The 52,500-nt window shown below is 66.6% G+C and carries 71 protein-coding genes (2 of these 71 cut by a window edge); 33 read left to right on the forward strand and 38 right to left on the reverse strand.

The genetic code is table 11. The features are described from left to right. Window positions 1–176, forward strand: partial view of an excinuclease ABC subunit UvrA gene (locus EV649_RS23260; protein ID WP_130385674.1) — the end only. The gene continues 2,185 nt to the left of window position 1, outside the view; the window shows 176 of its 2,361 coding nt (coding positions 2,186–2,361); the start codon falls outside the window, past its left edge; it ends in the stop codon at window positions 174–176. A 2-nt stretch (window positions 177–178) separates the two neighbouring features. On the opposite strand, the gene EV649_RS23265 is transcribed toward EV649_RS23260, so the two are convergent. Then, window positions 179–976, reverse strand: a complete 798-nt coding sequence (locus EV649_RS23265) for an alpha/beta fold hydrolase (RefSeq protein WP_130385675.1) — start codon at window positions 974–976, stop codon at window positions 179–181. A gap of 51 nt (window positions 977–1,027) precedes the next feature. Here EV649_RS23265 and EV649_RS23270 point away from each other — a divergent pair, with 51 nt between their 5' ends. The 4 genes from EV649_RS23270 (at window position 1,028) to EV649_RS23280 (ending at window position 2,576) form a co-directional block, all read left to right on the forward strand. Beyond that, window positions 1,028–1,396, forward strand: coding sequence for a MerR family transcriptional regulator (locus tag EV649_RS23270; RefSeq protein ID WP_130385676.1), 369 nt, complete (start codon window positions 1,028–1,030; stop codon window positions 1,394–1,396). A 91-nt stretch (window positions 1,397–1,487) separates the two neighbouring features. Then, entirely contained in the window at window positions 1,488–1,832 is a 345-nt protein-coding gene (locus tag EV649_RS23275; RefSeq protein WP_130385677.1) for a VOC family protein, read from the forward strand. Between the two features lie 2 nt (window positions 1,833–1,834). Continuing rightward, the gene (locus tag EV649_RS41180) at window positions 1,835–1,996 is read left to right on the forward strand and encodes a hypothetical protein (protein ID WP_198682637.1); all 162 of its coding nucleotides are present in this window, start codon (window positions 1,835–1,837) and stop codon (window positions 1,994–1,996) included. Beyond that, complete coding sequence (locus EV649_RS23280; RefSeq protein ID WP_130385678.1) at window positions 1,959–2,576, forward strand: HAD-IA family hydrolase; 618 nt, start codon at window positions 1,959–1,961, stop codon at window positions 2,574–2,576. Before EV649_RS41180 ends, EV649_RS23280 begins: the two co-directional genes overlap by 38 nt. Window position 2,577: 1 nt before the next feature. Here EV649_RS23280 and EV649_RS23285 read toward each other — a convergent pair whose 3' ends face one another. Further along, window positions 2,578–3,003 (reverse strand): Ohr family peroxiredoxin, encoded by a 426-nt coding sequence (locus EV649_RS23285; RefSeq protein ID WP_241998557.1) that lies wholly within the window; start codon window positions 3,001–3,003, stop codon window positions 2,578–2,580. Window positions 3,004–3,114: 111 nt separating this feature from the next. On the opposite strand from EV649_RS23285, the gene EV649_RS23290 reads away from it, so the two are divergent. Then, the gene (locus EV649_RS23290; RefSeq protein ID WP_130385679.1) at window positions 3,115–3,903 is read left to right on the forward strand and encodes a helix-turn-helix transcriptional regulator; all 789 of its coding nucleotides are present in this window, start codon (window positions 3,115–3,117) and stop codon (window positions 3,901–3,903) included. Between the two features lie 96 nt (window positions 3,904–3,999). Here EV649_RS23290 and EV649_RS23295 read toward each other — a convergent pair whose 3' ends face one another. Genes EV649_RS23295 through EV649_RS23305 form a run of 3 tightly spaced genes read right to left on the reverse strand, consistent with a single transcriptional unit; the run spans window position 4,000 to window position 6,499 of the window. After that, a complete protein-coding gene (locus tag EV649_RS23295) occupies window positions 4,000–4,452 on the reverse strand; it encodes a GNAT family N-acetyltransferase (RefSeq protein WP_130385680.1) in 453 nt (150 codons plus the stop codon). A 12-nt stretch (window positions 4,453–4,464) separates the two neighbouring features. Beyond that, window positions 4,465–5,919 (reverse strand): NAD(P)/FAD-dependent oxidoreductase, encoded by a 1,455-nt coding sequence (locus tag EV649_RS23300; protein WP_130385681.1) that lies wholly within the window; start codon window positions 5,917–5,919, stop codon window positions 4,465–4,467. 1 nt (window position 5,920) lies between these two features. Beyond that, window positions 5,921–6,499 carry a hypothetical protein gene (locus EV649_RS23305; protein ID WP_130385682.1) on the reverse strand — a complete coding sequence of 193 codons (579 nt, stop codon included), beginning with the start codon at window positions 6,497–6,499 and terminating at the stop codon, window positions 5,921–5,923. Window positions 6,500–6,634: 135 nt separating this feature from the next. On the opposite strand from EV649_RS23305, the gene EV649_RS23310 reads away from it, so the two are divergent. From EV649_RS23310 to EV649_RS23320, 4 genes are read left to right on the forward strand one after another with little or no spacing between them, the layout of a single operon-like run. Further along, complete coding sequence (locus EV649_RS23310) at window positions 6,635–7,204, forward strand: TetR/AcrR family transcriptional regulator (protein ID WP_130385683.1); 570 nt, start codon at window positions 6,635–6,637, stop codon at window positions 7,202–7,204. Window positions 7,205–7,231: 27 nt separating this feature from the next. Further along, window positions 7,232–7,459 (forward strand): PHP domain-containing protein, encoded by a 228-nt coding sequence (locus EV649_RS41185; RefSeq protein ID WP_198682638.1) that lies wholly within the window; start codon window positions 7,232–7,234, stop codon window positions 7,457–7,459. A 17-nt stretch (window positions 7,460–7,476) separates the two neighbouring features. Continuing rightward, window positions 7,477–7,923, forward strand: a complete 447-nt coding sequence (locus tag EV649_RS41190; RefSeq protein WP_198682639.1) for a hypothetical protein — start codon at window positions 7,477–7,479, stop codon at window positions 7,921–7,923. 14 nt (window positions 7,924–7,937) lie between these two features. After that, window positions 7,938–8,684, forward strand: coding sequence for an inositol monophosphatase (locus EV649_RS23320; RefSeq protein WP_157996290.1), 747 nt, complete (start codon window positions 7,938–7,940; stop codon window positions 8,682–8,684). Between the two features lie 13 nt (window positions 8,685–8,697). Here the strand turns inward: EV649_RS23320 and EV649_RS23325 are convergent, their stop codons facing one another. Both EV649_RS23325 and EV649_RS40870 read right to left on the reverse strand, forming a co-directional pair. After that, complete coding sequence (locus EV649_RS23325) at window positions 8,698–9,780, reverse strand: FAD-dependent oxidoreductase (RefSeq protein WP_130385685.1); 1,083 nt, start codon at window positions 9,778–9,780, stop codon at window positions 8,698–8,700. Next, the gene (locus EV649_RS40870) at window positions 9,777–9,920 is read right to left on the reverse strand and encodes a hypothetical protein (RefSeq protein WP_157996291.1); all 144 of its coding nucleotides are present in this window, start codon (window positions 9,918–9,920) and stop codon (window positions 9,777–9,779) included. The genes EV649_RS23325 and EV649_RS40870 overlap by 4 nt, the downstream gene beginning before the upstream one ends. 71 nt (window positions 9,921–9,991) lie before the next feature. On the opposite strand from EV649_RS40870, the gene EV649_RS23330 reads away from it, so the two are divergent. Beyond that, the gene (locus EV649_RS23330; protein ID WP_130385686.1) at window positions 9,992–10,981 is read left to right on the forward strand and encodes a helix-turn-helix domain-containing protein; all 990 of its coding nucleotides are present in this window, start codon (window positions 9,992–9,994) and stop codon (window positions 10,979–10,981) included. Between the two features lie 61 nt (window positions 10,982–11,042). On the opposite strand, the gene EV649_RS23335 is transcribed toward EV649_RS23330, so the two are convergent. Next, the gene (locus EV649_RS23335; RefSeq protein ID WP_130385687.1) at window positions 11,043–11,360 is read right to left on the reverse strand and encodes a hypothetical protein; all 318 of its coding nucleotides are present in this window, start codon (window positions 11,358–11,360) and stop codon (window positions 11,043–11,045) included. A 126-nt stretch (window positions 11,361–11,486) separates the two neighbouring features. On the opposite strand from EV649_RS23335, the gene EV649_RS23340 reads away from it, so the two are divergent. The 4 genes from EV649_RS23340 (at window position 11,487) to EV649_RS23355 (ending at window position 13,702) form a co-directional block, all read left to right on the forward strand. Continuing rightward, window positions 11,487–11,783 carry a hypothetical protein gene (locus tag EV649_RS23340; RefSeq protein ID WP_198682640.1) on the forward strand — a complete coding sequence of 99 codons (297 nt, stop codon included), beginning with the start codon at window positions 11,487–11,489 and terminating at the stop codon, window positions 11,781–11,783. Between the two features lie 87 nt (window positions 11,784–11,870). Beyond that, the gene (locus EV649_RS23345; RefSeq protein ID WP_206751589.1) at window positions 11,871–12,569 is read left to right on the forward strand and encodes a class I SAM-dependent methyltransferase; all 699 of its coding nucleotides are present in this window, start codon (window positions 11,871–11,873) and stop codon (window positions 12,567–12,569) included. Between the two features lie 40 nt (window positions 12,570–12,609). Further along, window positions 12,610–13,197, forward strand: coding sequence for a hypothetical protein (locus tag EV649_RS23350; protein ID WP_130385690.1), 588 nt, complete (start codon window positions 12,610–12,612; stop codon window positions 13,195–13,197). 199 nt (window positions 13,198–13,396) lie between these two features. Beyond that, a complete protein-coding gene (locus EV649_RS23355) occupies window positions 13,397–13,702 on the forward strand; it encodes a serine hydrolase (protein WP_130385691.1) in 306 nt (101 codons plus the stop codon). Here the strand turns inward: EV649_RS23355 and EV649_RS23360 are convergent. The 8 genes from EV649_RS23360 to EV649_RS23395 form a co-directional block, all read right to left on the reverse strand. Beyond that, on the reverse strand, window positions 13,684–14,097 hold the full coding sequence (locus EV649_RS23360; protein ID WP_130385692.1) for an NUDIX domain-containing protein: 414 nt from the start codon (window positions 14,095–14,097) through the stop codon (window positions 13,684–13,686). The genes EV649_RS23355 and EV649_RS23360 overlap by 19 nt on opposite strands. Before the next feature lie 79 nt (window positions 14,098–14,176). After that, the gene (locus tag EV649_RS23365; RefSeq protein ID WP_130385693.1) at window positions 14,177–14,776 is read right to left on the reverse strand and encodes an acyltransferase; all 600 of its coding nucleotides are present in this window, start codon (window positions 14,774–14,776) and stop codon (window positions 14,177–14,179) included. Window positions 14,777–14,919: 143 nt separating this feature from the next. Continuing rightward, window positions 14,920–15,978, reverse strand: a complete 1,059-nt coding sequence (locus EV649_RS23370) for a hypothetical protein (protein WP_130385694.1) — start codon at window positions 15,976–15,978, stop codon at window positions 14,920–14,922. Between the two features lie 84 nt (window positions 15,979–16,062). Then, complete coding sequence (locus EV649_RS23375; RefSeq protein WP_198682642.1) at window positions 16,063–17,013, reverse strand: aminoglycoside phosphotransferase family protein; 951 nt, start codon at window positions 17,011–17,013, stop codon at window positions 16,063–16,065. Then, window positions 17,010–17,900 (reverse strand): acetamidase/formamidase family protein, encoded by an 891-nt coding sequence (locus EV649_RS23380; RefSeq protein ID WP_130385695.1) that lies wholly within the window; start codon window positions 17,898–17,900, stop codon window positions 17,010–17,012. The genes EV649_RS23375 and EV649_RS23380 overlap by 4 nt, the downstream gene beginning before the upstream one ends. Before the next feature lie 143 nt (window positions 17,901–18,043). After that, the gene (locus EV649_RS23385; protein WP_130385696.1) at window positions 18,044–18,385 is read right to left on the reverse strand and encodes a TraR/DksA C4-type zinc finger protein; all 342 of its coding nucleotides are present in this window, start codon (window positions 18,383–18,385) and stop codon (window positions 18,044–18,046) included. Window positions 18,386–18,520: 135 nt separating this feature from the next. Next, window positions 18,521–19,339 (reverse strand): LLM class flavin-dependent oxidoreductase, encoded by an 819-nt coding sequence (locus EV649_RS23390; RefSeq protein ID WP_130385697.1) that lies wholly within the window; start codon window positions 19,337–19,339, stop codon window positions 18,521–18,523. 249 nt (window positions 19,340–19,588) lie between these two features. Further along, complete coding sequence (locus EV649_RS23395; protein WP_198682643.1) at window positions 19,589–20,185, reverse strand: TetR/AcrR family transcriptional regulator; 597 nt, start codon at window positions 20,183–20,185, stop codon at window positions 19,589–19,591. 62 nt (window positions 20,186–20,247) lie between these two features. Between EV649_RS23395 and EV649_RS23400 the strand changes: the two genes are divergently transcribed. Then, complete coding sequence (locus EV649_RS23400; protein ID WP_130385699.1) at window positions 20,248–20,718, forward strand: cupin domain-containing protein; 471 nt, start codon at window positions 20,248–20,250, stop codon at window positions 20,716–20,718. 289 nt (window positions 20,719–21,007) lie between these two features. On the opposite strand, the gene EV649_RS23405 is transcribed toward EV649_RS23400, so the two are convergent. The 5 genes from EV649_RS23405 to EV649_RS23425 form a co-directional block, all read right to left on the reverse strand. After that, window positions 21,008–21,598, reverse strand: coding sequence for a GNAT family N-acetyltransferase (locus EV649_RS23405; RefSeq protein ID WP_130385700.1), 591 nt, complete (start codon window positions 21,596–21,598; stop codon window positions 21,008–21,010). Between the two features lie 5 nt (window positions 21,599–21,603). Beyond that, the gene (locus tag EV649_RS23410; RefSeq protein ID WP_130385701.1) at window positions 21,604–22,311 is read right to left on the reverse strand and encodes a VOC family protein; all 708 of its coding nucleotides are present in this window, start codon (window positions 22,309–22,311) and stop codon (window positions 21,604–21,606) included. A gap of 353 nt (window positions 22,312–22,664) precedes the next feature. Then, window positions 22,665–22,814: a hypothetical protein gene (locus EV649_RS40875; RefSeq protein ID WP_157996292.1), complete on the reverse strand. Its 150-nt coding sequence runs from the start codon at window positions 22,812–22,814 to the stop codon at window positions 22,665–22,667. Between the two features lie 182 nt (window positions 22,815–22,996). After that, window positions 22,997–23,770 carry a class I SAM-dependent methyltransferase gene (locus EV649_RS23420; protein WP_241998560.1) on the reverse strand — a complete coding sequence of 258 codons (774 nt, stop codon included), beginning with the start codon at window positions 23,768–23,770 and terminating at the stop codon, window positions 22,997–22,999. A 385-nt stretch (window positions 23,771–24,155) separates the two neighbouring features. Continuing rightward, complete coding sequence (locus tag EV649_RS23425; RefSeq protein WP_130385702.1) at window positions 24,156–24,890, reverse strand: class I SAM-dependent methyltransferase; 735 nt, start codon at window positions 24,888–24,890, stop codon at window positions 24,156–24,158. 225 nt (window positions 24,891–25,115) lie between these two features. Here EV649_RS23425 and EV649_RS23430 point away from each other — a divergent pair, with 225 nt between their 5' ends. The 3 genes from EV649_RS23430 to EV649_RS23440 all read left to right on the forward strand — a co-directional run bounded on the left by EV649_RS23430 (window position 25,116) and on the right by EV649_RS23440 (window position 26,875). Next, window positions 25,116–25,658 (forward strand): SGNH/GDSL hydrolase family protein, encoded by a 543-nt coding sequence (locus EV649_RS23430; RefSeq protein WP_130385703.1) that lies wholly within the window; start codon window positions 25,116–25,118, stop codon window positions 25,656–25,658. A gap of 305 nt (window positions 25,659–25,963) precedes the next feature. Next, complete coding sequence (locus tag EV649_RS23435) at window positions 25,964–26,257, forward strand: antibiotic biosynthesis monooxygenase family protein (protein ID WP_130385704.1); 294 nt, start codon at window positions 25,964–25,966, stop codon at window positions 26,255–26,257. A gap of 63 nt (window positions 26,258–26,320) precedes the next feature. Further along, the gene (locus tag EV649_RS23440) at window positions 26,321–26,875 is read left to right on the forward strand and encodes a phosphotransferase (protein ID WP_130385705.1); all 555 of its coding nucleotides are present in this window, start codon (window positions 26,321–26,323) and stop codon (window positions 26,873–26,875) included. Between the two features lie 16 nt (window positions 26,876–26,891). Here the strand turns inward: EV649_RS23440 and EV649_RS23445 are convergent, their stop codons facing one another. Then, window positions 26,892–27,917, reverse strand: coding sequence for a phosphotransferase (locus EV649_RS23445; protein ID WP_241998562.1), 1,026 nt, complete (start codon window positions 27,915–27,917; stop codon window positions 26,892–26,894). A gap of 305 nt (window positions 27,918–28,222) precedes the next feature. Here EV649_RS23445 and EV649_RS23450 point away from each other — a divergent pair, with 305 nt between their 5' ends. Next, window positions 28,223–29,341 carry a phosphotransferase gene (locus EV649_RS23450; protein WP_130385706.1) on the forward strand — a complete coding sequence of 373 codons (1,119 nt, stop codon included), beginning with the start codon at window positions 28,223–28,225 and terminating at the stop codon, window positions 29,339–29,341. A 100-nt stretch (window positions 29,342–29,441) separates the two neighbouring features. Here the strand turns inward: EV649_RS23450 and EV649_RS23455 are convergent, their stop codons facing one another. Further along, window positions 29,442–30,194: a class I SAM-dependent methyltransferase gene (locus EV649_RS23455; RefSeq protein WP_130386260.1), complete on the reverse strand. Its 753-nt coding sequence runs from the start codon at window positions 30,192–30,194 to the stop codon at window positions 29,442–29,444. 75 nt (window positions 30,195–30,269) lie between these two features. Between EV649_RS23455 and EV649_RS23460 the strand changes: the two genes are divergently transcribed. Then, the gene (locus EV649_RS23460; RefSeq protein WP_130385707.1) at window positions 30,270–31,193 is read left to right on the forward strand and encodes a phosphotransferase; all 924 of its coding nucleotides are present in this window, start codon (window positions 30,270–30,272) and stop codon (window positions 31,191–31,193) included. A 60-nt stretch (window positions 31,194–31,253) separates the two neighbouring features. Next, window positions 31,254–32,156, forward strand: a complete 903-nt coding sequence (locus tag EV649_RS23465) for a phosphotransferase (protein WP_130385708.1) — start codon at window positions 31,254–31,256, stop codon at window positions 32,154–32,156. Here EV649_RS23465 and EV649_RS23470 read toward each other — a convergent pair. Next, the gene (locus tag EV649_RS23470; protein WP_130385709.1) at window positions 32,141–32,932 is read right to left on the reverse strand and encodes a class I SAM-dependent methyltransferase; all 792 of its coding nucleotides are present in this window, start codon (window positions 32,930–32,932) and stop codon (window positions 32,141–32,143) included. The two genes, EV649_RS23465 and EV649_RS23470, sit on opposite strands and share 16 nt — an antisense overlap. Further along, window positions 32,925–33,557: a GNAT family protein gene (locus tag EV649_RS23475; RefSeq protein ID WP_241998564.1), complete on the reverse strand. Its 633-nt coding sequence runs from the start codon at window positions 33,555–33,557 to the stop codon at window positions 32,925–32,927. The genes EV649_RS23470 and EV649_RS23475 overlap by 8 nt, the downstream gene beginning before the upstream one ends. A 120-nt stretch (window positions 33,558–33,677) precedes the next feature. On the opposite strand from EV649_RS23475, the gene EV649_RS23480 reads away from it, so the two are divergent. After that, window positions 33,678–34,400: a class I SAM-dependent methyltransferase gene (locus EV649_RS23480; protein ID WP_130385711.1), complete on the forward strand. Its 723-nt coding sequence runs from the start codon at window positions 33,678–33,680 to the stop codon at window positions 34,398–34,400. A gap of 5 nt (window positions 34,401–34,405) precedes the next feature. Here EV649_RS23480 and EV649_RS23485 read toward each other — a convergent pair whose 3' ends face one another. Beyond that, on the reverse strand, window positions 34,406–34,741 hold the full coding sequence (locus EV649_RS23485) for an HIT domain-containing protein (RefSeq protein WP_157996293.1): 336 nt from the start codon (window positions 34,739–34,741) through the stop codon (window positions 34,406–34,408). A 60-nt stretch (window positions 34,742–34,801) separates the two neighbouring features. On the opposite strand from EV649_RS23485, the gene EV649_RS23490 reads away from it, so the two are divergent. The 5 genes from EV649_RS23490 (at window position 34,802) to EV649_RS23510 (ending at window position 41,545) form a co-directional block, all read left to right on the forward strand. Then, window positions 34,802–36,565: an ABC transporter ATP-binding protein gene (locus EV649_RS23490; RefSeq protein WP_130385712.1), complete on the forward strand. Its 1,764-nt coding sequence runs from the start codon at window positions 34,802–34,804 to the stop codon at window positions 36,563–36,565. Further along, window positions 36,562–38,310 (forward strand): ABC transporter ATP-binding protein, encoded by a 1,749-nt coding sequence (locus EV649_RS23495; protein WP_130385713.1) that lies wholly within the window; start codon window positions 36,562–36,564, stop codon window positions 38,308–38,310. Before EV649_RS23490 ends, EV649_RS23495 begins: the two co-directional genes overlap by 4 nt. A gap of 40 nt (window positions 38,311–38,350) precedes the next feature. Beyond that, window positions 38,351–39,898, forward strand: a complete 1,548-nt coding sequence (locus EV649_RS23500; protein WP_130385714.1) for a serine hydrolase domain-containing protein — start codon at window positions 38,351–38,353, stop codon at window positions 39,896–39,898. Between the two features lie 97 nt (window positions 39,899–39,995). Next, the gene (locus EV649_RS23505; protein ID WP_130386262.1) at window positions 39,996–40,322 is read left to right on the forward strand and encodes a YciI family protein; all 327 of its coding nucleotides are present in this window, start codon (window positions 39,996–39,998) and stop codon (window positions 40,320–40,322) included. Beyond that, complete coding sequence (locus EV649_RS23510; RefSeq protein WP_130385715.1) at window positions 40,319–41,545, forward strand: DUF6596 domain-containing protein; 1,227 nt, start codon at window positions 40,319–40,321, stop codon at window positions 41,543–41,545. The genes EV649_RS23505 and EV649_RS23510 overlap by 4 nt, the downstream gene beginning before the upstream one ends. On the opposite strand, the gene EV649_RS23515 is transcribed toward EV649_RS23510, so the two are convergent. The 3 genes from EV649_RS23515 to EV649_RS23525 are packed head-to-tail and all read right to left on the reverse strand — an operon-like array spanning window position 41,530 to window position 43,149. Beyond that, window positions 41,530–42,270 carry a DUF3626 domain-containing protein gene (locus EV649_RS23515; protein WP_241998566.1) on the reverse strand — a complete coding sequence of 247 codons (741 nt, stop codon included), beginning with the start codon at window positions 42,268–42,270 and terminating at the stop codon, window positions 41,530–41,532. The genes EV649_RS23510 and EV649_RS23515 overlap by 16 nt on opposite strands. Continuing rightward, entirely contained in the window at window positions 42,270–42,752 is a 483-nt protein-coding gene (locus EV649_RS23520; protein WP_130385717.1) for an NUDIX domain-containing protein, read from the reverse strand. The genes EV649_RS23515 and EV649_RS23520 overlap by 1 nt, the downstream gene beginning before the upstream one ends. Before the next feature lies 1 nt (window position 42,753). Continuing rightward, the gene (locus EV649_RS23525) at window positions 42,754–43,149 is read right to left on the reverse strand and encodes a tautomerase family protein (RefSeq protein ID WP_130385718.1); all 396 of its coding nucleotides are present in this window, start codon (window positions 43,147–43,149) and stop codon (window positions 42,754–42,756) included. 130 nt (window positions 43,150–43,279) lie between these two features. On the opposite strand from EV649_RS23525, the gene EV649_RS23530 reads away from it, so the two are divergent. Beyond that, window positions 43,280–43,684 (forward strand): NUDIX domain-containing protein, encoded by a 405-nt coding sequence (locus EV649_RS23530; RefSeq protein WP_198682645.1) that lies wholly within the window; start codon window positions 43,280–43,282, stop codon window positions 43,682–43,684. Between the two features lie 5 nt (window positions 43,685–43,689). Here EV649_RS23530 and EV649_RS23535 read toward each other — a convergent pair whose 3' ends face one another. Together EV649_RS23535 and EV649_RS23540 are read right to left on the reverse strand one after the other, a co-directional pair. Then, complete coding sequence (locus EV649_RS23535) at window positions 43,690–44,442, reverse strand: methyltransferase domain-containing protein (RefSeq protein ID WP_130385719.1); 753 nt, start codon at window positions 44,440–44,442, stop codon at window positions 43,690–43,692. 30 nt (window positions 44,443–44,472) lie between these two features. Continuing rightward, on the reverse strand, window positions 44,473–45,312 hold the full coding sequence (locus EV649_RS23540) for a phosphotransferase (RefSeq protein WP_198682646.1): 840 nt from the start codon (window positions 45,310–45,312) through the stop codon (window positions 44,473–44,475). A 165-nt stretch (window positions 45,313–45,477) separates the two neighbouring features. Between EV649_RS23540 and EV649_RS23545 the strand changes: the two genes are divergently transcribed. Both EV649_RS23545 and EV649_RS23550 read left to right on the forward strand, forming a co-directional pair. Then, window positions 45,478–46,317, forward strand: a complete 840-nt coding sequence (locus EV649_RS23545) for an aldo/keto reductase (RefSeq protein WP_241998569.1) — start codon at window positions 45,478–45,480, stop codon at window positions 46,315–46,317. A gap of 71 nt (window positions 46,318–46,388) precedes the next feature. After that, complete coding sequence (locus EV649_RS23550) at window positions 46,389–47,060, forward strand: HAD family hydrolase (protein WP_130385722.1); 672 nt, start codon at window positions 46,389–46,391, stop codon at window positions 47,058–47,060. Here the strand turns inward: EV649_RS23550 and EV649_RS23555 are convergent. From EV649_RS23555 to EV649_RS23570, 4 genes are all read right to left on the reverse strand, one after another. Then, window positions 47,050–47,598, reverse strand: coding sequence for an isochorismatase family protein (locus tag EV649_RS23555; protein ID WP_130385723.1), 549 nt, complete (start codon window positions 47,596–47,598; stop codon window positions 47,050–47,052). The two genes, EV649_RS23550 and EV649_RS23555, sit on opposite strands and share 11 nt — an antisense overlap. 62 nt (window positions 47,599–47,660) lie before the next feature. Further along, window positions 47,661–47,963 (reverse strand): DUF1905 domain-containing protein, encoded by a 303-nt coding sequence (locus tag EV649_RS23560; protein ID WP_130385724.1) that lies wholly within the window; start codon window positions 47,961–47,963, stop codon window positions 47,661–47,663. Beyond that, window positions 47,960–48,661 carry an alpha/beta hydrolase gene (locus EV649_RS23565; protein WP_130385725.1) on the reverse strand — a complete coding sequence of 234 codons (702 nt, stop codon included), beginning with the start codon at window positions 48,659–48,661 and terminating at the stop codon, window positions 47,960–47,962. Before EV649_RS23565 ends, EV649_RS23560 begins: the two co-directional genes overlap by 4 nt. Then, complete coding sequence (locus tag EV649_RS23570) at window positions 48,661–49,608, reverse strand: WYL domain-containing protein (RefSeq protein ID WP_130385726.1); 948 nt, start codon at window positions 49,606–49,608, stop codon at window positions 48,661–48,663. Before EV649_RS23570 ends, EV649_RS23565 begins: the two co-directional genes overlap by 1 nt. Window positions 49,609–49,701: 93 nt before the next feature. On the opposite strand from EV649_RS23570, the gene EV649_RS23575 reads away from it, so the two are divergent. Continuing rightward, window positions 49,702–50,661: a YafY family protein gene (locus tag EV649_RS23575; RefSeq protein WP_130385727.1), complete on the forward strand. Its 960-nt coding sequence runs from the start codon at window positions 49,702–49,704 to the stop codon at window positions 50,659–50,661. Between the two features lie 96 nt (window positions 50,662–50,757). Here EV649_RS23575 and EV649_RS41700 read toward each other — a convergent pair whose 3' ends face one another. Beyond that, on the reverse strand, window positions 50,758–51,030 hold the full coding sequence (locus EV649_RS41700; protein ID WP_241998571.1) for a hypothetical protein: 273 nt from the start codon (window positions 51,028–51,030) through the stop codon (window positions 50,758–50,760). Window positions 51,031–51,045: 15 nt separating this feature from the next. Here EV649_RS41700 and EV649_RS41705 point away from each other — a divergent pair, with 15 nt between their 5' ends. Further along, complete coding sequence (locus EV649_RS41705) at window positions 51,046–51,645, forward strand: hypothetical protein (RefSeq protein WP_241998573.1); 600 nt, start codon at window positions 51,046–51,048, stop codon at window positions 51,643–51,645. Window positions 51,646–51,679: 34 nt separating this feature from the next. On the opposite strand, the gene EV649_RS23585 is transcribed toward EV649_RS41705, so the two are convergent. Continuing rightward, window positions 51,680–52,105, reverse strand: coding sequence for a nucleoside deaminase (locus EV649_RS23585; protein ID WP_130385729.1), 426 nt, complete (start codon window positions 52,103–52,105; stop codon window positions 51,680–51,682). Beyond that, window positions 52,102–52,500 carry the end of an LLM class flavin-dependent oxidoreductase gene (locus EV649_RS23590; RefSeq protein ID WP_130385730.1) on the reverse strand. It continues 453 nt past the right edge of the window, so 399 of the gene's 852 nt are visible here — the last part of the coding sequence; its start codon lies beyond the right edge, outside the window; the stop codon is at window positions 52,102–52,104. Before EV649_RS23590 ends, EV649_RS23585 begins: the two co-directional genes overlap by 4 nt.

Consider the following 52,500-nt stretch of genomic DNA (forward strand, 5'->3'; position numbering starts at 1 on the left):
CGGTCATCGTCATCGAGCACCACCAGGCCGTCATGGCCCACGCCGACTGGATCATCGACCTCGGTCCCGGCGCCGGCCACGACGGCGGCAAGGTGGTGTTCGAAGGCACTCCGGCCGACTTGATCAAAAAGCCGAAGACGCTGACCGGGAAGCATCTCGCGGAGTACGTCGCCTGACGCTACTTGGACTCGACGTCAGCACTCTTCCAAGCCGTGTCGTCGATCCCGAGCGCGTGCTGCAGGTACGCCAGCGTCACGCGCCGGACCAGGTCGAGCCGTTCCGGACTCTCGTCGGTGGTCTCCCGGGCGTCGTACCCCGGGATGCCGCCGAGCGAATGCTCCCCACCGGGAACCATCAGCAGGCTCTTCGGCCCTGGGCTCAGATGGTACGGATCCGTCGTCCACTCCGGCCCGCGGGTCGAGAAGGGTAAGTCGTCGTTGTCCCCGGCAACCACCAGCGCGGGCGTGCGCATGAGGTCGAAGCGCGGGTTCATGAACGGATAGTGCTCAGCGGCGTACGGCGTGAGGTCGGCCCCTCGTCCCGCGGTCGCGAGGAGCACGCCCGCCTTCACACGTGGGTCCGACAGATCGGCCCCGGGGTCGCCCACCTGCAGCCCGAGTAGGTTGCCCGCGGTCTGGCCGCCGAACGAATGTCCCGCCACCGCAATCCGCTCGCGGTCAATCGTGAGTGCCAGGGCCGCTTCGACGAGGGCAAGCTCGTCGAGCACGCGCCATACGTCGTCCACCCGCATCCGCCAGCCGTGCGGGTCCGCGTCGTGGGTGTGGTTCGGTTGCACGACGGCGAATCCGTGCGCGGCCCAGTAGTCCGTCAGCGGACCGTAGGCCTCCATCGAGGAGCCATATCCGTGGGAGAACACCACCACGGGCAGGGCGCCGTCGCGCTCGGCAGGCGCCGTCACGCGCGCCTGCAGTTCGCCGCCGAACGGCACCGGTTTGATCGAGATCACTTTGTTCATGTCTCGTACGCTAAAACCTGACGTTGACGTCAGAGGCAAGGGAGATCGGAGATGCGGATCGGCGAGCTGGCCGCGCGGACCGGGGTGAGTGTGCGGGCGTTGCGCTACTACGAGGAGCAAGAGCTGCTCGCGTCGGAACGCAGTACCAGCGGCCAACGGCACTACCCGGACGACGCGGTCGACCGGGTCGAGCTGATCCAGCAGCTGTACGGCGCCGGCCTGTCCAGCAAAGCGATCGTCTCGCTCCTGCCCTGCGTCGTCGACGGTGACGCCACGCCGGAGCTCCTCGACCGGCTCGCCGTCGAACGCGACCGGATCGACCGGCACATCGAGGACCTCGTGAGCGCGCGGAACCGGCTCGACAAGGTGATGGCCAACGCCGGGCGAAACCTGCGCACCGGCGAACACTGCCGCAACTGATCAGGAATCGAGAAGCACCGGGCAGGGGTCCCGAAATAGCGTGAGAGTCACTGAACGTCAGGGGCAACCGCCCCAGAGAATTGGAGACGAAATGACTGGCACGCAAGGCGTCAACACGATCCTGCACCCCGTGACCGACCTCGAGAAGGCCAAGCCGGTGTACGCCGCTCTGCTCGGTGTCGAGCCGATGGCGGACTCGCCGTACTACGTCGGGTTCGAGGCCGAAGGCCAGCAGATCGGGCTGGTCCCGAACAGCGACATGACCTCGCCGATCGCGTACTGGCACGTGACCGACATCGAGGCCAAGATCAAGGAGATCACCGAGGCCGGCGGCACGCTCAAGGACGCCCCGAAGGACGTCGGCGCCGGGCGGCTCGTCGCCACCCTCACCGACCCCGACGGCAACGTTCTCGGCATTCTCCAGGACCCGTCCTGATCATGTGCCACGTCCCGGAGGAGTACCGCGCGGCGCTGTTCGGCGTACGCCGTCAGCCGGAGGAGGCTGCCGGCGTCGAGGAAATCCCCGTGTGCGCGGACGAGCAGCTGGGGCATGATCTGGTCCATGGGCGACTCGATCCGGCACGTGCTGTTCGACGCTGACGGCGTACTGCAGGATCTTCCAGGCGGTTGGTACGCGGCGATGGAGCCGTATCTGGGCGACCGCGCCCGGGACTTCCTCCACGAGACCTGGTCCGACGAACTGCCGATGCTGGCCGGGCGCGGTGACTACATGCCGGTGCTCGCGGCGTCGCTGGAGAAGTACGGCGTGAGCACACCGGCCATCGAGGTGTACGACGCGGTGTGGAAGAACATCGTGCTGATCGAGGAGTCACTCGACATCGTGCGAACCCTGAAGCGGAACGGGTACGGCGTACACCTCGGCACCAACCAGGAGTGCTACCGCGGCGCGCACATGCGGGAGGTCCTCGGGTACGACGACCTGTTCGACGTCAGTTGCTACTCGTACGACCTCGGTGTCGCGAAACCCAACCCGTCTTTCTTCACCCGCGCCGCGGAGCGCATCGGCGCCGACGCGGACTCGATCCTATTCATCGACGACACCGCCAAGAACATCACCGGCGCCCGCACCGCCGGCCTCCAGGCCGAACAATGGGACTTCACGCAGGGGCACTTTGCCCTCCACGCGCTCTTCACCAAGCACGGGGTCGCGGCTGCTTAGGTCACTCGACGACGATTTCTACCGGGATGTTGCCTTGGGTGGCGCGGGAGTAGGGGCAGATGTTGTGGGCTGCTTCGATCAGTTTGCGGCCGGGCTCGCCTTGGAGGTGGTCGGGGAGTTCGATGCGCAGTACGGCGGCGAGGGTGAACCTCCCGGTGGTGGGGACGAGGCTGATCTCGGCGGTGACCGCGACGTCCTTGGCGTCAAGGTTCCGGGCTTGGCCGATGCGGTCCAGGACTGTGGAGAAGCAGGCGGCCCAGCCCGCGGCGAGCAGTTGTTCGGGGTTGAGGCCGTCGCCGGTGCCGCCCAGTTCCTTCGGCAGGGCGAGCTGGACGTCGAGTTGCCCGTCGGCGGTGACGGCGCGGGCGTCGCGTCCGGACGAGGTCGCGACGGCTGTGTAGGTGGGGTTCAGGTCGGTGGAGTTCATGGTGGTTGCCTTCCGGGTCGATTGCGAACAACGATCCGGGGCGATGGGGGAGTGGCTCAATTACCTCCTTGTTAATGGCCGCGCGGCGTGCGTCCGCCGTACGCTGATTTTGTGACCGTGCTGGAAGAGCCGCAGACCGCGGGGGAGATGCTTCGCTTCTGGCGGATGCACCGGAAGCTGAGTCAGCTCGAGTTGGCGCTCGATGCCGAGGTGTCGACCAAGCATCTGAGCTTCGTGGAGACGGGGCGCGCGCAACCGAGCCGGCAGCTGTTGGTCCATCTCTCGAACCATCTCGACCTACCGCTGGCCGAACAGAACCGGTTGCTGCTCGCGGGTGGGTTCGCGCCGCGGTACCTCGACGAGCCGTACCACTCCGACGCGATGCTCCCGCTCCGCGAACCGCTGCGCCAACTCCTCGACGCGCACCTGCCGAACCCGGCGCTGATCGTCGACGGCCTCTGGAACCTGATCGACGCGAACGACGCCGCGTCACTGCTCTGGGACGGCGTCGACCCCGAACTCCTGAAGCCGCCGATAAACATGCTGCGCCTCGCGCTGCATCCCGGCGGCCTACCGAGCATCTCGTCCATGACGGCGGCGTGCAGCGTCCCGCTCATCCACCAACTGAAACGCAAGAGCCGCGACACCGCCGACCAACCGCTCGCGGACCTCCTCGAAGAACTCGAGCCCTACCTCCCCTCCGCGCCCCTCACCGGCCCAACCCAACAGCCGATGGTCACCCTGGACCTACAGACCCGCCTGGGCCCCGTCCGCCTCTTCACGTTGATCGCAACGATCGGCGCCCCCTTAGAAGTAACAGCCGCCAACCTCGCCATCGAAACCTTCCTCCCCACAGACCCCACCAGCGCCAAACGCCTCCAGTCCCTGGCGTCGCAATGACCGCCGCCATGAACCAGTCCGTCCTGAACGCCGCTGACAGTTTCCGGAACTAATTCGGCACCAGCTGGCGAAAATGTTCCGAAGAGCTGCAGGGTTCTAGTCGCGGTGGCGCTGGAGGAGTTGGCGGGATGACTCGAAGCCGAGGCGTTCGTAGACCGGTACCGCTTTGCGGCCGGAGTGGACTGTTATGTGCAGGGCGCCGGCGTCTATCGCGTGCTCCGATGCAGCCTTGACGAGTGCCGACCCGATTCCCCGGCCCCGGGCGTCCGGCATGACAAAGACGCTCTGGATGTCCGCGGACATCCGGCTCGTCGCCCCAGGTCTCGGAACGCGCGGAACGAGCGCAACCCACGCCATGCCGACGATCTCCGGCTGATCGAGCCGCGCTACGTACGCCACGTGCGCGCTCTCACGAGCGGCCCACCACTGCGCGAACTCCACTGCGAACGCGTCGACCGCCCGCCCCTCCAGCTCCTCGTCACTGCTGTTCAACCACAACAACCGCGCGAGCCCCGCAACATCATCTGCACCAGCCTGATTGATCCGCACGACCGGAGTCTTTCATGGACGCGGATCCCACTGCAGGCGGTCGGTTTCGAGCAGCCGGAGCCAGATCTCGCTGATCGTCGGGTAGGCGGGTACGGCATGCCAGAGGCGATCCAGTGGGACCTCACCGGCGATGGCGATCGTGGCCGCATGCAGCAGTTCGGCGACGTCGGGCCCGACCGCGGTGAACCCGATCAGGATGTTGCGGTCGGCATCGACGATCATCCGCGCCTGCCCGCGGTAGTCGTCGGCATGCAGAGCAGCACCAGCGACCGCTCCGAGGTCATAGTCGACAATCCGGATGTTCACACCGTCGGCTGCTGCGGCTTCGGCGGACAGGCCAACGGCGGCCACCTCGGGATCGGTGAAGATCACCTGCGTCACGGCGCGTTCGTCGGCCGTGACCGCGTGCCGTCCCCACGGACTCAGGTCGAGCTCCTCGCCACGAGCTCGTACGGCGATCGCGTCGCCCAGCGCGCGACCTTGGTACTTGCCGTGATGGGTGAGGAGGACACGCTTGTTCACGTCGCCCGCGGCGTACAGCCAACCCTCGCCGACAGGATCGCCGGCGTCGTCGACAACAGCGAGTGTGTCATCGACGCGCAGCCAGTCTCCCGGCGTGAGGCCGATGTGATCCAGGCCGAGGTCTTTCGTGTTGGGCGTGCGTCCGGTCGCGACGAGAACCTCGTCGGCGTCGATGGTGGCGCCGTCGGAGAGAGTCAGATGTACGCCGTCGGCATCCCGACGTGCCTCAGCAACCTCGACGTCCAGATGAAGCGCGACGCCCGCAGTACGGAGAGCGGCCGCCACATGTTCACTGGCGAACGGCTCCACTCCCGGCAGCAGTCGGCTCTGAGAAACGAGCGTCACCTGCGAGCCGAGCGCGCTGAAGGCGGTGGCCATCTCGGAGCCGACTACCCCGCCGCCGATGATGGCCAACCTCGTCGGGATGTTCTGTACGGCGGCCGCCTCGCGGCTCGTCCACGGTGCCACGTCCGCCAGTCCGCGGATGGGTGGCAGGTGGGCGCTGCTGCCGGTGGCGATCACGACCGCGTGGCGTGCTTGCACGGTGGTCGTCGTACCGTCCGTTTGGGTGACCGTGACGGTACGGGTCCCGGTGATGCGTCCGTGGCCGCGCACCAGGTTGATCCCGGCGTGGTTGAGCCACTCGACCTGGCCGGAATCGCTCCAGTTGGAGGCGAATCGGTCGCGCCGGGCGAGCACCGCGGCCGGGTCCAGGTCGCCCTTGATGGTTTGGCCGGCGGCCGGCAGTGCGCGAGCGGCGCGTACTGCGGCGGCGTCGCGGAGCAGGGCCTTGGTCGGCATGCAGGCCCAGTACGAACACTCGCCGCCGACGAGTTCGTGTTCCACGATCGCCGCAGTCAGTCCGCCCTGCACCACTCGGTCGGCGACGTTCTCGCCGACCGGTCCGCCGCCGATGATCACGACGTCGAACAGCTTCTCCGTCATGTCAGTTCACCTTCGCGGCGAGGCGTTGGAGCCGGATCGCGGAGATCAGGAAGAAGATGCCGCCCAGGATCGCGTACCCGGCAACGTTGGTGAGCGACGCCTTAGGCCCACCGGCCATCAGGATGAAGCTGCTGCCGGCCAGGACCGAGATGCCGCCGCTGAGAATCATCGCCCACTGACCACCGAGCCGGTAGCGCAGGATCGCGACGACCAACTGGACGATGCCCGCCGTGATCGCCCACGCGCCCCACACCCGCAGCACGCTCGGGATCCCGGACCCGGCCGCGACGGCCAACCCGATCGCGGTGAGCAGGCTCAACGCCATGTTGACGTAGAGCGGCGCCTTCGGGCGCGTCGTACCCGACGAACGGAAGTCGATCACCGCCGCCGCGACGTCGAACAGCGGGTAGATCACCAGAAGAGCGGTTGCTCCGGGGTTGATCTTCTTGGCGATCGCCATCATCAGGACCGCCCAGACGACGGCGAACCCGAAGCGGACGTAGTACAGCGTGCGCAGCGCCTTCGTACTGTCGGCGGCGCCGGCCACCGGGCCGGCAGTGGCTGCATAGGAACTGGACACCAGGTGCCTCTCATCTCACGTAGATAGAACGATCGGTACAGCTGGAGCGTGCCGCAAGCTGTCTCCCGTTGTCAAGACCGATCGTTCTATCTGCTAATCTCGGGATACCTGAAGAGATCCGGAAGGGGAGGCGGTATGTCGGAAGCACGGTCGCGACTGCTCAGCACGGCCACTGGGCTCTTCTACGTCGAAGGCATTCGCGCTGTGGGCGTCGACCGCGTCATCGCCGAGGCGCAGGTGACACGCGCCACCCTCTACCGGCATTTCTCGAGCAAGGACGACCTGATCGTCGCGTACCTGACCCAGGCCGACGAGGCGATCCGGGCGCAGGTGAACGCCGCGCGGGCCCAGGACGCGAGCCCGGCCGACATCATTCGAGCCGTCAGCCGGTCCATCGCCGATGACATCCAGAGCGCCGGCTTCCGAGGCTGCGCGTTCCTCAACGCCGCCGCCGAGTACCCGGACCCGGCCTTCGCGGTGCACCAGGCGGTCCTCAAGCACCGGCAGTGGTTCCTGTGGACGATGGCCGAACTCTTCACCGGCCTCGGCAAGATCGACCCCGAACCCGCGGCCCGCCATTTCGTCATGCTCCGGGACGGCGCCATGGCCGCCGGCTGCCTGACCGACCCCAAGCCCGTCTGCGAAACCTTCCTCCGCGGAGTAGAAGGCCTCCTCACCTACCGCAGCCGCGAAGAACACGGTTGAAAAGGCTCGCGCGCGTAGCATCGTCGGATGCTGCCCGCCGACAATCACGTGCACAGCCAGTGGTCGTGGGACGCGCTGCATGGCTCGATGGAAGCGACATGCGAGCGGGCCGTCGAACTGGGCGTACCGGCTCTCGCGTTCACCGACCACGCCGACTTCACGCCGTGGACCATCTCCGACGGCACGGAACTCCCCGCAGCGTGGCAGACCTTCGTCAGCGGTGGAATCCTGACCCCGCTGACTTCGACCTGGTGATCAGTGCGGTGCACTCGATGACGACCGACGCCGGCCTTGGCGAGATCTCGCTGGCCTACGACGCCCGTCCCGCCGCCGAGGTGGTCCGGGAGTATTTGGCCGAGACGCTGCGGATGATCGAGCAGTACGACGGATTCGACGTACTGGCGCATGTCGACTACCCGCTCCGGTATTGGCCTGCCGCCGTTCCCTTCGATGAAGGTGCGTTCGAGGAGGAGTTCCGTGCGGTTCTTCGGGCTCTCGCGCACAGCGGCAAAGCGTTGGAGATCAACACCAAGGTGCCTTTGGGCCCACGGATTCTGCGGTGGTGGCACGGCGAAGGGGGAGAGGCGGTCACGTTCGGCAGCGACGCGCACGAGGCGGCGGTGCTCGGGCGGGGATTTCCTGAGGCGGTCGCGATGGCCGAGGCCTGCGGGTTCCGTCCGGGGCCGACGGCGTGGGGCGCCTGGGTGCGTGGCGACTGATAATGTCGGCCGGGATGGATGAGGATCTTCAGTTGGCGTTTGGTGCTGTGGGGTTGGCGGCTGAGGTTGCTGTTGGGTATTTCGGGGCTGGGGTTACGGCGACATTGAAGGCTGACGGTACGCCGGTCACGGAGGCCGATCGGGCTGTCGAGCGGCTGCTTCGGGAGACGTTGTCCGAGGCTCGGCCCTGTGATGCGTTTCTGGGGGAGGAACTGGGCGAGTTGGGGGAGTCCGACCGGGTCTGGATTCTCGATCCGATCGATGGCACCAGGTTCTTCAGCGAAGGTGACCCGAACTGGCGGATCCAGATCGCGCTGGAGGTTCGAGGGGTCACCGAGCTCGCGGTCGTCGCATCTCCCGCGCTGGGTCGCTGCTGGTGGGCGACGCGAGGCGGCGGCGCGTTCGAGTCGTCCTGGCCACGTGACGAGACATTCCGTCTCGAGGTCAGTACGACGGCGTCCCCGGAAAGCGCCGTACTGGTTGCTCTGGACAACGGCTCCGAAGCTCGCCTTCCGTCGGCTGGCCCGCCGTCGACCCCGCTGCCGCTGATCGAACTCGCCCGCGGCGAGATCGACGCGTTCCTCGTCGAGCGCTACCACAAGTGGGACCACGCGCCGTGGATCCTGATCGTCGAAGAGGCCGGCGGCCGGTTCACCAATCCCGCTGGCGGCAACTCGGCCGACCAAGGCGGCGGCCTGTACTCGAACGCCGCCCTCCACAACCACCTGCTCTCCGCCCTGCACTACCCACTGCGTCCCTGACAGAAGTACACCGTCACGGACCGAACCGTTCCGGGCGGAAGTCCGCGAGCAGCTCGTCTCGCTTACCGCTGACGATCTCCGACGCGAGCAACCGGCCGATCACTGGCCCGAGCGTGATGCCGCTGTGGGAGACGGCCTCGTAGTAACCCGGCACAGACGGCACTGCTCCCACCGAGGGAAACCCGTCGGTCGGGATCGGCCGTTCGACGACCCGTGTCTGTGCGATGCGGGAGTTGCTCAGCTCGGGTACGACGTACTGCGCCTGTTCATGCAGCCGCCGGGCGAGTTCGGCAGGGTCTTCGCCGGTGTCGATGAGTGCGTCGATCTCGCGGCTGTGGAGCACTACTGAGGCGTCACCATCAGGACGGATCTCGATGTGGGGCGCGTGCATGGCCCGATGAACTGGGACCTGAGCACCGCTGAGCCGCGTGACGACGCCGGGTTCGCGGCGCATCGGCAAACGTCGTGAGATGAGCCCGGCGATGTGAGAGGCGCTGGGGCCTGCCGCGTTCACGACGACGTCGACGTCGAGGTGGGTTCCGTCGGACAGCGCGACTGTCCGGCTGTTCCGGTTGGCACCGATCTCGCGCACAGCAGTGCCGAAGCGATGCTCAGCGCCGGATGCGGCGGCGTGGCGGATCAGGCTGCCGACGAGCTGGCGTCCGTGCACCCAGGCTTCGTCGGGGTAGAACAGGACTGGAATCTCGTCGGGTATCGCGACAGCAGGCTCGAGGTGGCGGCGTACCTCGGCTCCTGTCCGCACCTCAAACCGGTAGTCCCAAGCAGCCAACAGATCCGCTGTCTTCAGAAGCTCTGCCGGATCGTCGGCCCAGCGCAGGTGGCCGCTGGGATGCCACCATGAGCCTGGCCCAATGGCGCCGGCGAGTTCACGGTACGCCGCTATGCCCGCGACGTTCAGGTCGAAGTAGGGCTTGCGCGCGGTCTTGTTGCTGGCGTTGACCCACGAGAACGACCAGTTGGTGACACCTTCGCCTGGCCGGCCGGCGTCGATGAAGATCACCTTGGCTCCGAGCCGGGACAAGTTCCAGCCCACGCAAGCGCCCAGGACGCCCACTCCAATAACAGCAACCTTCATCGCCGACGCTCCACATCGCCTTTGTTGACAAGGGTTCTTGCCCAGCGATCAGCCTGGTCACCGAGGACTTTGTCGGTGAGCCAGCCCATCGCGACGAGCAGGCCGATGGATCCGGCCGTGATGAGTACTGCGAGCAACATGTCATTCATCGTCGAGCGGATCGATCCACGGAGACAGTGGCAAGAATGCCGTTCTCCGATAGATTCTGGTCATGCATCGAGTGGCAGTTCTCGCGGTCGACGGGATCCACAGCTTCGACCTGTCGATGCCGCTGCAGGTGTTCAGTACGGCGCATTCGCTGGAAAAGGCGCCGGGGGAGTTCTTCGGTCCGCGGCTGTACGACGTACGGGTCTGTGGTGATGGTCGCGACCTGCTTGTCGCAGGTGTCGGGGGAGTAGAGATGTACCGGCTCACTCCGCCATACCCGTTGGCCGCTGCGATCGACGCGGACACCATCGTCGTCATCGGCGTACCCGCAGGCCGCGAACCGCTGACCGAAGCGCTCGATCTGCTGCGCGAGGCGCACCGGCGCGGCATCAGGATCGCCTCGATCAGCGCCGGTGGCGCCTGGGTGATGGCGGCGTCCGGTTTGCTGGACGGCCGGCGGTTGGCGACGCATTGGTCGCGGGCAAACGTGCTGGCCGAGCGGTACCCGCAGGTGGTCGTTGATACCGACGCGCTCTACATCGACCACGGCGACGTACTGACCTCAGCCGGCGCGGCCAGTGGCATCGACATGTGCCTGCACATGATCCGTCAGGACTTCGGATCCGCGGTTGCCGCCGATGTCGCCAGGCACATGGTCGTGCCGCCACAACGCGACGGCGGCCAAGCGCCGTACATCGCACACCCGGACCCCGGAGACGATCACGGATCGCTCGAGCCGACAATGCGGTGGCTACGAGAACGCCTGGGGGAGCCGGTGACCCTGGCGGACATCGCGTCGTACGCCGGAACGAGCCCGCGCACCCTGAACCGCAGATTCCGCGAACAGACCGGCACCACGCCGCTCCAATGGTTGCTGCGGCAACGAGTGCATCATGCGCAGGAACTGCTGGAAACCACCGACCTGTCCGTCGAGGAAATCTCCAGGCACTGCGGCTTCGGTACGTCGATCGCGATGCGCCAGCACTTCGCCAAACACATCAAGACCTCACCAATGACCTACCGCCGTACGTTCCGCGCCCGCATCGACCCATGAGCGTTGCTACTGACGACGGAGCCCCGCCGCGGTGTGCGGCGGGGCTCCGTCCTTGGACGACCTAGCGAGCGGTCGGCACCGGCTCGCGGCGGCCGGCATCGATGGCGAGGTCACCGACGTAGTTGGTGCGCAGGGTGAAGCGGTCCCGGCTGTTGGCCTTGACCCACTCCGCAGCCTTTCCGGCGGCTGTGTCAGCCTGCGCCCGGGTCTCCCAGGTGCTGATCGAGACGAAGGCGTTCTCCTCGACCTGGGCAACCCCGTAGGACACGAAACCCTGGCTCTCCTTGAACAAGGGAACCATCCCGGTCTTCGCCTGGCCGACGACCTCGTCGAAGGTGCCGGTCTTGATGTCGTACAGAGCGACGCGCGTGCAGCGCATGATGTGCCTTCCTGTGGTGGAGCGGCCCGCGCAAACCCGCGAACCAGTTCCACAACTGAACCTACGCTAGTAATCCAATACTGGCAATCCAGTTCCTAGATCTGTCCATCTAGTATGCTCTGTGTCATGGCCTGGGGCTTCCTGACGAACCACGCGCAAGCACTGCTGTGCATTGCGCACGATCCGGGCGTGCGGTTGCGGGAGATCGCGATCGCGCTCGGTATCACTGAGCGCGCCGCGTTCGGCATCGTCACCGATCTGGTGGTTGCCGGATACGTGGTCAAGGACAAGAACGGCCGCCGCAACCGCTACGCGGTCCAGGTCGACAAGCCACTACCGGAGGCTCTGCTCAACCAGCGAACGGTCGGCCAACTCGTGGACCTCCTCGCGCACACCGAACTGGACACGCACGACAACGCCTGACGGCGGACAACTTTGTCGGTCGCGGCGACGTCTGACGTCGGACCGGTCGCACCGACGGTGCGAGTCTGCCGACAGAAGGAGCGCTTGGTGCCGAAGACCGATTACGACGAGTTCGCTGAGGCGTACTCCGTGGACAACGAGGTCAATCTGCTCAACGGCTACTACGAACGGCCGGCGGTGGTGAGCCTTGCCGGTGAGGTGGACGGCCGTCGCATCCTCGACGTCGGCTGTGGCTCCGGTCCGCTGTCGGCGGCGCTCCGTGACAAGGGTGCGATCATGTCCGGCTTCGACCTGAGTGCGGCCATGATCGAACTGGCCCGTCGGAGGCTGGGGGAGGACGCCGACCTGACCGTCGCCGACCTGGCCAAGCCGCTCCCGTACGACGATGCCGCCTTCGATGACGTCGTTGCCTCGCTCGTCCTGCATTACCTGGAGGACTGGACCGAGCCGCTGGCAGAGCTGCGCCGAGTGCTGAAGCCGGGCGGACGCCTGATCCTGTCGTTGAACCACCCGATCGTCTACACGGCATTGAACCCCGAGGGCGAGTACTTCGACGTTGCTGAGTTCACCTTCGACGCCGAGCACGCCGGCCGTACGGTCGTCTACTCGATCTGGCACCGGCCGCTGCAGGCGATGTCCGACGCCTTCACGGCGGCAGGTTTCCGGATCTCGGTCATCAGCGAACCGCCGATCTCCCCGGACACGCCGGCCGAACTGCGTCCGAAGGAACTGGAGCACCCGGCGAGGTTCATCAGCTTCATCTTCTTCGTCCTCGAGGCGTGCTGAAGTCACGATCGGAGCGCCGCGGTGCCATAGGGTTTGGGCCGTGTCTGAAACCGACGTACTCGTCCTACGGCCGGCTGCGGGTCCGCGCCGCCAGGTCCTCACGATCGCCGCGGTGATCGCTGTGACCCTCGTTGTCGCCGGCGTCCTGGCCGGCGGCCGGCCCGCACTGATCACCTGCATCGGTCTCGTCCTGTTGCTGGCGGCCACCATTGCCGTCTATCTGCGGCGCTCCCGCATCGTCGTCACCCCAGTCGATATCTCGGCGCGCGGCCTGACCTTCCACCGCCGTCGCGACCGCGCGCTCGCCGCCTCGTTGATCCGGGCAACGGTGGTCCAGCCCGGGGCTGTCTCCGAGACCATCGTCGTACTCGACGGCGGCGGACACGCCCTGCTGAGCATCAACGGCGCTCTCTACGCGCCCGCCGATCTCGACCGGCTGGTGAACCACCTCGGACTGCCCACCGGCAGGCCGGACGGGCTGGTCACCATGGCGCAACTGGCCCGCGAACGGCCCGGGACCGTGGGCTGGATCGGGCGGAACCTGATCGCGTTCACGCTGCTGTGCGCCCTCGGCTTCGCCGTCGCCGCGGTGGTTCTCGGAACCGTGGTCGCGGCCCTGACAGACTGAGGGGGCCAGCGATCACACCGTCGCGGACGCTCGCCCAGCTGTACCGCGGCATCGATCTGGGTTGGCACACAGGTGCACAGGTCTACGCCTCCATCGCGGGACAAGTTCTGATCGATCTGGCGGTGGGCGAGGCACGTCCAGGTGTTTCCAATCACCCAACTGGGCCGGTTCTACGAGGCCCCTGCTCGAGGGTCGGCTGATGTCGGCTCCGGTCCTCGAGGCGATGACGACTCGACATCTGTGCGGCGTACTGGACGAATACCTGCAGGAGACCGTGGACCGCGGATTGGGATTCATGCTCGGTTCATCCAATCCTGCGCACGGCTATGGGGCGTTTGCCTCTCCTCGCACTTTTGGTCACGGCGGCCGGACGTGGAGTGTCGGCTTCGCTGACCCTGCGCGGGACCTGGCCATCGCCGTCTACTGGAACGGCATGGCAGACGCCGAAACTCCCGCCCGGCGGCTGCCTGATCTGCTGAACGCGGTCTACCTTGACCTCGACTGACGCTGGACGGCGCTCAGGAGGTTCGGCAGGCTCTCCGGGTGGGCCATCTTCAAGTCCGCGAGATCACTGGGCCGGAACCAGCGAAGATCGTCGTGCTCCTCGGGTGCGGCGTTGACAGGTTCTCCGTCCCAGCGCGTGATGAGGAACGCGTGTACGTCGAGGGTCGGGTCGCTGACCGTCATCGGGATGGGTACGGGGTCGTGGACGTGGATACCGAGTTCTTCGAGGCATTCCCGGCTGACGGCCTGGTGAGGCAACTCGCCCGACTCGACATGTCCGCCGGCGGAGAAGCTCCAGCTGTCGGGATACCACCGACGCGCTGGATGGCGATGCACAAGGAGCACGAGACCGTCACGCACAAGTACAGCAACTGAGATCGGAATCAGGGCGGCCATGGAGGCACCCTAGGCGCAAACGCGATGCACCGCAGCCGCGCGTCACCTGCTGCGGATGATCGACGTACCGGAAGGCTGGTCAGGGTCGGGCATTCGGGTAGGTGACGGCTCGCAGGACCTTCGCCGGTGCGCCCGCAGCGACGGAGTACGGCGGAATGTCCTGCGTGACAACGCTGTTGGCGCCGATCACGCATCTCTCGCCGATCGTCACCCCACTCGTGACGACCACGTTCGCCCCCAGCCAGACGTTGTCGCCGATCCGCGTCGGCCCCTTGGAATCGAACCCCTGCCACGGGACCGGCCGATCCGGATCGTCGAACCGATGATTGGCATCCGTCACGAAGCACCCGTTCGCGAGCATGCAGTGCGACCCGATCTCCACCAGGTCGAGAGCCGCGACCATCACCGCGATGTTCAGGAACGTGCCCTCGCCGATCCGCACCCGTCCCTCGTCGCCCATGGTGATCCACACGTTGGGCTCGAACATCGTGTTGGCCCCGACCTCGAGCCGCCCGTTCTGCAAAGCCTCCAGCACGTTCCCGTGCAACGGCCACCGCGCGAACGCCCCGCGCCGCATCAGCTCCCAGTGGATCCGTCCCCGGTTCCACGGCAACGAACTCCGCTGGTACCAGCGCCACTTCTGCACCCAGACCTTCAACTGCCCGCGAAGCTCCTCCACACTCGCCAGGCTACGCAACAAGGACCCCACCGAACATCAACTGATACTGGTATCTCTCCAAGCTCGCCAAGAGGTTGGAGATGTCATGTAAGTGCGAGTTCTCGCATCTGATGCAACTCCCACGCTCAAACTGGCAGGAATGGTCAGCTGGTGGTGAGCCAGGGGCCGATGGGATGCCGGGGGAGCGCTGACTGCGGGTCATCGAGGATCGCCCTGGTCTGCGCCGCGTACTCGCGACTTGCCCGCCAACATCCTTCCGGCGGATGCAGGCCATCGGCGAGTCGGGACTTCATCGCTTCGAGGGTGCCGCGCAGGGATTCGATCACCGCTGCGCCATGCCGGGCACGCCAGGTCCGTTCGACCTGGGTCACCCGCTCGGCGTAGGCGTCACGCTCCCGCAGCCCTGCTGGGGTCAGGGTGACGACCTTGCCGCGGCCCGTCTCGGCCGGACGTACGGTGATCATTCCCGACCGTTCCAGCACCCCGAGCGCCGGGACCACCGGCCGGCCGGTCACCCCGGTCCGCCCGGGGAGCTCCCGGACCCGGATCGGGTCGGTACTGAGCGCAGGCAGGAAATTCGCGGCGATCGCCATCGGCAGCGGCGAATCTGTCTCGACCTCCCGTGCAAAGGCATGCAGCGCGGCCGCGAGCGGATCAGCGATCGAACCTTCCGCGGACGTGTCCGTGATTGCCGCCAGCGAACCTCGGAGCTCACCCATCGCGTCCCGGCCGAAGCGTTCCGTCCACCGATCGTCCGTCGCCGCGATGATCGGCGGCCAGAGTTCCTTGGCGCGGCGACAGACAGCCTTCGGGATGAGCACTGAGGTGCCGCGCAGCCGGCGACTGCTGCCGTACCCGTCCCTCGACGGCCGCCGAATCGGCGCATCGGTCTCCAGCCGCACCTCGACGTACCCCCACCGCTCCACGCCGCCGATCATCGGGAACAGATCTTTCTCGGTCCAGCCCGTCCGCTCGAGCAGCGCAACGACCGTCGTTCCCGGATCGTCGACGTGGCGCAGCAGCGGCCAGAACACAACAGGCAGCTTGAACCCGGGGAATCCCGACCGCGCCAGTTGTCCCTCGAACTCGTTGTCCAGCTCGATCCGGTACGCGATCAACGCCTGAGCCAGCAAGGTCGACAAAGCAGGCTCCAGCTCCCGCGCATCGCAGGCATCGTCGCCGAGGACCCTGTTGTCGGTCATGCAGTGATCCTAGAAGCAGGCGCCGACAGCCAACTGCAACTTCCGTGCTTCAACTGGTTCGCACACCATCTCCACCGGCGACAGTTAGTGAAGCGCGTTCAGCTCGTCGAGGGCGCGATGGCCGCGCTCGACCACTCCTGGAACAACATCGTGGTGCCCGTGACGGATGGGCCACTCGAGCTGCGTAAGGATCTGTGTCGCTGCGAGCACCGCCGCGCCCTCCCAGCCGACCAGGTCGAGGATTCTCGTCCACAGCCGCCTTCGGACACCGTCCAGCGGATCCTGGAAGGTGTGCCACTGGAGGGTGGTGAGATCAGTCGCCCGCGTGCCGCTACCTGCGTTCCCGATATCCACGACCGCCACCACCGCTCCGTCACGGACCAGGACATTGTCGGGCTTGAAGTCGGCATGGACCATGTCAGGTGCTTCTCGTGGTGGTGGTACGTCCGCACACACGAGCCGCAGGCGCTCGACCAAGGCCGACACCACGGAGGAATACCCCGAAAGCCCGGCGACAGCCCTCGACAAACTCGGAGCTAAGTCTTGACCGGATTCCTGACCGGTGGCGAGCCGCCAGGCGTACGACCAGTGGTCGTAGGGCTCGGAGGCTTGGCCGGCCTGGAGTTCGTTGATCTCCATCAGCTGCTCGACGAGGGACGGGGTCAGCTCTGGCGCGGGAGCCGCGTCAACGAAGTCGATCAGGTGCCATACATGAGTGGCTGTGGCCCCCACTCCGAGCCAGGCCGGGGTGGGATAGCCGCGCCTACGCATGTGCTCGACCACTCTCTGGGCTCGCAACGACTCGTCCAGCTGGTTGGGGCGTGCCCGGGGCCATGCTTTGAGTACTGCATTTGCCCTTCCGGCCAACTGGACGCGCATGGCACCCACATCGAAGCCTCCGGGTAGGCGACTGAGAAGAGTGACCTCTGCCCCGACCACGCTGGCCACGTCGTCCAGGACCTCGGCCGGCAGCTCTTCGGGATGGGTGCCCTGGTTCATCGGCTCGAGGGGCCGATCACCGCGAGGGGTCATCATCTGGGGGAGTAGGGCAGCAACGGCTTCTCAACCGTCAGGAGGTTTTCGATCGGGCCAAGCCAGCTCGACGGGACGAGGAGCTTGTAGGTAGGCGAGTGGGACACGACGCTCGACACGCGGAGGTCGGCGATCAAGCTGAGGAGGGCGTTGGCCTGCTCGAAGCCGAGTTGCTGGGTAAACCCGAGGTGGTGGACGGCGTCGGAGATGGCTTGGGTGTAGGCGTCTCTCTCGGTGAAGCGGCTGCAGAGGTGGATGATCTCATCGGGGGTGCGGACGATGGGACGGTGCGGTGAGGTGGCGGGGATCACCTCGACGGTGAGGTCGCACCAGGAGGCGATCTCAATGCCCTGGCCGCTGATTTCGCCATCGCCCATTGCGGCGTGCGCGTCGCCGATGACAAACCGGCCGGACCCGATTTCGTCGTAGAGATAGAGGGTCGAGCCGGGGGCGAACTCCTTGGTGTCGAGGTTGCCGCCGTGGTCCCAGGGGTCAGCGATCAGTTCGGGCCGGACCAGACCGAGCCAGCCGAGCATCGGGACAAGTGGTACGACGTACTGACCGTCGAGGATCACCTGGTCGCCGCGGAGTTGGGCGCGGCCGGCGTATTCCTGGTCCGCGGACTCGCGGAGGACGCCGCCCCACGGCTCCCAGGGTCTGGTGGTGGTGGCGAAGCCGTAATGACCGACGGGGTCCAGTTCAAGGGCGTGGAGGTGGAAGGCGACGGTGTCGCCAGGGCTTACGCCCTCGACGCGGAGTGGGCCGGTCAGGAAGGGGTACTCCGAACCGGGCCAGGTGCGGATGCGGGTTCTTCGACCGGGATGGAGAATCGCGGCGTCCGGGAGATCGTGGCAGTCCAGATCGACGGGCGGCGCAGCGATGGGATCCATCACGGCACTGTAGGACCATTGACGTGATGGCACAGGCGATTATCAGAGCGAGCGTGCTGGTGCCGATGACTGCGGCGAGCCGCCCAGTCGCGTTGTTCTGTTCCGGGCCGCTCAGCCGGGAGTATGCGCCAGGGGAGCGGTTGTCACCCGCCAGATGCACAGCCGATGCAGGTGCGGACCACAGGACGCGCCTGGAGCCGCTCGTTCGAGATCGGTCGGCTGCAGCGCTCACACGTTGTGTAGGTTCCAGCCGCAAGGCGTGCCAGTGCGGCATCGATCTCCGTGAGAGCCTTCCGGGCCTGCTCGGCCAGCGCGCCGAGCTGGGACCGCTCGAACGCGATCGTTGAACCCTCGGGATCGTGTTCGTCGTCGGCATTGCTGTCGCGCGAGGCAGCCACGACTCTGTCGAAGTCCTCGGTCAGGTTCGCCAGGCGGTCGATCGTCTTCTGCCGCTCACGCTCGAGTTGAGCACGCGGATCGTCCATCCATCAATTCTGAACCAGAGGATCCTCCTCGCACCAACCGATGCGACCGGCCACCAACGCGCGCCTGCCGCGACCGGGCCGGACGGGAGTTGAAGAGCGGGGGAGTCGGTCGGACGACAGGGAACCGTGCGCCGCCTACTGTCCGGCCAGCTCGGCCACGACCGGCGCGAGTGTGTCGGCAAAATCGGCGCCGATGATGAAGTAGGAGAAGCCGATCTCCTCGCGTCGCCGCTGGATTTCTTCGGCGGCTGCCGCGGGGTCACTCGGAAGTATGAGGAGCGAGTCGGCTGCGCGAAGCGCCGCGGTGTCGAGGGTGGGCGGCGCCATGAACGCAGCGACACCGTCGCCGACAGCAGAGACGTGCTGGACGAGTTCGATGTCCCGGCCGCCCGCAAAGTCGCTGACCCGCTTCGTGGTTTCGACCCGATCATCTTCCGGTGAGAGTACGAACGTGACTGCGTCAGCGACTTCGAGCGCCAGCGCCTGCGACTTCGGTCCGCTGACGGCCATGACAACCGGCGTGTGCAGATCGGGGCCGTCAAACGTACGCAGGGCGGCCACGGTCTCGCGCATCCTGGCGCGACGCTCGGCGGGGGAGACGACAGGCAGCCCCAGCTCGACCTCGATCCCGGGTCGGCCGGCGCCAATGCCCATTTCGAAGCGGCCTTCCGTGAGTACTGAGAGTGAGTGGGCCTCCCATGCTGTGCTCCACGGTTCCCGCAGCGCGGCGGCATAGACCCACGAGCCGATCCGCAGGTCAGTGAGCGCGGCCGCGGTTGCCAGCGTCGGGCCGAGTGCTGGTTGCCACGTGGGAACGTCGGGCATCAGCAACGTTGAGTAACCGCTGTCGGCGATGCGGCGCACGCGGTCTCGCCACGTCGGCAGGTCAGAACCGATCGGCGCAACGACCCCGAACCGAAATGGTCTGGTCACTCGCCTGGCCTGGTCGTTCATCGTGGTCTCCTCGAGTCTGGGACCTCGTCCGGTCCGGTTGCCTTATCCACGAACCCGCCACCCGGAATCCGACAACCCAGCACAAGAACGCCGCACTCCTAACTGGCGAAGCGACATCTAGAGGAGCGACGAGTCGCATCCGGTGAGCGCCTATCCGCGGTCTGGCATGTGTCGTCTGCCGGCGATCACCCGGTCGTCCAGGCCGGCCGCGTACTCGCGCTCACATACCGAGAGCAGCGCACGGCTCCGTCACTGTGGCGGCGTCTCGAGGGCCTGTTTGACTAGAGCGTCGACCATCCATTGCTGGAGGGCGTTGACTTCTGCGGGCTCGAGTCCGGCGACGTCGGTCAGCCAGACGCGGGTCTCGATGCCACATGCGGCGCGGAGTGCGAGCGCGAGCCGGTGGACGCTCTCGTCGCCGATCGAGTCGGCCATGGGCGCGAGCGCCTCGATGAACCACGGAACGACGCGGCCCTGGCGCAGCGGCAGCTCGTGCGGCACCTCGCCCAGCGAGAGTCGCAGCATCGCACGCTGCTGCGACTCATTCTCCTGCACGCGGCCGATGACGAACCCGGCAACGGCGGCCACGCGTTCGTCCAGGGCTTCCGGCGGCGGATCGGGAAGGACCGACGTGGCTGCTGTCTCCGGGTAAGCCGCGGCGAGAAGTTCGGCCTGTGACGCGAAGTAGCGGTAGGCGGTGGGGCGAGAGATCCCGGCAGCCTCGGCGACCTCCTCGACCCGGGGCGTGTCGCCCGCGGTGATCAGCTCGCGTGCCGCAGCGATCAGTTGGTCGCGGGTGCGCTGCTTCTGCCGCGTGCGACCCGACTCCAGGTAGTCCGTTGACATGCTCTTCATGATATGTGACTCTCATTACGAGACACAAGTCTCAGGAACGATCGGAGGGTCAGATGACTGAACGGACGACGCTCGCGCCGGTGATCCGACGAGCAGGCGAGGGTGAGAAGCGATGGTTCTTCGGCGGTGGCGTCTTCACCTGGAAGCTCAGCAACGCCAACGAGGACATCCACCTGATCGAGGTCGACATGGTCGAGGGAAAGTGGACCCCGATCCACACCCACCCGGTCTCGGAGTCCATGTGGATGCTCGAGGGGCAGATCCAGTACCGCATCAACGACGACGAACACGAGATCGGTCCCGGCGACTTCGTCATGGTGCCCGCGGGCGTACCCCACGCCTTTATCGTCAAGAGCCCCACGGCCAAGGTGCTCGGCATCCAGCCAACATGCGAGTGCGAACCCTTCTACCGCGGCGCCAGCGAGCCCTTTGACGGGTCGGCATGCGTCGTAGACATGGCCCGGATCGCGCAGAGCGCCCAGGAGAACGGCGGCATCCAGATCGTTGGACCCCCACCGCTCTAATGCGCACCGCGATCTAGCCGCGGATAGCGGTCCGCTGGTCCGCGCGGCCATCCGGACATGCCGCGTTGGGTGCGTGTGTCGGTGCCGGGATGCGACGAGTTCTCTCATCTGTTTCAACTCGTCGGATTTAAGCGCCGATAATGGACATTATGTCAACTAAACCACGGCGAGTTGCATCTGATGCGACAACTCATCGCTCCCCGATGATCGGTGGTTCTAGACCGGTTCGCAGTTATTCAGCTCGGGTTACCAGTTCCCCGCTCATCGCCTGGGGACGAAGCGAACTGCCTCATGCCGAATCGACCGTCTTCACCATGACGCAGTTCTTCAGTCCTTTGGGCCGGTCGTAGGTGAAGCCGAGCCGCTCGTAGAGTCGACGGGTGCCGTTGTAGAGGAACGACGACGACATCTTCTTGGTCTGGTTGGTCAGGTCGTGAGGATAGCTCTCGACCCGGCCGCCGCCGGCTTGCGCGATCAGGTCGAGTGCGCCGGTGATCGCCAGCTCCGTCACGCCCTGGCGCCGGTGGCGCTTGTCGACGAAGACGCAGGTGATTCGGTAGTCGGGATCCGCGGTCTTGGTGGCGTCGTACTCCTTGCGGTGGTGGAGGGTGGGCAACTCGACCGGGGTGCCGTACTCGGCCCACGCGATGGCGTCGTCGCCGTCCATCACGAGTGCGGCGTGCGCTTTGCCCTGCTCGACGTAGGCCTTCTTCAGAGCTCGGTTGGCCTCGGCGCCCTGGCCGCGCTCGGGCCCGTCAGGGTGGAACCAGATGCACCAGCAGCCCCCGAAGATGCCGTTGTGCCGCTGCACCAGCGCATCGAAGGCGGACCAGGTCTTTGGGCTGAGCGGCGCGATGGTGTACGACGACTCGGTTGCCATGGCGTTCAATTCTTCTTCGCGGCGGACATGTCGACGCACACGATTCCTTCGTTGCCGTCCTGGTCGGCGATCACGGTGAGCGAGGGCGCATTGCTGTCATCGACGATGGTCCCGCCCGCGCCGAGAGCGGCGGCGATCCGTTGGTCAGCCGCCTCGGGCGCCACATAGACCTCGATGTGGAACCGCTGACGCGGCGTCTCGTGCTCGTCGGCGTCCCCGAACCACAGGTTCGGTACCCGGCCCGTGGCGTCCCGGATCTCGTCGCCGGGAGTCCCGCGGCCCTGGGCCTCGGCGCTCCCGGCGAGCAGGGCGGCCCACACGGGAGCGATGGTCGCGGAGCGCGCAGTGTCGAGGCCGAGTTCGATGTCGCTGACCGAGGTCGGGTCGGCCTCGACCTTGTGACCGGCGGCGATCTCGGTGATCCGTCGCGCCAGGTCGACGTCCTGCTGGGTCACCCATTCGACGACGTGTTCGGTGCCTTCGTCATCGCGGTAGATGGCGTCGTCGCTGACCAGCTTGAGGTCGACGTACCCCTTTCCGATGGACACGCGCGGGTGGTGTCCGAGCGCGTCGCCCGCCTCCCCCACCGCGGCGACGAACCGTGCGCCAGTGCCGAAGTCGTCGACCAGGTAACGGGCATGCAGTCCCTGGGCCAGCTTGCGCCAGTCGGTCAGGCTGGCCTCGGCGATCTGATCACCCTTCAGCATGTCCATGGATGGGGACCCTACCCCTGATTCAGCGTTGATCCGCAGGCTGGCCGCTAGCGGCCGTCGAGCAGCTCGCTGAACTCCGGAAGTCGATCGGTCGAAGAGGTCGAGAAGGCCGCGTACGCCGTTGCGTACGGACTCGTGCGACAGCGCGAGATCAGGGCCGCGCCACTCGAGCCGGAACCTACTACCAGGCCTCAGCGGCCCAACGTGCCCGCGAACAGGAGAGCTGACTTACGAGCAAGCGGGCTGGATCCGCAAGCTCCTCGACGAGCAACTCATCGCCCTCGAACAGCGCGGGTTACCAGCAGTAGTCTGCGTATTGCATCAGATGAATCACCGATGCGGACTGCGTGCCACTACCCCGGCGACCTCGAGGAATGGTCGTTGACCTCGGCGTGAACCTCCTCGGCGCCCGCAACCGAGCCATCGGCGAACTCGTCCTCGAGTGCCCTCCGTCGCTGGTTGCCGACGCCCTCGGGTACAGCCACCAAGTCGCGTTTCTCCATGCCGAGAAGGCCGCAGAACCTTGGGCGCGCCACGCGGGTCGCCGTGTCCGCTCGCCGTAATGCACGCAGCAGGACTTCCTCGTCCCAGGCGTTGCGTTGACCGCCTGAACCCGCGCCGATGAGAGGGCGCAAGCGTCCTGCGAGCAATCGCGCGGTCCGGCCGGGGACTGAGAGCCCGGTGTCTATACCTTGCTCGCGACCACCATGTAGTTCTCGGCCTCAAGATCGAACGTGCTCACGTCCGTCCGGAGTCCGACCCGGTGCAGCTCGACTTCGAGTTCCTCGTACCGGTAGGGCCAGCAGGACAGCAGTTCCGAGCGGACAAGAACCAACCCAGTCGCATCAACTTGCGCGATCGCAATCTCGATGTGGTGCTCCTCCTCCCAATGCGGCGCAATCTCCCAGCGGTAGACCACGACGGCATCGCGACCGTTCCGGCGGACGAGTCGGTCACTGATGTCCAGCCGGGAACCTCTGGCCCTCACGAGTTCCCAAGTGCGGGATGTGAGTACCAGGCGCCCGCCAGGGCGCAGAAGCCGTGACATCGACTCCAGAGCAGCACCCCTGCCTGTCGCGCCCGCGGCATGGTGAAGCGAGTTGCCAACGCAGAACACCATCTCGAACGTGCCGTCCTCGAAATGGTCGGGCAACTCTTCCCAGTTCGCCCGCACGGCCCGGACGGATGCCCCGAACTCCTCAGACAACTCTGCCGTCCGACGAACCATCGCTTCGCTGGCGTCAGTTGCGACAACCTGTATGCCACGACCGGCGAGGCCAACCGCCAACTGTCCGGTTCCGCACGAACAGTCGAGGACGTGAGCGTTCGACGGCAGGAGACTGAGGACCTCATCGAACGACGCAGCGAACTCGGCTGGAGGCAACTTTGCATCCGAGATGAGCCATTCGTACACCTCGGCAAGCACGTCATAATCCGTCACAACCACTACCTCCGTCACACGGCAGACTCCCGGCGGGACGTCAGACTCCCGGCGGGACGTCAGTCCATCAGCGGAGCAAGCCGGGCACCAATGGTTTTCGCAAGGACAACCCGTCCGCGCATGCCGCGGATAGCGCGAGCTGATCCGCTCGCTCATTCGCTGTGTTCGGCGCTTCGGAACTATCAATACGTCCGTACTTGATACGCAGCGTGTCCAGTACTCTCTGCGTATTGCATCAGATGAATCGGGTACGAAGGAACCACTACCCCTCGCACCGTGATCGACCGCTCCGTGACCTCGGCGTCAACCTGCTCGGGGCGCGCAACCGAGCGATCGGCGAGCTGGTCGGGATCGGATCCTAGACCGGGCGTCTCGGAGATGCGTGCACCATCCGGACACAACTTCATCTGTCGCGTTCGGCGCTGACGATCAGGAAGTTCGGCAGTGCGACGTAGGACTCGATCGCGTCGATTCCGCTGTCTCGTGCGACCTGTGGATCGAGTCCCGGTTCGCACAGTTCAATCACGCGACATCCGAGACCGACGACCTCGTTGATGTAGGCAGACAGCGGGCGGTGGAAGTCGGGTGCATAGCCCTCTGGCATCTCGTACTCATCCAGATACCGATCAACCTGATAGTGACCGTGATCCCGCCACGTTGGGTAGAGATTCTCAAACGCCGGATGAGTGATCGAGAACACGAACCGGCCGCCCGGCTTCAGTGCGCTGACGCACGCCGCCATCGCCGACTGCCAGGCGGGTATGGCGAGCAGCACCATGCTGCAGACCACCGCATCGAACGGCTGACCAACCTCCGGCAACGTCGAGAGATCAGCCTGCACGAACCTGATGCCCTGACGCCGCTCCTGCTCGATCTTCTGAGCGCGCGCCAGCAGCGCGGCAGCCGGCTCCACACCAACGACCTCAGCTCCGCCTTCGGCCAACAGCCGGCTCAGATAGCCTTCGCCACTGCCTGCATCGAGGACTTTCCGACCATCGACGGGCCCCAGCATCCGGAGCAGGTTCCCATTCATCAAGTGGCGCTTGGGAAAGTCGCCCTGATCGTCGTACGCCTCAATCGCGTCAGTCGGCATCGCCGACCACGCTGCGATCGCCTCTGAGTTACTGATCGTGGACATGTGGACACACCTCTCCGACGACAGATGGGCAGGGACAGCCATGTAACCTACCGCCCCGCCAGCCAGCTCTGCATGCGGTTTCACCACCGGGCTGACGACCACCGGACGCCGAATCTCAAGCTCCTAGCGGGGCCGTGTCGCATGGGATCGATCAGCGGGGCAGCGCCAGCCGACTCGGGTGGCGCGCCATCCGAATTGTCGGCGTGCTCGGGCACGATGCTCACCATGACGGTTCTACTTCTCGGTGATAGCAATCTCGCTCAGCTGTATGACAACCTGCCTGACCTCGTGCCGCTGGCGTTTGGTGCCGATGCCGAGTGTCGCGCAGTCGGCGGCGCATGGTCCGGGTCCCTTCGGCAACAGATCGGCAAGCGAAAGCCGTCGGACTACGACGCGATTGTGGTGTCTATCGGAAGTAGCGACAGCCACCCCTCCAAGAGCAGCTCGCCGACGATCTTCCGCGAGAACCTGTCCCGAGAATTGGAGCACGGTGGTCGCTGGATCGCGCTGCTACCCCGCAGCCTCGCTGGCACTCTCGATCCCGCCCAGCCCACCGATGAAGTCAACGCCTTTATCCAGGTCTACCGTGCGATCCTGGCCGAGATGATCAACGCGTCCGGAGGCATCGCACTCGATACCGGTGCGATCACGGAAAGACTCGGACCCGAGGCGTACGACGCTGACGGCGTTCACCTGACGCGCGCAGCATATGAGGAACTCGTACCGGAAATCGCAAAGGCCGTCGACGCCGTCTCCCAACGAACATGATCAACTCGGACACACGTCCGATCAGGACCAACTCGCCTGAGTAGCGGGATTCCTGCTCTAGCTGCCCGTTGGTTCGGCCAGCGGGTCACCCTGACCTCGGTCAGCTGGCGGCGCGGTGAAGTCGCCGTAGCACCCGCCCGGCTCCCTCGCCCGGTCAACGAGCGACCTACGGACACCGGAATACGTACGACCTTGATCCGCAGAGTGTCCGGTAGTGCCGGCATGGGCGCGGGGACGGGCTTGCTCTAGCCTGATTCATCAGTCGTCAGTGCACCCCTGCCAAGCCGACAACAAACGGGAGCCTCATGCCGATCACCGCCATGCTCGACGTGCACTTCGCTGCCGGCCACTTGGTCGACGGACCGGTCATGTTCACCGAGATCCTCAAGGAAACCCGGGATTTCGCAGGTTGCCTGCGCGTCGACTTACTCGCAGACATTGCCGACCCCGCACATTACGTTGCCTATGAACTCTGGGAGTCGAACGAGCACGATCTCGCCTACCGTGCGTGGCGGCAGGGCGAAGGGGCAACAAAGTTGCGCGACGTCCTGGACCGTGATCCTGTTCTCACGAAGTTTGAGACTGCCGTGCAGTCGTAGTCTCGCTGCCAGTCGATCCGAAACCGGTTTGACCACGCACGGGGCCGACCGTTCGAATGGCTCGTGAGTCGCCGTAAGATGCACGCCGACCAGGCCGACATCGACATACCGCTCGTCCGCGAATTGGTGGCCGTTCAGTTCCCGCAGTGGGCTGCGTTGCCGCTGGAGCCGGTCGACTCCAGTGGAGTGGTGAACGCGATCTACCGACTCGGTACCGACCTGTCCGTACGGCTGCCGCTCCGGCCCTCGAGCGCCGACATAGTGCAACGGGAGCAGGCGAAACTCGCGGCGTTCCTGCCTGTGGCCATCCCTTCGGTCGAGGCGATCGGCTCACCCACCGATGCGTTCCCGGGCGAGTGGTCCGTCCACCGCTGGCTCGCCGGTACGCACCCCTCCCCCGACGCGCTTGCCGACCCACGCCGGCTGGCGACGGACCTCGCGGCATTCGTCGACGAGTTTCGTACGGCGCTGGACGTGGACGACGCGACATGGCTCCGCGGACGCGGGCGCGTGCTGTCCCAGATCCTGATCGTGTGGTCGTACCAAAAGGACACTAACCCGGCGGTGGCGAACTCCGCGCGGCACGTCATCGGCGAGGTGCTCGCGGCTCCTCGATGAGCCTGAAGAGGAGGACCTACCGGACGAGTCCATCTAGATGGTTGTGTCCGAAAAGCAGGCGAGCGATGCGGTGCTGCGCCGCTTCGCGTATGTCAGGCTGCGGATGGTGTGCGTACAGCGCGAGCTCCCCGTACATGTCGTAGAAGTTCAGCCGCTCGCGCAGATGCTCGCGCTCGAACAGCTCCGGATACGCGCCGTGCAGCCATCCGGGGACCTCTGTGAGTGTGGTCTCGTCGAGCCCTCGTCCGTCGGGTGTGGGTGGGTACTCTCGCGCCCTCGCGCACCAGCGCAGGATGGTATCGAGCTCGGCATCCGCCGGCTGAGCCAACGCCTCCGCGAAGTCGATAAGACCGGCGACGCGTCCCTGGTCGACGATCACGTTGGATCCATGTAGGTCACCATGGACGAGGACGGGTTCGTCGGCGGCGAACAACGCCAGCCGCTCCTGGATCCAATCGGCGACGTCCGCGAGCAGGCGCGAGTCATGACCGGGCAGTCGCCGGGCAGACTCGACCTGCTGGAGCGCCGCACTCACCACGGGTGGGTGAAACGCAGACCACCACGGCTTTCCGGCGAGCGCGTCCGTCAGCCAGGGTGGCAGCAGGCCCGCCGGGACAGGAACCCGGTGCAGGGCGCGCAACGCAGCGCCCAGGCTCTCGATGATTGCTTGGCGGGTGTGTGAGTCCGCCGCCGGCCACGCTTCGTGCAGGGTTCGGCCGGGCAAGCGTTCGGAGATGTGCCACGGCCCGTCTGGGCCGTCGCCGTGGGCGATGTGCCGAGAGTGTGGGACCTCGCTGCCGGCGAGCAGGTTGACGACTGCAGCCTCGTGGCGATACGCGTCGCGGAACTGTCCGTTGCTCAGTCGTACGACGTACTCGTCGCCGACCCACACGCGGCTCACCCAGCCGGCCTTGGGACGAAAGCGCCCGGTTGCCGGCAGACCAGCGGCCGTCAGTGTTCTCAGCAGCACCGGATCGGTAGCCGGCTCGTCGACGAACGGTGTCGATGGGGTGATCGCGGTGCTCCTCAGAACGGCTGACAAGGTATCAACGTACCGACCTCAACCGCACAGAACGATCGACTTTCTTGGCTGATCAAACAGGCGGCGCGGTGGGTGCCAGTACCCCCCCGGCTCCCCCGCCGGTCAACCTGGCGGTGGTTGACATGCTGGCCTTGGCTGCAGCAGGATCGGTTTTGGCGTTGCCTGACGCCCAGCCTCTGAGGACCTGCCCCAGCCGGGCCTCATGATGGCGAAGGGGAATCTGCCCTCAAGGTCGCTGCTAACTTTCCAGGCCTGTTTCGAGTGTCGCGCTGCTGGGGAGCGAGGGCACGTCGAGGAGGCTTGTGATGACCAAGCAGGGCAGTTTCAAGCGGGCAGTGCGTCAACACGCACGCCGCTCAGGGCAGCGCTACACCGCAGCACGTGCCGACCTGGAGATCGCCGAGCGACAGGCGTTCATCCACGATCGCCCGTTCGAACACGATGCGCTCGCGGCTCACCTCGAAGCGCATTACGGGATCCAGATCGCCTCGTTGGCCTCGATCGACGACGACCCCAACACCCGGCCGCGCGACTCGTGGCCCGGCCACTACCCCGCAACGCTGCTCCTCAGGCGCAAGGACGGCCCGCCATGGATCGCGCGGATCTTCTCCTCCCCCGCCGACCAGGTCAGCCGGGTGCTGGGCGATGCGGACATCCTGCGTTTCCTGTCCGCGCACAACTTTCCTGCCGAACGTTTGGCGCATCAGGAGCCGGTGTCGGTATTCAACGGCAGCGGCGTGATCGTGACCCAGTTCGTCGAGGGCGGCCGTCCCGATGCGTCCGCAATCCAGCACGAGCTCGGGAGCCTGCTCGGCCGGCTGCACAGCCTTCCCGCCGCCGACGGCGCGGTCGCCCGGCCTGGCGGCTCCGACGAATCCGGCGGCGGCGTCCATGTCGGACGACCGAAAGAGGACCTTGCCGCGGCCATGAACTTCCTGGTGAGCGTCGAGGATGACGTTGCCCCCGAGGGCAGGGAGAGTTTCGAACTGCTCCGTGATCGGGTCGAGAACGCCGACGATGCCGAAGGCCTTCCCGAAGCCCTAACCCACGGCAACTACCACGCCTGGTCCGCAGTCGGTACGCCGGAAAGCCTTGTCATCGTGGGATGGGCTGGATCAGGGCGCGGTCCACGGCTGCCTGCGCTTGCCTGGCTTCTCACGACCGCGGCAGAAGGCGATCTGTCACGCGTCGACGAGGCTGTTCGGGGTTACTCCGAACACATCCAGCTCACCGGCGAAGAGATCGACAGACTCCCCAGTGTCCTCCACATGAAACCGCTTTGGCTCGGCTGCCTCGACTATCGCCAAGCGGTGCTCAGCGGGAGAACGCCAACTCTGGAAGACGGTTGGCCGGCCTGGGCCGCCGACCGCACTGATCACGTCGAACGAATCGCGGCTCGCGCAGTTGCAGCACTACGCACCTGAAGGTTCCTCACCAGGACGGCCTCGCCCGACCCGTCCAGGCGGCGAGCTCGAGGATGTCCTGCAGGCGGTGCTGGCGGTCCCCCGCTAGCGGACGATGCGGCTAGTGGCTGGGATGGGGCCGTAGCTTGAAGATCAGGATGCCGAGGTACTTGTTCATCCATGCCTGTTTGTGTGGGTAGCGGCGTCGGGCCTCCTCGGACAGTTGAGGCTCGATCGCAGTCTCGATCCACAGCCCTGCCGCACTGAACACGTTGATCAGGTCAGAGATGGTGTACGGGCGCTTCGTGAGGGTGATCTGGTCGTTCCAGCCGCTGAGGTAGGAGAACTGGGCGGTGGAGAAGTACTCCTCGCCCAAGGACGATCCATTCTGTTCGGTCCGTTCGACGGCGTATCGGATCGGTTGTGTCCTGGTCAGCAGGATGAATCCGTCGTCGGCCAGCATCGCGCGCGCTGCCTGCAGGGTGCGGACCGGATCCTTCGCATAGCCGAAAGACTGCAGGAACAAGATCCGGTCGAACCTGCGACCGGCGAGCCCAGGCACAGAATCCAGCTCCGAGAGATCGCCTCGAATGAACTCCGAGCCAGGCGGCGGGGCACTGAGGAAGTTGCCACTGACATCGATACCTACGGAGGCGGTCGCACCGTCTCCAACCAGCTCAGCGAGCTTGCCGCCGTTGCCGCAACCGACATCGAGCACCGACCGTCCGGTGACATCACCCAGAAGGTCTCGCTGCGCAGGCCACTCGACAAGCCGATCGAGCGAGTCCTCCTTGGTTCGGGCCCGCTCGTAGTCCGGAGCGAGTTCTTGCCACGCTGCCTGTGAGTCGTCTGACATCGCCACGAAACAGACCATAGTTGCTCGCGGTCCCCTGGTGCCGTCCGGGAAATTCCGGTGCGTCGAGGAACTGGGCGGCCTAGATTGCGTGGGGTGAAGCTTTCGGAGCTTGGTGTGCCGGTTGGGCCGATGGTTCGTGTTCACGGTGGGTTCGCCAATCGGATGTATCGGCTCGACACCGACCAGGGGTCGTTCGCGGTGAAGGAGCTGAATCTCGCCGACCGTCGCTGGACCTACCACGTGGAGGACGTGTTCAGGTTCGAACGGGCGGCCTTCGCCGCCGGCATCCCGATGCCGGAGCCGATCTCGGCGAGCGACAACACGCTCGTCCACCGGTGGGTCGAGGGAGAGAAGGTGCCCGAAGCACCGGTGTCGGAGGCCTACGCGTTCGAGATCGGCGAGATCCTCGCGCGCATCCACGCGCTCGACGTCGAGTGGCCCCACAGGTCGGTCGAGGAGCCGGTGTCACGGGACTGGCCCGAGCTCGCCGAACGGGCGGCGGCGACCGAACAGCCGTGGGCCGACGAACTCGCCTCCCACGTCGAGACGTTCCAAGCGATCGCCCACTTCGTCGATACCTGCGAACGGCCAGGCCCCGTCGTGCTGACCCACAAGGACATCCAACCGTGGAACCTGCTTGCTCGTGACGGTCGGCCGGTGGTGCTCGACTGGGAGCTCTCGGGGATGCTCGACCTGTCCAGCGAGCTCGGCTCGACCGCGCTGAGCATCGCGAAGGGTCCTGGCCTCGACCACATCGAGCCCACGGTCTTCCGCGCTGTCCTTGACGGGTACGTCGCAGGAGGTGGAGCGCTGCCGCCGCCGGGTCCAAGTTGGTTCGTCTTCATGATCGGCGGCTGGCTGGGGCACACGAGGTGGAACATCCTCCGCTGCCTCGCCGGTGCCGAGGCGAACACCGGCCCTGACCTCGCGCTGTCGCAGGAGTCGGCGGGCAACGGCGTACGCGGCCTCCCGGACATGTTCGCCCGGCTCCCGGAGCTCGAGACGCTGCTCGTGTGACTCCCCCGCCGGTCCAAAATGCAGATGCCTCGTAGCGGATCGTTAGGTGAGACTTGGGCGATGGGGACAACGCCTCGCTCGATCATCGACTCGGTGGTGCGGTCGGTCTGCGGTCGCGACGTCGAGGGCCTTGTTCCTCTCGCCGGTGGCGGGATGAATGAGACGTACCGCGTTCAGCTCGCGGGCGATGTCGCGGTGGTCGTACGGATCGCGCGTCAGGGTACGCCGTGGTTCATCGATGAGGCGTACCTCATGACGCAGGCGCGTTCCGTGGGCGTCCCGACGGCAGAGGTGCTCGGCCTCGAGCATCTGGATCACGAGGGCGAGTTACTGTCCTTCTCGATCCAGCAGTTCCTGCCGGGCCGTTCGCTCGACGAGCTCAGCGGCGAACTGTCTGCCGCTGAGCTCGAGCGGTTGGTTCTGGACGCCGGCGAAATTCTGGCGCGGGTGCACAGCGTGGTTCTGGACGAGCAGCGAGGCATCCAGCACCAACTGCGCTCGCCCAACGAGCGCGAAGTCTCCCGGGTCGCAGGCATCGTCAGGGAGGCGCTCGGCCCGGCGGCGGCCGCGGTCGTCGAGCGCGGGGCTGACTTCCTGCGGCAGGAGGTGACGACCCGTGCGGCTCCCCCGGTGTCGCTCGTCCATGGCGACTTCTGCCCGAAGAACCTCCTGGTCCACGACGGGACGGTCGCGGGCATCATCGACTGGGAGTTCGCCGGCCGTACGTCGCCGGCGTACGACTTCGCCCAATGGGAGGTGGATGCCGGCGACGTGCTGCAGGACCGATTGGACCTGGTACGGCGCGGGTACGCGCGGGTCGCTGATCCCGAGTCGGCCCAGGCGGGTTGGACGCCGGCCTTCGCTATCGATTGGGCACTCGAAAAGCTCGGGTGGAAGAGCCCTGCTTCGCCAGCGCAGTTCCGACGCTGCCTGGACGTGATCGCCCGCTACACCACGCCTTGACCAGCAGTGCCGGCTGTCAGGAGGTAGGTGGCAGGGATGCTCATCGCCTGCTCCCCTAGGCCCGGGTACATCTCCTGAACCGGAGACTCCTGGAGAGAACGAAGGGTCAGACCGGCGGTGAGAACTGCGGTGACAATGCTGCTGATGCTCCAGACGAAACTGCGGTGCGGAACGTCGGGCGTGCCTAGCGTTCGGGTGATTTCCGGGGCTTTCAGCGGGTCGGCGTAGGCGTCACGGTCAGTGCCGAAATAGTCGCCGCTGACGGACAACGCGTTCTCTCCGCGCACTGTCAGGATCTCCCAGAGCGGATGGTGTTCGCTGATCACCAGGAGACCGCCGGCGTTGAGCCGGCCGGCGACCAATCGCGTCCACTCGGTGATGCCCGGCACCCAGCACAGACCGCCCCACGAAATGTAGATGACGTCGAATCCGGTGATCTCGGAATCCAGCGTCATCATGTCCTGCAGGACGAACGTGACGTCCAGCCCGAGCGCTTCCGCCTTCTCTCGGCCGGTGGCCAGGTGCGACGGCGCAATATCTACAGCAGTGACGTCTGCGCCGAGCTGTGCGAACGTCAACGCCTCATCGCCCACCGAACACGCCAGCTGCAATACGCGACGACCGCGCACGTCCCCGATAGCGGCAAGCTCGTCGTCCGTGAGCGCACTGCCACCGCCCAGGAAGAATTCGACCGGCTCACCGTGACGATGTGGCGCCAGTCGCTCCCAGTACTCGCTGTTCTGCCTGACAATCTCGGAAACTCGCAGCTCAGACATCAGGCTGACCGTCCTTCAAAGGCAAGAATGTTCGGCAGGCTTCGAGGTTGTGGAGTTGGATGTCGTTTCTGCGGTGCGGTTGCCAGTTTTCTCTGGTCAGGCGCCAGCGGTTCAGGAGGGCGGGTTCGCCTTGTCTGGTGTCCCAGTCCGAGCCGTTGGGTTCGTAGCCGAGAGCTTGCGAGATCGCGTTGGAGCTGTGGTTGTCCACGAACGCGTCGCTGCTCGCTTCCTTCGCCCTGAGTCCGTCGAATCCGAGGTGCAGGATCGCTGAACGCATCTCGCGTCCGAGTCCGCGGCCGCGGTGATCGGCAGACAGCCAGGAGAACGTCGTGAACGTCCCGAAGGTAGAAAACCTCACCCCGCACAGGTCTTGCATGCCGACCGGCTGACCATCAACCACAACCACGAAGTACAGCCGCCAGGCATCAGCTTCGACCCTCCCCCGGCCCCGCCAGATCGCCTGCAGCCACTTGGCCACCCGCAGGTCGGGATCGGGCTCGTAGAGCGAGATCGGGTCGTCGTACGGCAGCGGGTCGGCGTGGGTCTTGCCTGCGCGCACGTCCTCTGCGAGCTGGTCCAACAGGTCATCCGTGGCGCCGCGCAGCTCCAGCTTCGGCGTGCTCACTCGCACATCGAAGAGAGGGTAAGCCTTCATGGCGCAGTCACTCTGTTGATCGACACGATCCGATCCAAGCGCACCCCATAGCGATCACGCACGTGCTTTTGCGGTGTATAGGCTGCCGTAATGCAATCCGAGGGTCGATCGCGTCTGGCTGACGGGTGGGATGCCAATGCCGGGGCGTGGATCGAATGGACCAGACGAGGGCTCGACAGCTACAACACCCACAAGTTCGCCTTCCTGCCGTTGATCCCGCCACCTGGTCGGCTCACCGTAGATGTCGGCGCCGGTGAGGGTCGGGTCAGCCGTGAACTGCGGGCGCGAGGGCATCGCGTCCTGGCGATCGATCGGTCGTCGACCATGATTCGCTCCGCGGCGACCCACCCCGAGGAACCTGTACCGGCCGTTGTCGCTGACGCCGTGAACCTCCCGTTGCCGGACGCGGCCGCCGACTGCGCCGTGGCATTCATGAGCTTGCACGACATCGACAACGTCGTACCGGCGATCGCGGAGATCGGCCGAATTCTCGCCGTCGGTGGCAAATTGGTGATGGCGATCGTGCACCCGCTCAATTCAGCGGGCGATTTCGACAGTGAGGCGGCCGGTCCGAATCCGCCGTACATCATCCCGGATTCGTACACTGAAGCCAGGCACTACACCAACACGCGCGCCCGAGACGGCCTGTCGATGACGTACCACGGAATTCACCGACCACTGCAGACCTACACCGAGGCTCTCGCTGACGCGGGCCTGGTGATCGAGCGACTCCGGGAACAGGGCTCCGACGATCCCGAGAACAAGTGGTACCGAATCCCGCTGTTCCTGCACATCGTTGCTTCCCGCCCCTAAGCTGTTCAGCGTTGAGGCCCGCTGTGGACGTGAACGTGCAGGTGCTTGGAATCCTGGTATTCACCAAGGTTCGTCAGCACCGCGGCCGCTCCGGTAGTTCGCTCGGTCTCGGGCGCGATCGACTGCACGACCGCGAGCAATCGACGTACGACGTGCTCGTCAGCCGAACTCACCGTGGTCAATGACGCAATGTGTTGTTTCGGCACGATGACGATGTGATCCGTCCAGAACGGCCGGGTGTGATGAAACGCGAGCACCAATTCGTCCTCGTACACAACATCGAGCGAACCCGAATCAGGAATCGCCACATCGCAATAGAAGTCGTCGCCGCTGTACTGCACCCTCAGAGGATAGCGACTCCCCCTTGTGAAGACGATCACAAGAGACGGTAGGGTGATGCGATGACGCGCGACGGTGCACGGCGACGTACGGCGCGTGTCCGCGAGTGGCTGGACCGGACGAGCGAGACGGGGAACCCGGCAACGGCCAACGATCTGGCCGGACCTTTCCGCTTCCTCTTCTGGCTCGCGCGGTCGCAGTCCCGACGGATCGCGTTGGGCGGAGTCCTCGGCACTCTCTGGATGGTGGGCCTGGCCGTGCCGCCGTGGGTGCTGTCCCGTGCAGTTGATGAAGGACTTGTGGCCCGCAATACCGGCGCCCTGATCAGATGGGCCGTGGTACTGCTGGCGGTCAGCGTCCTGAATGCGCTGCTGGGTATCGCTCGGCACCGAACGATGACCAAGGTCCGGATGGACGCATCGTTCCGCGCAGTCCGAGCCGCCGTCGGTCATACGTCTCGCTTGGGTGCCTCATTGCCGGGACGAGTCAGCACTGGAGAGGTCGTGACGGTCGGCATCGCCGACGTGTACACGGTCGCGATGGCGTTGACCGTCGCCGGTCCTGGTGTTGGGGCGGTCGTCGCGTACGCCGTGGTTGCCGTCGTACTGTTCACCACTTCCCCGCTGCTGGCCGCGGTCGTGCTCGCCGGCGTTCCGCTGCTCGCTGTCGCAGTCGGACCGTTCTTGCAGCGCATCGAACGGACCGGCGGCGAGTACCGCGTGCACCAGGGACGGTTGACGACCCGCCTGGTCGATGTGTTGGCCGGTCTTCGTGTGCTCAACGGCCTTGGTGGCAAGGCTTTCGTCGCAGAGCGGTACGAGCACCAGTCGCAGGGACTGGTGGGACACGGCTACCGCGTTGCCGGACCCGCGAGCTGGGTCGGCGCATTGTCGACCGGTTTGCCGGCGCTGTTCCTGGCCGCGGTCGTGTGGTTGTCGGCACGAATGGCAGCCACCGGAGCCATCACGATCGGTGATGTCGTCGCCGTCTACGGGTACGTCGCCGTACTCGTCGTTCCCGTGTCCGCCTTCATCGAGGGTGGTGGTGACATCGCCCGGGCTCGCGTGGCCGGGCGACGAATCATCGACCTGCTCAACCTGCCCGCCGCCCGCGACAACGACGGGGTCATCCCGAGCGGTTGCGGCCCGTTAGCCGACCCCGCCTCGGGAGTGATCGTTCGTCCCGGTGTGTTGACGGCCTTGGTCGCTGCCCGGCCGGCGGAGACGAGGACGCTGATCGAGCGGCTGGGCCAGCTGAACACCGACGCTGACGTGAGTGCGACGTGGGCCGGTGTGCCGATCGATGACGTCGCGCGTGAAGAGTTCCGGCGCCGGTTGGTTGTTGCCGACAACGATGCCGAGGTGTTCGCCGGGACCGTTCGGGATGTTGTCGCGGGCCGTCTCGCGCCTGACGACAACCGGATCCGCGCAGCTCTCCGAGTCGCTGTGGCCGAGGACGTCGTGGAGGCGCTGCCCGGCGGGCTGGACGCGACGATCGCCGCCAGCGGAAGTGACCTGTCCGGCGGGCAACGGCAGCGGATCCGGCTCGCCCGCGCTGTCTATGCCGCACCCGACGTCCTGCTCGCCGTCGAACCGACGTCCGCGGTCGACGCGAACACCGAGGCGGCGATGATCGACCGGATCCGCGAGGCACGGCGCGACACGACAACGGTGATCACGACGTCGTCGCCGCTCGTGCTGGACCGCGCCGACGAGGTCGTCGTCCTGGTCGACGGCAAGTCGTCGTCGGTCGGGACACACGCGGAACTTCTGCGCAGCGACTCGTACTATCGCGAGCTCGTCTCCCGTGCCCAGGACGACCGATGAGCAGCCAGTTGCCGGTCGCCGGCCCCGCCGAAGTCCGTGCCGCGGCGCGACGTGACCTCCGCGTGGAACGACGTACCGTGGTCGGCCTCGTCCTGGTCAACGGGCTCGCCTCCGCGGCAGGGCTGATCGGTCCGTGGCTGCTCGGCCGAATCATCGACACGATCCAATCGGGATCCGGCGACGTCCTCAGCACGGTCGACCGTCTTGCCTTCGGCGCTCTCGTGTTCACCGTCGTGCAGACGGTGCTGGCGTGGTGGGCGCTGAAGATCGGGTACCGGTTCGGCGAACGTACGGCGGCGCGGGTTCGGGAACGGTTCTTGCGGCGAACTCTGGCGCTGCCTCCACGCGTGGCGGACCATCTTCCGGCCGGCGATCTGATTTCTCGCGGAAGCACTGATGCCGCGGTGGTGGCATTCACTTTGCGATCGGCCGTGCCCGAGGTGCTTGTGGCGCTCGTCCACGCTCTGTTCCTCATCGTCGCGGTGCTGGTCCTGGACCTACGGCTCGGGCTGTGCGGACTCGTGTCCTTGCTCGGCGTCGGAGCGGCGGTGCGCTGGTACGTACGACGAGCGCGACCGGCCTACCTGGCGGTTGCTGCAACTGGGGCGGACATGGCCGACGTCGTCGCCAGCACTGCCAAAGGCGCCCGTACGGTCGAACTTCTCGGATTGGAACGTCGCCGGGCAGAGGTCACTGAGGCCGCCGTCGCCCGAGCCCGGTCCGCGCGCCTGAGCGCCTTGTGGTTGCGGACGGTCCTGTTTCCGTGGGCGGAGGTGTCGCTGGCACTCCCAGTGGTGGGAGTCCTGCTGATCGGCGGCGCGCTCTACGCCAAGGACCTGGTCAGCCTCGGAGTCGTGGTGACGGCCACGGTGTACCTTCGCCAGCTCGTCGGCCCGCTGGACACGCTGATGCTCTGGATCGAGCAACTACAAGGCGCCGGTGCCTCGTACGCCCGCGTCGAGGGCCTGGCGGATGTCCCCACTGAGTCCGAGCCTGCCGCGGTTCACTACGCGGACGGCGATCGCATCCGGGTGGACAACGCGCACTACAGCTACACGGGTGCTCGCGACGTACTCCAGGGGATTGACCTCGTGGTGCAGCCCGGGGAACGCCTGGCCATCGTCGGCACGTCCGGGGCTGGAAAATCAACCCTCGCGCGTCTGCTCGCCGGTCTCGATCGGCCGCACACCGGGTCGGTGACCATTGGCGGTACGCCGGTTGCGGATCTGCCGCCCGACCAACTCCGTGAACACGTCGTACTGATCACCCAAGATCAGCACGTCTTCCACGACACGGTGCGGGACAACCTGCTGATCGCGAACCCGGACGCGACCGACGAGGAGCTGCGCGCGGCGCTCGCCGCTGTCGGAGCCATGTGGTGGGAGGACCTGCCCCACGGGCTGGACACCGAGGTAGGCGACGACACCGAACTCGACGACGCGGGCGCCCAGCAGCTCTCGCTGGCGCGCGTCGTCCTCGCCGATCCGCACACCCTGATCCTGGACGAAGCGACCGCACTCCTTGACCCGAAGACGGCACGGCAAACCGAGCAATCGCTGGCGGGGGTCCTCCGGGGTCGCACTGTGATCGCGATCGCCCATCGTCTGCAGACAGCGCACGACGCCGACAGAATCGCGGTGATGGAAGCCGGTGAACTCGTTGAGCTCGGCACGCACGATGAACTCGTCAGCGCAGGACATGTCTACGGCCGGCTCTGGCAGACCTGGCACGGGGAAACACCGTAGGACCCTGTCCTGTGGGCCTGGTGGGCTGTAGAAACGTGACGTGCTGAACAAGCGTGTGATCGCGGGCCTGCAGCGACGTGTGGCCGGGTTGTTGGAGGAGCATCGGGTTCCGGGGATCGCGGTCGGGATCTGTGACGGGAATTCGATGCTGTGGTCGGCCGGGTTCGGGAGTACGCGGGCCGGCGGTGGTGAGCCGGTCACTCCGGAGACAATGTTCGGCGTCCAGTCGTGCTCGAAGATGTACACCGCGACGGCGGTTCTCCTCGCGGTTCAGGAAGGGCTGCTGGATCTTGACGTTCCGATCGTCGAGTATCTGCCGGAGATCCGTCTCAACAGTTCCTTCGAGGCTCGCCCTGAGCGCCTCATCACGCTGCGGCATCTCCTCAATCACACTGCTGGATTCACGCATGAGGCACCGGTCGGTTCGAACTATCTCGTCGGCCGCGAGTCGTTCGAGGCGCATTGCCGCAGCATCTATGACACCTGGTTGCGGTGTCCGGTCGGTCACCACTTCCAGTATTCGAATCTCGGGATAGATCTAGCTGGATACATTCTGCAGCGGCGCAGCGGGTTACCGTTCGACCGCTTCGTACGCCGGGCATTGCTCGAGCCAGTCGGATTGACGCGTACGACGTTCAACGCGGCGGAGATCCAGCGTGAAAAGGACCGGGCGATCGGGCATGCCACGGGCTATACGCGCACCCCGGTCCGGGTTCCGATGGTTGCCGCGGGCGGGCTGTACACGAGTGTCAATGACGCGTGCCGCTTCGTACAGTTCCAGTTGGCCGGTGGTGCGGTCCTCGACGAACTGCACGAACTGCACGAACTGCCGGGTCGCGAACGGGGGTATGGGCTCGGTCTCGCCATCACCCGCGCGCACGGGATCCCTGTCCGCGGGCATGGCGGTGGTGGTTTCGGTTTCCTGTCGGACATCTATTGGGCGCCGGATGCGGGGATCGGGGTCGTCGTACTGACCAACTCGACTGCGCACCCGTTCCAGTGGGAGCTCGCCGCGGAGATCTTCCGCGACGTTGTCCCCCACCGCCCTCCGCCAGCGGTCGCCTCTCCCCCGGAGGTGTCTGCTGGGTCGTTGGCCGGTTTGGCGGGGAACTACAGCGGGAGTGGGGCCGACCAGGTCATGTTCGTGGTGGAAGGAGACTGTGGCGTCCTGGTCCAGGGCGATACCCGTCATCCTGTTCGATTCGTCGGTCCCCTCGAGTTCACGATCGAGCAGGGCGAGCGGTTCCGGTTCCGCGATCTCGACGACGCGGGACGCCCGGCGTACCTCGAGCGCGTCGATGACGGGCACGTTCGCTATCGGAACGACGTACCGGAAGCAGCGCCGACCAAGCCGGCCGCGGCGGACGGGCCGTGGAACCGGGACTACGCGGTCCGGGCGTCCGGCGTCCGCGACGGGACCGCGAGGCTGCGTAAGGAAAACGGCGTACACCTCTTCGACGACTGGCGCGGCGGAACCGTCCGCCTGCGCCGGCACCGTCCCGGTCTGTACATTTCCGCGACCGGTGAAGCCCTCGACCTGACCCGGACGCCCCCGACATACGCCAACGTCCGCCTCCACCAGCTGTGACAGGCTGAGGAAATCTCGGTGGGGTGTGTAGGAATGGCCGGATTGGGTTCGTTGGGTGGGTGTAGGCAGGGTCGAGCAGAGTGAACTGGAGATCGTGATGCAGTATCTGATTTCTGTGATTGACAATCGGACCGGGTCGTCGACTGCGGACGAGGACGCGGCGATCGACGCGTTCAACGAGCAGCTGGTGGCGGGCGGGCACTGGGTGTTCGCGGGTGGGCTCAGCGCCCCCAGCGACGCGACCGTGATCGACGCCCGGGGTGACGGCGAGCCGATCTTCACCGACGGGCCGTACCTGGAGTCGAAGGAACACGTGGCCGGCTTCTGGGTGTTCGAGGCGCCGGACCTCGACGTGGCGCTGAAGCTCGCCGCTGCGGCGTCGAAGGCGTGCAACCGCCGGCTCGAGGTGCGGCCGTTCCTGTGAGCGACGTCCAGGAAGCGATCACCCGGGTCCACCACGAGGAATGGGCGCGGGTGGTCGCCTCGCTGACCAGGCGGTTCGGTGACCTCGACATTGCCGAGGAGGCGGCCGCCGAGGCGTTCGCGACGGCGGTCGAGCGCTGGCCTGCGGACGGCGTACCGCCCAACCCCGGCGCGTGGCTGACCACCACCGCCAACCGCAGGGCGATCGACCGGCTCCGGCGCGAGAGCAAACGTGACGACAAGCAGAAGGAGGCTCAGATGTCGTACGACGAACCGCCCGAGCCTCTCGGCGTGATCGACGACGAGCGGCTCCGGCTGATCTTCACCTGTTGTCACCCGGCGCTCGCGATGGAGACCCGGGTGGCGTTGACGCTCCGGATGATCGGCGGACTGACCGTGCCGGAGATCGCCCGTGGGTTCCTGGTCCAGGAGACCGCGATGGGCCAGCGGATCACCCGCGCGAAGGCGAAGATCAAAGCGGCCAAGATCCCGTACCGCGTCCCGTCTGCGGAGGACCTTCCGGGCCGCGTGTCCGGCGTACTCTCGGTGCTGTTTCTCGTCTTCAACGAGGGCTACCTGGCGACGGGTCCCGACACCGATCCGATCCGCCACGAGCTGACCGCCGAGGCGATTCGGCTCACCCGCCTGATCCGGGCGCTGCTGCCCGACGACGGCGAGGTCGCCGGTCTGCTCGCCCTGATGCTCCTCACCGAGGCCCGACGTACCGCACGAGTGTCGGCGAACGGCGAACTGATCTCGCTGCGCGACCAGGACCGCGGCGCGTGGGACGCGGCGTTGGTTGCCGAGGGCCACCGACTCGTCCGCGAACGGCTCGCGACCCGGCTGCCTCCGGGCCGCTATCAGATCCTCGCGGCGATCAACGCCGTACACACCTCGGCCCGCGACGCGGCGGATACCGACTGGTCGCAGGTCGTGGCGCTGTACGACCAGCTCGTCCGTGTCGATCGCTCACCGATCGTCGCGCTCAACCGTGCGATCGCGGTCGCCGAGCTCGACGGTCCCGAGGTTGCGCTGGCGACGATCGATCGGCTGGGCGACACGCTGTCCGGGTACCACGCGTACCACGCCGCGCGCGCCGACCTGCTGCGGCGGCTGGGCCGCAGTCAGGAGTCGCGGGCCGCGTACGACGCAGCGATCGAGCTGGCCGAGAACACTGCCGAGGTCGCGTACCTGAGCCGCCGACGCGATCAGCTGGTCAGCTGACGGCCGTAGCGCGCGAGGTAGTGCCAGACGTACTTGATCGACTGCGCCGGATGCCCGCCGGCCGCTTTGCCGAGGAGGTCGGGGGTGAGTTCGGGGCCGAGTGAGCGGGCGAGGTCGACGATCTCGGGGCCGCGGTACGCCGGATCGAAGGCGGCCGGCGCCGCGCGAAAGCCCGGGTGGTATTCGATCGGGCAGCCGAGTTCGCGGGCGGTGTCCTCGACGGGTGTGCCGATGAACGACCGGTCGAGGACGACCGCCTCGACGTCGGTGGAGAGGCGGACCGGGCCGTGGACATGCGCCTCGACGTAATCGTCCAGGTCGTCGAGACGCGCGTCGTCGGCCAACTGACACAGCTGCGGCAGGACGCTCCGATCGCCGAAATCGGCCGGGTCGCGGGCGGAGTCCGGGAAGCAGAACGTCGCGCGCGAGATCGTGTCGGGTTTCAGCCGGAGGTACGACGACCCGAAGCGGATCGCTCCGCCGTACACGTCACGCCGCCGGTTCCACACCCCGTACACAGGGCGATCCAGCTCCGGTTGGTCGTCGTACCGCCCGGAGAAGAGCCGGCTCTCCCACTCCCACCGGTCTCCCCCGCGGAACGCTGTCAGTCCGCCGTTGGAGATGCCTGTCGCGAACTGCGACTGGTAAACCCCGTCCGCGGCGATCGACTCGATGACTGTCCGCGCACCGCGCGGCCAATTGGGATGGAACTGCACAGTGATCATCAGAACGAGCCTGTCTCGCGGCCGTTGGCGTCAATCATGATGAACCGAAGCTGCTCGTCCTGGCCGTTGGAGAGCCAGTGCGCGAACGCGATCCGCGCGGTCGGCGGCATGGCGAGCGTCGTCGGGTCCATCGTCAGGTCGAACCACCGCAGATCGCCCTCGGTGCATTCCGTCGGTACGGGCGCCGCGGGGCGGAGGTTGGCGGTGAAGTAGTACGTCGTACGCACCTCGTCGCCGGTGTCGCGTACGGCGACGTACCGCAGCGCGAGGTCGGTCAGCTGGTCGGCCGTGACACCGATCTCCTCGTCCAGTTCCCGGAGAGCGGCCGCAGTCGGGTCGGTGAGCTCGTGCGGCTCGATATGACCGCCGATGCCGACCCAGGAGTCCGCGATCGCGCGCGATCCGCGGCGGTAGAGGAGCAGCACGCTCCCCTCCCGCACGAGGAAGACCGACGTCAGGTGCCGGGCCGAGCGGAGTGACACGTCAGACGTTGACGTTGAAGCCGAGGTCCAGGTCGGACGCGGCCTGGCCGCCGCGGATGCCCCAGTTCGAGGTGGGGTGGTCGCGGACGAGGATCGTCACGTGGTCCGCGGGGATGCCGAAGGGCTTCAGGTTGCCGACGATCTCGGTGTAGAGCTTGCGCTTGGCGTCGATCGAGCGGCCGGCGAAGCAGTCGACGGTCACGAGCGTGAAGAACTCGGGCTCGGTCAGCCGCGGCGAACACGCGAACCGGTGCGGCGCGTGGACGACCAGGCGCACGTCCTTGTCCTGCGGCGGAATCTGGAACGCCGTCACCAGCGCCCCATGCACCGCCTCGACCAGTCCCGCCTCATCGGCCTCGGAGTACTCACGACGAACCTCGATCTGCGCACTAGGCATCTACAAATCCTTCCACGATCGACAACAACTCCCCGACCCCACCACGAAGCGGTCACTCCGGCGACCGAATATCCGGCTTCGTGCCCAAGATGTGCGGGTCTGTCGGTGGGGGTCGGCAGACTCGGGTGTTATGAGTGCGAGGATTCCGCGTGGGGCGGCGGTTGTGGTTGAGGTGGGCAAGGTTTTGGTTGTGAAGCGTTATCTGCGGCAGGGGGCGTCGGCCGAGTGTGTGATGTGCGAGTACGGCGACGTGCCGGGGCCTCGGTGTCAGGGGCATCGGTACGCCGTTCTTCCCGGCGGGCATGTGGAGGCTGGTGAGTCGTCGGCGAGTGCTGCGCTTCGTGAACTCGAGGAGGAGACGACGCTCACGGGCACCCTGGACCGGTTGCTGTGGACCGGCACGCACAACGGGCGGCCGGCGTACTACTTCCTGGTCAGCGACGTGTACGGCGTACCGGAACTGTCAGGTGACGAAGCGGTGGAGCATTCGGCGAGGAATTCGGGATCTACCCGGCCGACCTACAGCAGCATTTGACACGTCTACTTCATGCGGGCGACGACGCGGGTTAGGCCGAGAAGGTTTCCTTGGTCGGCTTCCAGTAGGTGTTCGTCGGGTTCGTACCCGCGGCCGACCTGTGCACAAATCCGGAGCCAGAGGAGCCAGTCGGCCCAGCCGTTCGGTACGAAGTCGGCGGTGTCGACGGTGACTAGGCCCGTGCGTTCCCAGAGATGTCGCCACCAGTCGGGCGGGAGCCAGGTGCAGAGGTCGGGTCCCCAGCGATCCGCGACGTACGGCGGTGGGGTGAAGTCAGGCGCGGTGCGGATGCCGGGGGCCATGATGCCGAGCATCCCGTTCGGGCGGACGAACTCCGTGAGGTACGGGAGGTAGTCGACGCCGGTGCCGAAGTAGTTGTACGCGCCGACGCTGACGACCGCGTCGAAGAACCCGTGCGCGAACGGGAGTTTGCGGGCGTCGGACTGGATCGGATGCACCCGACCGGCCACGCCGGCGTCATGAACGCGCTGCCAGTTCTCGGTGGGGTCGACCCAGAGATCGGTGGCCCAGACGTCGACGTCGCATTCGCGGGCCAGGAAGATCGACGTCAACGCCGTACCGCAGCCGAGATCAAGGACCCGCATTCCGGGCCGGAGTGCCATCACCTGCAGCAGGCTTTCGGCGCTCCACAGCGGGTGCGGGCCCATGAGATTGTCGACGACCCATTGCTGGTCGTAGGTGTTCGAGCGTGGATAACGGTCAAGGGTGAGCGCTTCGCGCAGGAGTTCGCTGGACATGGCGCGACGATGCCAGCGTGCTCCGTGAGCTCACAACGCAATTTCGGCGACGGCCTCGGCGATCATGCGATGTCCTTGCTGCTCGAAGGATTCGTCTCCGACCTGGTGTGCCCACACGGCCGTGCTGATTGCCTCCCGGAGCCGGGCGCGCTGCCAGGCGGCCGGTTCGCGCGGGTCCGAACCGTAGCCGGTGATGAACGCCGGCTCGAGGCTTGGCTCGGAGCGGAACTGCTGCGCGGCCAGGCGTGCGAGATCGGTGTACGCCGGGCGCAGATCCGCGCGGCCGAAGTCGATGACGCGGACAGTGCCGTTGTCGACGAGCCAGTTGCGGGGCTGCCAGTCGCCATGGGTCGGCACGAGCGTCGCGGGCGATGTCGGCCAGGCCTCGATCGTTGCCCGGAGAAGGTCGGCGAGGTCGGGCGCGATCCGGTGCGGCGTGTCGAGTCCTGCGAGCGTGCGCTCGTTCTCACGCGACTCATAGTTGTCGTCCGGTACAGCGGATTGCCGGTGAAATGCCGCGAGCAGTTCGCCGGCCTGGTGATAGGTGTCCGAAGCCCATTCGTACGGCGTCCCTTGGATTAGCTCGCCGGGGAGGAAACGGGTCAGGAGGAGCTTGGCGTCCGCGTCTGCGTTGATCAGCTCGGCCGCTCTCCCCCGCGTGGTCCACGGCTGCAACCAGTTGCGGTGGGCACGGATTTCGCGGGCGAGGTGGTGGTCGGTGTGGTCGCCCGCCTTCGCGATGTAGCGCTCTCCGTGGTGCTCGAGTTCCAGGACGAGCGTGCCGATGAGGCCCCAGCTGTGGTCACGCACGATCGCCGCTGACGGTAGCCAGGTGTCGAGGAGCTGTTGCTGTCGCTCGGTGAGTCCCACGCGCATGAGAGTAGCGCAAGAAATATGCGGGAAAAGCTGGACGAATTGCTTGGAAGGATTTATCCTGGCCGAATGCAGAATTCACAGGAGAATGCGTCCCTAACAATTAACTTATCATCGGGAATTGCGGAAAGCAAGTCCAGCGAATTCTGGTCGCTCGGAGAGGTGGCGGTTCGGCGGATCGGGTTCGGCGCGAAGCGGCTTGCGGGCGGCGACGGCGGCGGGGCCGACGTACAGGACCGGGCGATCGCGCTGCTGCGGCGAGTCGTCGAGCTCGGGGTGAATCACCTCGACACCGCGGCGTTCTACCCGAGTCACGGGCTGGCCGGCGGGACGCAGTTCGAGAGCCTGGGGTGGGCGAACGACGTGATCCGTCGCGCGCTGGCGCCGTACCCGGACGAGTTCGTGCTCGCGACGAAGGTCGGGCCGACCGAGCACGGGCTCGCGCGGCCGGACCAGTTGCGGGAACTCGTGGAGAGCGATCTCCGGGCTCTCGGAGTGGATTCGCTGGACCTCGTGTACCTGCGGCAGATGCGGCTGGAGTCGATTGCGGAGCATTTCGGCGTGCTCGCCGAGCTGCAGGCGAAGGGCATGATCCGGCACCTGGGTATCTCGAACGTGCGGGTCGCGCATCTCCACGAGGCGCGCGAGATCGCGCCGGTGGTTGCGGTGCAGAACCGATACAGCGTGGGATTCGGGCGAGTGAACGACGAGATCCTGCAGTTGTGCGGTGAGTTGGGGATCGCGTTCATCCCGTTCTTCACACTCACCGCGGAGTCGCGGGAGGGCGGCGGGGTGCCTGACTCCGGGCCGGTTCAGGAAATCGCCGATCGCCACGGGGCGACGGTCGCGCAGGTGCGGTTGGCGTGGACGCTGAGCCGCGGCGATCACGTACTCGCGATCCCCGGCACCTCAAGCCAGCAGCACCTGGAAGAGAACCTCCGAGCCGCCGACCTCACCCTCTCCCCCGACGACCTCGCGACCCTCAACTCCCTGGTGGACTGAGCTGAGGCGTATGCGCCGGGGTGCACGCCCCGGCGCATACGATCGCAGCTTGCGACGGACGGGGTGCACGGATGCTGAAGCGCGTGCTGTTCGACCTCGACGGCACGCTGGTCGACCAGCAATCGGCGGCCGCCGCGGCAGTCGTCGAGTGGGCCGCGGAGTACGACGTGACCGGACCGGAGGTCGCCGCGCGGTGGGCCGTCGTGTCGGAGAAGCACTACCGGCGCTACCAGCGCAGGGAGTTGACCTTCCCCGAGCAGCGGCGCCTGCGGGTACGGGAGTTCCTCGGGGTCGAAGCGAGCGATGCCGAGGCAGACGCGATGTTCGAGGGCTATGTACGGCGGTACGAGGACGGCTGGACCGTCTTCGACGACGCGGTGCCGGGATTGCGAGCGGTCCGGGACGCAGGACTCGGCGTGGTGGTGCTGACGAACGGTAACGGGGATCACCAGCGGTTCAAGCTTGATCGGCTGGGCCTGGCGGACGAGATCGACGAACTGATCACCGGTGACACCCTGCCGATGGGCAAGCCCGATCCGCGAGCGTTCGCACACGCGCTGGAGCGCCTCAGTTCCACCGCCGACGACGTGGCGATGGTCGGCGACTCACTGGAGAACGACATTCGCGGCGCGCAAGCAGTCGGGATCCAGGCCGTGCTGATCGACCGGAACGACGCGCACGCGAGCATCGACGTACCGCGGGTGCGGGTGCTGACTCAGCTGCTGGACGTCGTCAGAAGGTGACCTCGTCGGTCTTCTGTACGGCGGCAGTCCGGCCCGGAGCCCGGTGGTACTGCCAGTAGAGGTTGGTGTGGGCGATCACCTTGTCGGGGGTGGGTGCGCCGTACTCGCTCAGGTCCTCGGTGGTGTGGGCGTCGGCGACCAGCGTCACGTCGTACCCGCGGACCATCGCGCCGTGGATCGTCGAGCGGATGCACTCGTCGGTCTGCGCGCCGCTGACGATCAGGTGGCCGATGCCGGTGCGGGCGAGGACGTCCTCCAGGTCGGTCGCCTCGAAGCTGTCGGCGTACGTCTTGTGGACGAGCGGCTCCGAGCCGTCCCGGGACAGTTCGGGCACGAGTTGCCACTGGTCGCTGTCCTTGACGAGGTTCTCGCTGGAGTGCTGGACCCAGACGACCGGGACTCCCCCGGCGCGAGCCTTGCCGACGAGCGTGCTGATGTTGGCGACGACGCGATCCCGCTCGTACGCCTCCCCGACGACACCGTTCTGGACGTCGACCACGAGCACGGCCGTGTGCGGCCGGTCGGACAGCGTGGACATCTCGGCTCCTCCCTCTGAAAGCGTGTACGGCGAACGCTAGACCCGGCCGCCGACAGTTTTCGTCACGCCTTCGTCCAGCCCCGCAACCGCAGCCGCACGGTCGGTACGTCGCCGTCGTCGAGATCCTCGGCCCGCCGTACGGACGCCTTCACCGGCAGGATGTACCGCCCGTCCTTCGGGAACATCGACGTGTCCCAGACGCTCGCGCCGATCTCGGCGGTCACCGGGATCATCCCCCACCCGTACGTGACGAAGTTCGACTCCGCCTCGAAGTACGCGCTCTCCTCGTCCGGGACCGTGATGAAGTACCAGGGCGCCGGCCCCCGCCAGTACCAGATCTCCCCCGAGAACTCGATGTCGTTCATCGCGCTTCCAGCCACTCGTCCAGCACTCCCATGAACTCGTCGAGGTGTCCGTACCAAACGGAATGCCCCGCACCCGGCACCGACCGGACCCAGAATCCCATCTCTTCCAGCTCCCGCGCCCGCTCCGGCGACACATAACGACTCGGCTCGGCCCGAACCACCAGCGAAGGCACCGCAGGCCGCTCGACCGCATGCCCGACGTACGAGCGCTCGAGCGCAACCGCTGTCTCGACATCGAACCGAGCAGCCGCTTCCGCCTCGACCCGACAATCCTCAGCAGACCAACCGGGCCGGGTAGTCAATCGCTCCACAGTGCGCGCGGCGCGCGAGGTCGTGAAGCGCTCGCGCAGCTCCGCGGCCGGCGGTGGGTCCGTGGACGGGCCAGAGAGGGGGACGTCGACATACACCGCCCGATCGGGCCGCAGCCGAGGCAGCGCGTGCGACAGCACGATCGCCCCGAGCGAATGACCGATGGCGAGCGCAGGCGGCGTATCAACATCAACGAGGACAGCGTCGACGAACAGCTCCATCGTCGCGTCAGGCGCCGGCCGCGCATCGCCGTGACCGGGCAGATCGACCGCGACCGCCCGGTACCCGCGGGCTGCCAGCGCCGGGCCGACCTCGTGGTACTGCGAGGCCGCGCCGAGCATGCCGTGGACGAGGAGTGCCACGCGGTCGCCGGATCCCCAGGTGAGCATCAGTCGGGCGTGCTCGCGGCGAGCAGGCGCTGACCGACGAGCTGGCAGGCGGCTTGGAGTTCGGGTCCGCCGATGATCCGGAACGGGGCGCGGATCTCGGACAGTTTGCCGGCGTACCAGTCGGGTTCGTCGGTGCTGGCCAGGAGCCGGGTGCGGTTCTCGTCGATGGGTTCCAGGCGGCCCATGCTGCGCGGGATCCAGCAGGCAGCGTCGTCGAGAGGTGCGTCGATCTCGACCTCGATCGGGTACCTCCAGCCCATCGCGAGGTGTTCCTCCACAGCGGCCAGCGGATCGAGATCGGCAGGCGGCGCGAACGAGGCCGGCTGCGCCTCGACCTTGGTGATCTTGTCGACGCGGAGCACGCGCCGAGCGTCCTTGCCGTGCGACCAGCACAGCAGGTACCAGCGACCCCGGCGTACGACGACTGCCCACGGATCGACGTCCATCGGCCACTCGTCCTCGTGGCGGCGGTAGTGGATCGTCACGCGCCGGGAGTCTGCGCTGTGTGACACGAGGGCGGCGGTGATCTCGGGATCAGGGGTCCGGGCCCCGGGATCGGGTCCGCGCGCAGGGACCCGGCGGATCGCGTCGGTCGATCGGGCGACGGCTTCGGGCAGCACCCGGACGATCTTCCCGAGCGCGTCCTCGACCGGATCCGCGGCGCCGCGCGGTCCTTCCAGCACCGCCATCACCAGGCCGAGCGCCTCGGTCGGGCTGAACATCAACGGCGGCAGCCGCAACCCCCGTCCGACCCGGTAGCCGCCGTACGGCCCGCGGACCGACTCGATCGGGATGTCGGCCTCGCGCAGGATCGCGACGTACCGGCGGGCCGCGCGCTCGGAGACCCCGAGCTTGTCCCCCAGTTGTTCCGCGGTGATGCCGGGACTGTTCTGGATCAGCTCCAGGACCATCAGGGTCCGCGCCGTCGGGCTCACGTCGTACGCCATCAGTCACCATTCCGGAAGAAGGCCGTCCGGAACTGAGCGTAGCCCGTTTTAACTGCTCAGACGGTGAGCGGTTTGTCTGCGACGATCGGGGTCATGCGGGCGGATCGGTTGGTGGCGGTGCTGTTGCTGATGCAGGCCCGGGGCCGGGTGACCGCGGCCGACGTCGCGGCGGAGCTGGAGATCTCGGTGGCGACCGCGCGCCGGGACCTGGAGGCGTTGTCGACGGCCGGCATCCCGGTCTATCCACAGCCGGGGCGGAACGGCGGCTGGCAGTTGGTCGGCGGTGCCCGGACCGATCTGAGTGGGCTGACAGCGACCGAGGCGCAGGCGTTGTTCCTGCTCGTGGGACCCGCGGCGTCGATCGCTCCCGACGCGAAGGCGGCCCTGCGCAAGCTCGTGCGGGCGCTGCCGGACACCTTCCGCGAGCACGCACAGGCGGCGGCCGAGGCAGTGGTGATCGACCCGGCCCGCTGGGGTGAGCACGTGAAGGAACGGCCAGAGCTGGTACGTCGCCTGCAGGACGCCGTCGTACGCCGGGAACGGGTCCGATTGGCCTACTCGGGACGCGGCCGGGATACGGCGGAGCGAGTGGTGGATCCGCTCGGTCTCGTGGACAAGGACGACGTCTGGTACCTGATCGCGTGGACGGAGAAGGGCCAGCGGACGTTCCGCATCGATCGGGTGGTCGACACCGAAACGACCGGCGAAACCTTCGAGCGGCCGGACGGGTTCGACCTCTCGTCGGCGTGGGCCGAGATCGTGGAACGGATGGAGGAACGACGATCGGGGCTGACGGCAACTGTCCTGATGGACGAGCGGTTCGTGTGGGTCATGCAGGACCGGCTCGGCCGCAACTGTGAGGTCGACGGGACCGACGGTGACCGGGTGCGGCTCAAGGTCACCGCGCCCACTCCGCTGATGATCGCGCAGCACCTGGCCGGCTGGGGCGGATCGATCGAGGTGGTGGATCCGCCGTCGGTGCAGGCGGAGCTGGCGCGTCTTGGCCGGGAATTGACGCGTCGCTATGCCGCAGTGGACCACTGGGATGAGTAAGGTGCCATGGTTCAAAGTGTCCCGACACCGCCCCTCGATCAGCCTCAGGATCCATTCGTGACCACATCCCCTCCCCAGCCGCCGCAGGGCCCGTACTCAGGTCAGCCGGCCGGCTACGGTCCGCCACAGCAGCAGCAATTCCCCCAGTACAGCCAGCCGGGCCAGCAGCCGGGTCAGCCCGGTGAGCAGCAGTACGCCGGTCAGCCCGGCGGCCAGCAGTACCAGCAGCCGTACGGCGGTCAGCAGGCCGGCCAGACGTACCCGCAGGACGGCGGCCAGCAGTACCCGCCGCAGGGCCAGTACCCGGACCAGCAGTACCAAGGCCAGCAGCAGTACCAGCAGGGCCAGTCGTACCCCCAGCAGGGCCACGCGCCGCAGGGCCAGATGGCGTGCCGCTTCTGCGGCGGCTACCCGGCGGCCGAGGCCACCGTGCGCGGCCACCAGGGCCTGATCATCATCATGCGGTTCCTGAAGCTGCAGGGCCCGTTCTGCCGGACCTGCGGGATCGCGTCGGTTCGCGACATGACCGCGAAGAGCCTCTGGCAGGGCTGGTGGGGTATCGGTTCGTCGATCATCAACCCGATCACGATGCTGCTGAACATCGGCCCGATGCAGAAGTTCAAGGGCCTCCCGGAGCCGACGCCGGGCCAGGGCCGCCCGATGGACCCGGGCAAACCGCTGTTCCAGCGGCCGGCGATCCTCGGTCTGCTGCTGCCGATCGCGCTGATCGCGGCGATCGTGGTCGTCAACCTGAACTCGACTGAGTCGAAGGCCAAGATCGGTGCCTGTGTCGTCAACCAGGGCACGTCGGCCAACCCGGACGTGAAGGTCGTCGACTGCACGTCCTCGGAGGCCGAGTACAAGATCGTCGACAAGATCGACGACTCGACCGACGACAGCCAGTGCGGCGAGAACGCCGAGGCATCGTACGTCTACCGGAGCGGCTCGACGAAGTACACGCTCTGCCTGACCCCGGTGAAGTAGCGAGTGCGGGGGTCCCGGCGACGGGACCCCCGGCTCAGCTGTAGTACCCGTCCACCGGCACGCGCGCCTCGTCGTACAGCGCCGGGCCTTCCAGCGGTACTTCGGGGAAGCCGCCCGTCGACTTGAGTCCGTCGAGCTGCTCACCCGACAGCGCGAACACGACCTTGCCGAGACCGGACCGCGCGAGCGCTCCCGAGCACATCCCGCACGGCTGGCAGCTCGTGTACATGGTCGTGCCGGCCGCGACCTCGGGCGACAGTTGCTGAGCCGCCCACACTGCGAGCTTCAGCTCCGGGTGGAAGCTGATGTTCCCTTCGGTGAGCGTCGTGTTCCGCTCCTCGATCAGCACGGTGCCGTCAGGGCCGACCAGCAGCGAGCCGAACGGCGGGTTCCCGTCCTTCCGTGCCTCCGCGGCGAGTGCGATCGCACGGCGCAGGAATCCTTCTGCCTCAGGTGTCACGTCGTCTCCAGTCCACTTCGGTGCGCGGCGATCGTCGCCAGCGCCTGCCAGGCCGCCTCGGGCCGTTCGGTTTCGTCCGGGTCGCCGACGAACGGATCGAGTACGACGCTCTGCGCGCCGAGCTCCCGCAGTACGGCGAGATCCTGCATCACCTGCTCGATCGAGCCCTCCCCCGCCACCCGATCATCGTCGCTCAGCGGCTCGTCCGTCAGCCGGAGCAGGATCCGCGGCGCGAACCCCGGCACCGGCCGGTTCTCCGACGCTGCGACCGTCCGCAGGCGATCCAGCCCGTCCCGCAGCTGCTCGATCGTCTGCCGCAGCGGATGCCACGCGTCGCCGTACCGGACGGTCCGCCGCAATCCCGCCGTACTCGAACCGCCGACCCAGATCGGGAT

The sequence above is a fragment of the Kribbella sp. VKM Ac-2569 genome (assembly GCF_004216905.1).
Taxonomy (GTDB): domain Bacteria; phylum Actinomycetota; class Actinomycetes; order Propionibacteriales; family Kribbellaceae; genus Kribbella.

Coding starts and splice junctions, on each gene's coding strand:
- EV649_RS23265 (WP_130385675.1), bottom strand. CDS start 976: ATGAACAAAGTGATCTCGATCAAACCGGTGCCGTTCGGCGGCGAACTG.
- EV649_RS23270 (WP_130385676.1), top strand. CDS start 1,028: ATGCGGATCGGCGAGCTGGCCGCGCGGACCGGGGTGAGTGTGCGGGCG.
- EV649_RS23275 (WP_130385677.1), top strand. CDS start 1,488: ATGACTGGCACGCAAGGCGTCAACACGATCCTGCACCCCGTGACCGAC.
- EV649_RS41180 (WP_198682637.1), top strand. CDS start 1,835: ATGTGCCACGTCCCGGAGGAGTACCGCGCGGCGCTGTTCGGCGTACGC.
- EV649_RS23280 (WP_130385678.1), top strand. CDS start 1,959: ATGGGCGACTCGATCCGGCACGTGCTGTTCGACGCTGACGGCGTACTG.
- EV649_RS23285 (WP_241998557.1), bottom strand. CDS start 3,003: ATGAACTCCACCGACCTGAACCCCACCTACACAGCCGTCGCGACCTCG.
- EV649_RS23300 (WP_130385681.1), bottom strand. CDS start 5,919: ATGACGGAGAAGCTGTTCGACGTCGTGATCATCGGCGGCGGACCGGTC.
- EV649_RS23310 (WP_130385683.1), top strand. CDS start 6,635: ATGTCGGAAGCACGGTCGCGACTGCTCAGCACGGCCACTGGGCTCTTC.
- EV649_RS41185 (WP_198682638.1), top strand. CDS start 7,232: ATGCTGCCCGCCGACAATCACGTGCACAGCCAGTGGTCGTGGGACGCG.
- EV649_RS41190 (WP_198682639.1), top strand. CDS start 7,477: ATGACGACCGACGCCGGCCTTGGCGAGATCTCGCTGGCCTACGACGCC.
- EV649_RS23320 (WP_157996290.1), top strand. CDS start 7,938: ATGGATGAGGATCTTCAGTTGGCGTTTGGTGCTGTGGGGTTGGCGGCT.
- EV649_RS23325 (WP_130385685.1), bottom strand. CDS start 9,780: ATGAAGGTTGCTGTTATTGGAGTGGGCGTCCTGGGCGCTTGCGTGGGC.
- EV649_RS40870 (WP_157996291.1), bottom strand. CDS start 9,920: ATGTTGCTCGCAGTACTCATCACGGCCGGATCCATCGGCCTGCTCGTC.
- EV649_RS23330 (WP_130385686.1), top strand. CDS start 9,992: ATGCATCGAGTGGCAGTTCTCGCGGTCGACGGGATCCACAGCTTCGAC.
- EV649_RS23335 (WP_130385687.1), bottom strand. CDS start 11,360: ATGCGCTGCACGCGCGTCGCTCTGTACGACATCAAGACCGGCACCTTC.
- EV649_RS23340 (WP_198682640.1), top strand. CDS start 11,487: ATGGCCTGGGGCTTCCTGACGAACCACGCGCAAGCACTGCTGTGCATT.
- EV649_RS23355 (WP_130385691.1), top strand. CDS start 13,397: ATGTCGGCTCCGGTCCTCGAGGCGATGACGACTCGACATCTGTGCGGC.
- EV649_RS23360 (WP_130385692.1), bottom strand. CDS start 14,097: ATGGCCGCCCTGATTCCGATCTCAGTTGCTGTACTTGTGCGTGACGGT.
- EV649_RS23370 (WP_130385694.1), bottom strand. CDS start 15,978: ATGACCGACAACAGGGTCCTCGGCGACGATGCCTGCGATGCGCGGGAG.
- EV649_RS23375 (WP_198682642.1), bottom strand. CDS start 17,013: ATGATGACCCCTCGCGGTGATCGGCCCCTCGAGCCGATGAACCAGGGC.
- EV649_RS23380 (WP_130385695.1), bottom strand. CDS start 17,900: ATGGATCCCATCGCTGCGCCGCCCGTCGATCTGGACTGCCACGATCTC.
- EV649_RS23385 (WP_130385696.1), bottom strand. CDS start 18,385: ATGGACGATCCGCGTGCTCAACTCGAGCGTGAGCGGCAGAAGACGATC.
- EV649_RS23390 (WP_130385697.1), bottom strand. CDS start 19,339: ATGAACGACCAGGCCAGGCGAGTGACCAGACCATTTCGGTTCGGGGTC.
- EV649_RS23395 (WP_198682643.1), bottom strand. CDS start 20,185: ATGTCAACGGACTACCTGGAGTCGGGTCGCACGCGGCAGAAGCAGCGC.
- EV649_RS23400 (WP_130385699.1), top strand. CDS start 20,248: ATGACTGAACGGACGACGCTCGCGCCGGTGATCCGACGAGCAGGCGAG.
- EV649_RS23405 (WP_130385700.1), bottom strand. CDS start 21,598: ATGGCAACCGAGTCGTCGTACACCATCGCGCCGCTCAGCCCAAAGACC.
- EV649_RS23410 (WP_130385701.1), bottom strand. CDS start 22,311: ATGGACATGCTGAAGGGTGATCAGATCGCCGAGGCCAGCCTGACCGAC.
- EV649_RS40875 (WP_157996292.1), bottom strand. CDS start 22,814: ATGGAGAAACGCGACTTGGTGGCTGTACCCGAGGGCGTCGGCAACCAG.
- EV649_RS23425 (WP_130385702.1), bottom strand. CDS start 24,890: ATGTCCACGATCAGTAACTCAGAGGCGATCGCAGCGTGGTCGGCGATG.
- EV649_RS23430 (WP_130385703.1), top strand. CDS start 25,116: ATGACGGTTCTACTTCTCGGTGATAGCAATCTCGCTCAGCTGTATGAC.
- EV649_RS23435 (WP_130385704.1), top strand. CDS start 25,964: ATGCCGATCACCGCCATGCTCGACGTGCACTTCGCTGCCGGCCACTTG.
- EV649_RS23450 (WP_130385706.1), top strand. CDS start 28,223: ATGACCAAGCAGGGCAGTTTCAAGCGGGCAGTGCGTCAACACGCACGC.
- EV649_RS23455 (WP_130386260.1), bottom strand. CDS start 30,194: ATGGTCTGTTTCGTGGCGATGTCAGACGACTCACAGGCAGCGTGGCAA.
- EV649_RS23465 (WP_130385708.1), top strand. CDS start 31,254: ATGGGGACAACGCCTCGCTCGATCATCGACTCGGTGGTGCGGTCGGTC.
- EV649_RS23470 (WP_130385709.1), bottom strand. CDS start 32,932: ATGTCTGAGCTGCGAGTTTCCGAGATTGTCAGGCAGAACAGCGAGTAC.
- EV649_RS23480 (WP_130385711.1), top strand. CDS start 33,678: ATGCAATCCGAGGGTCGATCGCGTCTGGCTGACGGGTGGGATGCCAAT.
- EV649_RS23490 (WP_130385712.1), top strand. CDS start 34,802: ATGACGCGCGACGGTGCACGGCGACGTACGGCGCGTGTCCGCGAGTGG.
- EV649_RS23495 (WP_130385713.1), top strand. CDS start 36,562: ATGAGCAGCCAGTTGCCGGTCGCCGGCCCCGCCGAAGTCCGTGCCGCG.
- EV649_RS23505 (WP_130386262.1), top strand. CDS start 39,996: ATGCAGTATCTGATTTCTGTGATTGACAATCGGACCGGGTCGTCGACT.
- EV649_RS23515 (WP_241998566.1), bottom strand. CDS start 42,270: ATGATCACTGTGCAGTTCCATCCCAATTGGCCGCGCGGTGCGCGGACA.
- EV649_RS23525 (WP_130385718.1), bottom strand. CDS start 43,149: ATGCCTAGTGCGCAGATCGAGGTTCGTCGTGAGTACTCCGAGGCCGAT.
- EV649_RS23530 (WP_198682645.1), top strand. CDS start 43,280: ATGAGTGCGAGGATTCCGCGTGGGGCGGCGGTTGTGGTTGAGGTGGGC.
- EV649_RS23535 (WP_130385719.1), bottom strand. CDS start 44,442: ATGTCCAGCGAACTCCTGCGCGAAGCGCTCACCCTTGACCGTTATCCA.
- EV649_RS23550 (WP_130385722.1), top strand. CDS start 46,389: ATGCTGAAGCGCGTGCTGTTCGACCTCGACGGCACGCTGGTCGACCAG.
- EV649_RS23555 (WP_130385723.1), bottom strand. CDS start 47,598: ATGTCCACGCTGTCCGACCGGCCGCACACGGCCGTGCTCGTGGTCGAC.
- EV649_RS23560 (WP_130385724.1), bottom strand. CDS start 47,963: ATGAACGACATCGAGTTCTCGGGGGAGATCTGGTACTGGCGGGGGCCG.
- EV649_RS23565 (WP_130385725.1), bottom strand. CDS start 48,661: ATGCTCACCTGGGGATCCGGCGACCGCGTGGCACTCCTCGTCCACGGC.
- EV649_RS23570 (WP_130385726.1), bottom strand. CDS start 49,608: ATGGCGTACGACGTGAGCCCGACGGCGCGGACCCTGATGGTCCTGGAG.
- EV649_RS23575 (WP_130385727.1), top strand. CDS start 49,702: ATGCGGGCGGATCGGTTGGTGGCGGTGCTGTTGCTGATGCAGGCCCGG.
- EV649_RS41705 (WP_241998573.1), top strand. CDS start 51,046: ATGGCGTGCCGCTTCTGCGGCGGCTACCCGGCGGCCGAGGCCACCGTG.